This window comes from Brucella tritici, assembly GCF_008932295.1.
In the GTDB taxonomy this organism is placed as follows: domain Bacteria; phylum Pseudomonadota; class Alphaproteobacteria; order Rhizobiales; family Rhizobiaceae; genus Brucella; species Brucella tritici.
This window is the reverse complement of sequence record NZ_WBWA01000010.1, coordinates 56,123-112,352: the sequence shown is the minus strand read 5'-3', so window position 1 is coordinate 112,352 and position 56,230 is coordinate 56,123. Positions and strand designations below refer to the sequence as shown.

The following is a 56,230-nucleotide window of genomic DNA, read 5'->3' as shown; positions in this document are numbered from 1 at the left end:
CAACCTTGCCTGCCATCATGACGTCGGTACCGCGACGAATGCCGTCAACGAGCGATTCCTTGCAGCCGTATTTGTTGTCGAACTTCGACTTGGTGACGCTGTCATTGACGTTGATCGCCGGGAAGGGCAGGAGGCCCTTCTTCTGCAACTGGTAGAGACGATTGACGCCGGTGGTGGTTTCTTCCGTCACACCCTTGATGGCGTCGCGCTGGCGCGTGAAGAAGCCCGGCGTTGCAGCCATACGCTTCTTGATCTGCGCGAAAAGCACTTCCTCTTCTTCCGAACCGGGGTTCGACAGAACGTCCTCGCCTGCTTCGGCGCGCGCGCCGATGAGAATGTACATGGTGGCGTCGCCACCATCGTCGAGGATCATGTTGGATGGCTCGCCATCCGGCCACTGGAATATCTGGTCTGTATAGGTCCAGTATTCTTCAAGCGTTTCGCCCTTGATGGCGAAAACCGGCGTGCCGGTTGCGGCAATCGCGGCGGCGGCATGATCCTGCGTCGAGAAAATGTTGCAGGAGGCCCAGCGGACCTGTGCGCCCAGTACCTGCAGCGTTTCGATCAGAACGGCGGTCTGGATCGTCATATGCAGCGATCCGGAAATGCGTGCGCCCTTCAGCGGCTGCGACTTGCCGAATTCCTCACGGGCAGCCATCAGGCCCGGCATTTCGGTTTCTGCGATATCGAGTTCCTTACGGCCCCAATCGGCCAGGCTAAGATCCTTGACGACAAAATCTTGGCTTGCGGTCATCGCGTGCTCCAATAAAAGGCAGTTCCAGCTCGATAAAGATGTAATCAGCGGCCGGAATTGCATTCCAATGTGGGGCAGCTTTCCATGCGGGAAAGCGCTCCGGCTGCCGCCTTGACTAGCAGATCGCAGCCGGAAGCACAACGCAATATAAAGAAATCTTTATACGTGCATATCAAGCAGGTTTGTCGAATGCGGGGTTGATAACCGTCAAAGGAAGATCGACCTGCAATATTTCGAGCATGCGGCGAAATTCGGCAACAGGATAGATTTCGCTTTCCGTGACCAGGGCAACCGTGCGACCGGAGCCGCCTTCGGGCTGCGGGAGTGCAGCGATCACGTCGTCTGCCGGGTCAAGAAACTGCCAACCGGGACGGGCCGTTTCGAAAAACGATCTGAGCCGTGGCAGATGGGTACTGGAAAGCGTCAGCGTGTCGATGAGAGGATGGCTGGCAGCAATGTCATCGCAGAATGCGGCCACCTTTTGCGCGGTCTCATCCGGCTGGCGAAGAAAAGCGCCATTTTCCACCAGCTCCACCATCGCAGACGCATTGATCAAAGCAACATCGTCCGGCCTATCGGTCTGTGTCCGGACAAAGCCTGCAAGCTCTTCGCTCTCGATCATCGAACGCACACCCATAACGGCAACCTTGCCGCTACGGCTTGCCGCAAGGGCGGCACGAACCGGCGGCGCCACGCCATAGACCGGTACGGCAAACTCGCTTTTCAGTGCGTCGAGGACCATGACTGAGGGCGCATTGGAAGCAAGGACGATTGTTGGGGCGCCAAGGCCCGTCAGGTAATGAATCGTACGGCGCATGATGGAAAGCAGCTGATCGCGGCTCTTCGCGCCATAAGGAAAACTGGCCCGATCGGCAAAATAGATGATGTCGCGCTGCGGCTGGTTGTGCCTGATCAGCTCAACCAGGGCATAACTGCCGATACCCGCATCGAAAACGGCCACCGGATCGTTGAGATCACCCACAGCGGCCGCAGTTTCGTTCGTCAGCATTCTTCGCCGAACTTATCGGCTATGAGTGTCTGCAAGGCTTCCAACACCGCATCGGCCTGTTCGCCCGAGGCGCTGACATCGATGCAGCAGCCGGGAGAGGCGGCAAGCATCATCAGGCCCATGATCGACGTGCCGCCAACGGTCATGCCGTCCTTGCTGACACGGACATGTGCATTGTAACCATCGACCAGTTGCACGAACTTGGCCGAAGCGCGGGCGTGAAGGCCGCGCTTGTTGACGATCTCGAAGGATCGGGAAACTGCTGTTTCGGGTTCGTATTCACCGGTAACGGGCACGCTTGAGTGCATGAATTACTTTCCTGTCAGGACCTGGCTCGCAACATTGATATATTTGCGCCCCGCATCCTGCGCCTCGCGCAGAGCTGTCTTGATGTCGCCCCCGATGCGGACGCTCGACAACTTGATAAGCATCGGCAGATTGACACCTGCGATGACTTCGACCTTGCCTTCCTTCATGACGGAAATGGCGAGATTGGACGGCGTACCGCCGAACATGTCGGTCAGAATGATGACCCCGCTGCCATTATCGGCGCGCTCCACCGCATCAACGATATCCCGCCGACGCTGTTCCATATCGTCTTCGGCACCGATGCAAACGGTCTCGAAATTGTCTTGCGGCCCGACTACATGCTCGACAGCATGCAAAAACTCTTCGGCCAACCTTCCGTGCGTGACAAGCACGAGTCCGATCATACTATAAAAGCTCCCGTCGCGTGCCCGCCGCATCACCCCGCCAGAGTGTCAGATGGCACTGAAACCACGCCGGAAAAGCGCCGGCGAGTTGTGCATCTTGGCAGCGCAAATCTTGATAGCAAGTGAAAAATTTCCACGCTGCCATGAAAAAAGCAAAATGCCGCAGCGTCGTGGAAAATTAATCGATTCGTAATAAAGCCGGATTCAGCCCTCGTTCGAAGGCCATTTTTCGTAAAACAAGGTGGCCTCGATGGCCCGCGAAAGCGCGTTGGAATCGCCATTCGACGACAAAGCCGGCAAAAGAAGTCGAGGCAGTGAAATGCCCTCGAATTCCCACGTTTCACCACCCGGATAGCGTTCGGCCTCATCCCGATCCACAAGCCGGACAATGAGATAGAGCGGTGCGGCCTCCACGAAAGCGACCTTGAAAAGCCCCGCGCCGCGAATCTCCACGCCACCAGCAAGGGCTGCTGGAACGCTGGCTATCAGCCTGCCGCTTTCCACATGAAGCAATGTGCGGTCGTCGGCTACCAGCGAGGCAGCCTCTCCGCGAAGGAGCGCTCTTTCCACAAGTGTCAGCGCAAGTTCAGTCTTGCCGGCGCCGGACCGCCCCATAATCATGACGCCGCGACCGCATATCTGAAGCGTGGTGGCGTGAAGCCCGCTTTTTTCCTCTTCAGGTGTCATGCGCTTGCAGGCAGGTCGACGATGAAACGCGCGCCCTTGAACTGATCGGGCTTCGCCGGATCGACAATATTTTCCGCCGTCAGCGTGCCGCCATGGGCCTCGATGATCTGGCGGCTGATCGAAAGCCCAAGGCCTGAATTCTGGCCGAAAGCCTCCGATGCCGGACGATCCGTATAAAAACGTTCGAAGATACGTTCGATATTCTCGATCGGAATGCCAGGGCCATTATCCTCGACAAGCACCCGCAAGCGGCTGCCTTCACCACTCAGCGATACCACGATACGTCCAGTATCGTCGGGCACGAAAGAACGGGCATTTTCAATCAGGTTGCTGACCACCTGGCCGAGACGCAGATCGTGACCGGCAACATAGAAGCCCTTCTTTCCGGCAGGCAGCTTGCCGGTATTGAAGATGATTTCCGTCCCGACCTTGTTGCGGCGCACTTCACGCGCTGCCGTCACGAGATTGGTCAGAAGCGTCTTCATATCGACGCGGTCAATATGTTCGCGCGCGAGTTCCGCATCGAGACGAGAAGCATCGGAAATATCGGTAATCAGGCGATCAAGGCGGCGAACGTCGTGCTGGATGATGTCGAGAAGCCGCTTGCGCGATTCCTCGGTCTTGGCAAGCGGCAGAGTTTCGACAGCACTGCGCAGCGAGGTGAGGGGGTTCTTCAACTCGTGGCTCACGTCCGCGGCAAAGCTTTCGATAGCCTCGATACGGGTATAGAGCGAATCAGTCATCTCGCGGATAGACGTGGAAAGATGGCCGACCTCATCCTGACGTTCGGAGAAATCGGGAATTTCCACCCGGCTTTTCACACCATGACGAACGCGGTCGGCAGCAGCGGAAAGCTTGCGCAGCGGGCTTGCAATCGTCGATGCGAGGAAAAGCGACAGGATGACCATGACCAGCGACACGACGCCGAACACGCGGAAAACCGCCATGCGTTCGGCTTGCACGATCTTGTCGATATCGTCGCCTTCGGTAGAGAGCAGGAGCACGCCCAATATTGCGCGCGAACGCTGGATCGGCACGGCAACCGAGACGACCAGCTCGCCCTTTTCATTACGCCGCTGCGCCGTTTGCGGCGAACCGGCCAGAGCCTTTACGATTTCCGGAAAAGCGAGGCCATTGCCGCCCGGCTGTTCCTGATAGACCGGCAGGCCTCCGCCGTAGAACAGGTGCGAAATCCACGTTCCGGCCCGTTCCCAGATGGTTGGTGTCTCTTCCTCGATCGGCGGCAGGTCATAGCGAAGCACAGGGCCAGCGGAAGGAAAGCTCGGCGAATAGAGCGCGCGCGAATCGAGCAGCATATTGGCATAGCGATCATAGATGCGCGCCCGCGTGCTCGTCGGCGAAATCAACCGGCGCAACAGGGGGGAAACCTTTTCCGGATTGATCGGAAACTCCCAGTTGTCGGGTGAATCCGGCGATGGCGTCAGGCTTTGCCCGGCCTGAAGCTCCAGGAGCTTTTCCGGATCGATCATCAGAGAATTGGTGTCGATGGTCGCCGAAGCCGAGATGGCGCCGGCGATGATCTTGCCCTGGGTGAGCAAGCTTTCGATCTTCGCGTCGATCAGCCCCTCGCGGAACTGATTCATGTAGAGAATGCCGGAAACAAGAACCGCCAGCGCCGCCAGATTGAGAAACAGGATACGGCGCGTCAGGCTCGAAAACAGATATTGGCCGAGAAATTTGCGCAGGGGCGCAAAAAAGCGACGCCAGAACACCGAGCGCTGCCGCCGGGCCCTGCGTTCGCGCAAATCCGATTTCTGGCCGACAAGGCCGTCGTTCCCGGTTTCTGCGACCATGTCGCTCTGTCTGCTCTCACTAAACTACCGCCAGACCTCACGGACTGGCGATATGTAATTATCTATCAGGCCTCGCGGAAGCGGTAGCCGACGCCATAGAGCGTTTCGATCATTTCGAAATCGTCGTCAACCGCCTTGAACTTCTTGCGCAGGCGCTTGATATGGCTGTCGATGGTGCGGTCATCCACATAGACCTGCTCATCATAAGCCGCATCCATGAGGGCGTCACGGCTTTTCACGACACCTGGACGCTGCGCCAGCGAATGAAGGATGAGGAACTCGGTGACCGTCAGCGTGACAGGTTCCCCCTTCCAGGTGCAGGTGTGGCGTTCCTGATCCATGACCAACTGGCCGCGCTCCAGCGATTTTGCCTGCTGTCCGGTCGGCTTGGCCGTGCCGTCGCGTGCAGCAACCCGGCGAAGCACCGCCTTGACGCGTTCGACCAGAAGACGCTGCGAGAACGGCTTGGTGATGAAATCATCCGCGCCCATCTTGAGGCCGAAAAGCTCGTCGATCTCGTCGTCCTTAGAGGTGAGGAAGATGACGGGGAGGTCGGATTTCTGGCGCAGACGGCGCAGAAGCTCCATACCGTCCATGCGCGGCATCTTGATATCGAAGATCGCAAGATTGGGCGGACGCGCCATCAGACCATCCAGCGCGGACGCGCCATCGGTGTAGGTTTCGACCCGATAGCCTTCCGATTCCAGCGCGATGGACACGGAGGTCAGGATGTTGCGGTCGTCGTCGACCAGCGCAATCGTCTGCGTTGCCGAGGCTTCCTTCATGCGAACCTTTCTCCTTCAACTAAGCCAACCGGAAGGCCCGGCTGGTGACGTCTTTCAGCCGCCAGAGACTGGCGGGGTATAGATCGAGCGCCTTATTACACATCGATACTATTATAATGTGCCTGCTTGTGCAGTACAAATTAGGTACAAAATGTGGCGGCGCCAGCAGAAGCCACCAAACACCACGAGCCGAATCGCTCTTTGGTTAATACCTGAGCTCAAGCCAGCGTCACCGCCAATCCCCGGAACTCACAGCTCATAACGCATAGATTAAACGATTTAAAAAAATTTCAAAAATTTTAAATCGATTAAATATTTGAATTGCCACGATTAATCTGTTTCTGACTGCCATCCTCTATTTCGCGATCAATCTGGTAGGCGCGAAAAGAGACCGATCAATTGTCAAACCATATGGCGGAGACATCATGAGAGAGACCGGCATTCACAACACGGCCGCTTCCATTGCCACTTCAGGACTGAAGGAACTCTCCGCAGTCTTTTACAACCTCGGGGCCGCCCGGCTCTATGAGGAAACCGTCCGCCGGGGCGAAGCCGAACTGTCGGCACAGGGTGCGCTTGTCGCACGCACCGGCCAGCACACGGGCCGTTCGCCGAAAGACAAGTTCGTCGTGCGCGATGCCGACACGGAAGATCATGTCTGGTGGGACAACAACAAGCCGATGAGCCGCGAGGCTTTCGAGCTGCTCTATGCCGATTTCATCGACCACGCGAAGGGCAAGGAGCTTTTTGTGCAGGATCTGATCGGCGGCGCCGATGCCGGCAACAAGATCAATGCCCGCGTCATCACCGAATATGCCTGGCATTCGCTGTTCATCCGCAATCTTCTGATCCGTCCGGAACAGGAAGCGCTTGCGTCCTATGTCCCGGAAATGACGATCATCGATCTGCCGTCCTTCAAGGCCGATCCTGAACGCTATGGCGTGCGCACCGAAACGGTGATTGCGGTCGACCTGACCCGCAAGATCGTGTTGATCGGCGGCACCTCCTATGCCGGTGAAATGAAGAAGTCGGTCTTCACCGCTCTCAACTACATCCTGCCTGCCAAGGGCGTGATGCCGATGCACTGTTCGGCCAATGAAGGCCCGAATGGTGACACCGCCGTCTTCTTCGGCTTGTCCGGCACCGGCAAGACGACTCTGTCAGCCGACCCGACCCGTACGCTGATCGGCGATGACGAGCATGGCTGGGGCGAGCACGGCATCTTCAACTTCGAAGGCGGCTGCTATGCCAAGACCATCCGTCTTTCCGCCGAAGCAGAGCCGGAAATCTATGCCACGACGCAGCGCTTCGGCACTGTGCTGGAAAATGTGGTGCTCGACGAACACCGCCAGCCGGATTTCGACGACGGCTCGCTGACGGAAAACACCCGTTGCGCCTATCCGCTCGATTTCATCCCGAATGCATCGAAGACGGGCAAGGGCGGCCAGCCGAAGAACATCATCATGCTCACCGCCGATGCCTTCGGCGTGATGCCTCCGATTGCCAAGCTGACGCCGGCACAGGCCATGTACCACTTCCTGTCCGGTTACACGGCCAAGGTCGCCGGTACCGAAAAGGGCGTGACCGAACCGGAAGCAACCTTCTCGACCTGCTTCGGCGCACCGTTCATGCCGCGCCATCCGTCGGAATACGGTAACCTGCTGCGCAAGCTGATCGCCGAGCACAAGGTCGATTGCTGGCTGGTCAATACCGGCTGGACCGGCGGCGCTTACGGCGTTGGCAAGCGTATGCCGATCAAGGCAACCCGCGCGCTTCTGGCTGCGGCTCTCGACGGTTCGCTGAACAATGCGGAATTCCGCATCGATCCGAATTTCGGCTTTGCCGTTCCGGTTGAAGTACCGGGTGTCGACACGTCCATTCTCGATCCGCGCTCGACCTGGGCCGACAAGGCTGCCTATGACGCGCAGGCCAGGAAGCTGGTCGACATGTTCGTCACGAATTTCGAGAAGTTCGAAAGCCATGTCGATCACGAGGTAAAAGACGCGGCCCCGGCCATCCGTATCGCTGCGGAATAGCTTTTTCTACGCATGTCGTTATCCAAAAACCGGTTCCCACTTTTTGGAGACATGCTTTTACCATCCTGAGGAGGAGGGAGAGCCCGGCTGAAAGGCCGGGTTTTTCTTTTGTATAAGGGATACAAAGCGGTATATCTCCTCGTCATGGAAGAGAACCGGAACATCATCCGCATCACAAATCGCCTGACGATCCGTGAAGACGATCTGGAGGAGAGCTTCATCCGTGCCTCCGGGCCGGGCGGTCAGAACGTCAACAAGGTTTCGACTGCCGTGCAGTTGCGCTTTCATGCCGCGAGAGCAGGCCTGCCCGAAGATATCCTGTCACGGCTTTTCAAGCTTGCCGGACAGAAAGGCACCAAGGACGGCGATATTCTGATTGAGGCCAATCGTTTCCGCACCCAGGAGCGCAACCGCGAGGACGCGCGCGAACGGCTGATCGCGCTTATTGCCAAGGCTGCCGAACCACCGCCGCCGCCACGCAAGAAGACCAGGCCCACAAAAGGCTCCGTCGAACGCCGCCTCAAGGCCAAGTCCGGACGATCCGACATCAAGAAGGGGCGCGGCAAGGTTTCTTACGACTGATCCCAAAAGACTCCACACAGGGAAACCCGAGACCATGAAATCCCATGAAATCGAGACCAGCCACGGTCGCATTGCCATCCGTGAAAGCAGGGGCAACGGAACGCCCTTGCTGATGATCCATGGCAACTCCAGCGCAGGCACCATCTTCGCGCCCCAGCTTGAAGGCGAAATCGGTAGAAACTGGCGGGTGATCGCGCCGGATTTGCCAGGCCATGGCCAGTCCGGCAACGCCCTTGATCCGGATCGCAGCTATTCCATGGAAGGCTATGCCGACGTGATGACGGAAGTGCTGGCGAAGCTCGGCATTTCGGATGCGGTCGTTTTTGGCTGGTCGCTTGGCGGCCACATCGGCATCGAGATGATTTCACGCTTTCCCGGCATGCGCGGCCTGATGATTACCGGCACGCCGCCTGTGGCGCGTGAGGAAGTGGGGCAGGGGTTCAGGAGCGGCCCGGATATGGCGCTTGCCGGGCAGGAGGCATTTTCCGACCGCGATGTCGAATCCTATGCGCGCAGTACCTGCGGCGAACCGTTTGAAGAGCAGTTGCTTGAGATTGTCGCCCGCACGGATGGGCGCGCGCGGCGCATCATGTTCGAAAAATTTGCAGCCGGAACCGGTGGCAACCAGCGCGATATCGTTGCCGAAGCAAGACTCCCGATTGCAGTCGTCAACGGTCGTGACGAGCCGTTTGTTGAACTGGATTTCGTCTCGAAAGTCCGCTTTGGCAATCTCTGGGAAGGCAGAACCCATGTCATCGACGGGGCAGGGCATGCGCCTTTCCGCGAGACACCAGCTATCTTCGATGATTATCTGCAGCGTTTCATGCGCGACTGCACGGCCTGACCCGCTGCAATCGCCAAAAGACGAAAGGGCCGGATAACCGGCCCTTCTTCATATCTAAGTACTTGTTTCGTCGCATTATCCTACGCATCGAGCCGGGATAGAAATCAGTCCAGTGAACTGATTTCCCCGCGTAGACGCTTCGCACTTTTGCTGGAAATGCTCTAGATTTTTCTCAGGGCCACTTCCTCGATCAAATGATCGCTGCCCTTGCGCAAGATCAGATCGGCGCGCGGGCGCGTCGGCAGGATATTATCCTTGAGATTCTTCAGGTTGATATTGTTCCACAGCCCTTCGCCAATCGAACGCGCCGCATCTTCCGAAAGCTGCGAATAGCGATGGAAGAAGGATTCCGGATTGACGAAAGCCGTCTCCCGCAGCCGCATGAAGCGGTCGATGTACCATTTGTGAATCAGCTGCGATTCCGCGTCGATATAGATCGAGAAGTCGAAGAAATCGGAGACGAAGGGCACCATCTTGCCGTCTTCCGGCAGATCGCGCACCTGCAGTACATTGATGCCTTCAAAGATCAGAATATCCGGCTTGTCGACGATCTGATATTCGCCCGGCAAGACGTCGTAGCTTAAGTGCGAATAGAGCGGCGCTCGCACCTGGCTCATGCCTGCCTTGATCGCTGACAGAAAGCGCAAGACCGCACCGACATCGTAGCTTTCGGGAAAGCCCTTGCGCTCCATCATGTTCTGCTCGCGCAGGACCGCATTGGGGTAGAGAAAACCGTCGGTCGTCACGAGATCGACCTTCGGGCTCGATGGCCAGCGTGCCAGAAGCTCTTTCAGGATACGCGCAGTCGTGGATTTCCCAACCGCAACCGAACCGGCAATGCCGATGATGAAAGGCGTCTTGAACGACTCTTCCATGTTGAGGAACTGCTTGCGCTGCTCGAACAGAAGCTGGCTTGCCTCCACATGCGCCGACAGCAATCGCGACAGCGACAGATAGATGCGCCGTACCTCGTCGAGATCGATGGGATCGCCCAGCGAGCGCAGTCGCTTGACCTCATCATACGTCAAAGTGAGCGGCGTGTCGGCGCGAAATCCCGCCCATTCCTCAGCCGAAAAGAAACGGTAAGGCGAGTAACGCGACGGCGTTAGCTGATCCACTTTTTCCCACATATTGTCGCTGCTCTCCCTCAACGCCAATTCTGCACTAGCAGCTTCCGATCCTATTTGCATTTAGGCTTTCGGACGACCGGCTTTTTCTTCAAGGCCGGTCTGCGCCGTGCGGCGTTGCAACTCTGCAAGAACCTCATTGAGCGGCACGTCCGCAACCTTGAGAACCACCAGCAGATGATAAAGCAAATCAGCGCTTTCGGTGACCACTTCCGCACGGTTGCCTTCCACTGCGGCAATGACCGTTTCCACAGCTTCTTCACCAAGCTTTTTGGCGGCCCGTGTCTGGCCTTTTGCCACCAGACTTGCCGTATAGGACGAACCGTCCGTCACGCTGGCACGCTCCGCGACGATGCGTTCAAGGTCGGAAAGTGTGAACTCAGTCATCGGATTTCCTTCAGATTTCTGTGCATGTCGTTATCGGACCGTAGCGGGATCAGAAAACAGTCCAGTGGACTGATTTCCCCGCGAAGACGGTTCCCACTTTTCCGCGACACGCTGTATTCTCAACGGACCGGATCGAGCCGCATCGGGATGCCAGCCTCGGCCATATAGCGCTTGGCCTCGCCAATCGTATAGGTGCCGAAGTGGAAAATCGAAGCGGCGAGAACCGCCGTTGCGTGACCGTCGCGAATGCCCGCAACCATGTGATCCAGATTGCCGACACCGCCCGATGCAATCACCGGAACGCGCACGCTGTCAGCAACAGCCCGCGTCAGTGCCACATCATAGCCGGCCTTGGTGCCATCACGATCCATCGAGGTCAGCAAGATTTCACCGGCACCAAGGCTCACCACCTTCTGCGCAAATTCTACCGCATCGATGCCTGTCGTCTGGCGACCGCCATGGGTGAAGATTTCCCAACGGTCGGCTTCGCCTTCACCCGAAACCTTCTTGGCGTCGATGGCAACCACGATGCACTGGTCACCGAATTTGTCAGCAGCTTCGGCGACAAATTCCGGGTTCTTCACCGCAGCCGTATTGATGGAAACCTTGTCAGCACCAGCCAGAAGCAGCTTGCGAATGTCAGCGACCTGTCGCACGCCGCCGCCAACCGTCAGCGGCATGAAGCACTGTTCTGCCGTCCGGGCCACCACATCGAAAATTGTCTCGCGATTGTCCGAAGACGCCGTGATGTCGAGGAAGCACAGTTCGTCTGCGCCCGCCGCATCATAGGCGCGGGCAGCTTCCACCGGATCACCCGCATCGATCAGATCGACGAAGTTCACGCCCTTGACGACGCGTCCGTCTTTCACATCGAGGCACGGTATCACTCTTGCTTTCAGCATGGTTGTCCTCGATCTGCCGCGTCTCTTTTCAGTTTTGCCTGTCCTCGCGGTCCGGCCTTTGCCGGACTGTTCGCTGCGGGCAGGCGGGAGCGGCCGTCTTTAACGTCCAGGCAAGGAATTACGCGTGCTTTCAAGGTCATGCTGTGGCCCTCAGTACAGACAAGGCTTCCGCCGGATCGATGCGGCCATCGTAAAGCGCGCGACCGGAAATCGCGCCTTCCAGCTTGCGGGCATCAGGAGCGGCAAGACGTTTGATGTCATCCATCGAGGCGAGGCCGCCCGATGCGATCACCGGGATGGAAACGCTATCTGCGAGGCCGAGCGTCGAATCCCAGTTGATGCCAGCCAGTACGCCGTCGCGGTCAATGTCGGTATAGATGATGGCGGCAACACCAGCACCTTCAAATTTTTTCGCCAGTTCCACCACGCCAAGCTCGGAAGCCTCGGCCCAGCCTTCAACCGCGACATAGCCGCCCTTGGCATCGATGCCGACGGCAACCTGACCCGGAAATGCCTTGCAGGCTTCGATCACCAGTGCCGGATCGCGCACGGCGACCGTACCAAGGATAACGCGACGCAATCCCTTGGAAAGCCAGTTCTCGATATGCTGGAGCGTGCGGATGCCGCCGCCGAGCTGCACCGGATTTTTGGTGGCTTTCAGGATCGCTTCCACAGCCTTGCCGTTGACGCTTTCGCCGGCAAAGGCTCCGTTGAGATCGACCACATGCAGCCATTCAAAGCCCTGATCCTCGAAGGCTTTGGCCTGTGCTGCCGGGTCTTCGTTGTAAACGGTGGCCTGATCCATGTCGCCAAGCTTCAGGCGCACGCATTGACCGTCTTTCAAATCGATGGCGGGAAAAAGGATCATAATGTCAGGGCTTCCATTTCAGGAAATTGGCAATGAGCGAAAGGCCGAGAAGCTGGCTCTTTTCAGGATGGAACTGCGTGCCCACCATATTGTCGCGACCGACCGTTGCAGTGACGTCGCCGCCGTAATCGGTCACAGCCAGCACGTCAGCCTTGTTCTTCGCATCGAACATATAGGAATGCACGAAATAGGCATGCAATCCGTTCTCGCCGGTCTCGATACCGTCAAAGATCGGGTGAGAATGTTTCACGTGAATCCTGTTCCAGCCGATCTGCGGAATTTTCAGCGAAGGATCGGACGGCGTCATTTCACGCACATCGCCCGCGATCCAGCCAAGACCCTCGGTCACTTCCTTTTCAAGTCCGCGCTCAGACATGAGCTGCATGCCGACGCAGATACCAAGGAAGGGATGTGCCTTCTTCAGAACCACTTCTTCCAGTGCTTCCACCATGCCCGGAACGGCATGGAGGCCGCGACGGCAATCCGCATAGGCGCCAACGCCCGGAAGCACGATGCGGTCAGCCGTCGCCACGCGGTCGGCATCCGCCGTCAGTTCTATTTCTGCCGCGATGCCGCTCTCATGCGCAGCACGCTCAAAAGCCTTGGTGGCCGAGCGCAGATTGCCGGAGCCGTAATCGATGATTGCAACACGCATTTTCAGTTTTCTCCGCGATGGCCGACAAACCCGATTGTCGAGCCAAATGAGGAATAGGCGGGACGAGGGGGCTGCTGTGCCCATTCCGGCGCAGGCTTGTCCGCAAGAGAGATTGCTGGCCGGGCCGCATCTTCGAGGCCGTAGAAATAGCGGATCTCGGCTTCTTCCAGATCGGATGCATCGATGACCGCTGTTTCGACAAAACCCTGGCGCCTGAGCTTGGCTATCTTCCAGTTGACGCCTTCCAGCGCCACGAACAGCGATACCAGCAAGGTCAGAAGCGGAACCGCATCGACGATGCCGAACCAGGCTCCGGCAAGTCCCAGCAGGATCGAAATGCCCATAACGGCAAAAGCTTCGAACCAGAGACGCTGGGTCAGAAGCCAGACGAAGGGAAGGACCAGCGCCAGAACATGGAATCCGTCGCGCACGAAAATTGCCTTTTCAGCGCTTTTTTCAGTCGCAATTTCGGACGGAAAACCGGTGTCCGCTTTTCCTGAAATTGCTTTACTATCCCTCGGTTCCAGCACGACATATTGCGCCATGACCTGTCCTTTCGTTCGGGACCTATCCCTTCAACGAACCCTTGGTGGAGGGGATTGCATCCTTCTGGCGTTCATCGGTTTCAAGCGCCGTGCGCAGAACCCTGGCAACCGCCTTGAAGATCGACTCCGCAATATGGTGGTTGTTGGCACCATAATGATTGTTGATATGGAGCGTTATGCCTGCGTTCATGGCGAAAGCCTGGAAGAACTCACGCACCAGCTCGGTATCGAACGTGCCGATCTTGGACGTTGTGAAATTGACGTTCCAGACCAGAAAGGCGCGTCCCGATACATCGACGGCAGCGCCGGTCAGCGTGTCGTCCATGGCAAGGTCCATCGAGGCATAGCGCACGATACCGCGGCGCTCGCCAAGCGCCTTGGCAATGGCCTGACCGAGCGCAATGCCCGTATCCTCGACCGTGTGATGATCGTCGATATGCAGGTCGCCCTTGGCCATGACCCGCATATCGATGAGCGAATGTCGGGAAAGCTGCTCCAGCATGTGATCGAAGAAGCCGACACCGGTGGTGATGTCGAACTTGCCAACGCCGTCCAGATCGACGGAAACGGCAATGCTCGTTTCCTTGGTCGAGCGCTCGATGCTTGCCTTGCGGGTGCTTTCTGCAGTCATAAGCTTTCCTCATTCAATAGCTTGGAGGCGTTCTAGAACAGCTTGCTCCCTTTGCCAATTCCTTTTGCCGGTTTGGCAAGCTGCAATTCGGTATTTGCAATTCGTCCGTACGTTCTTAAATATTCTCAGCGAAGCACGATTCATCCGCCAATGGCTGACGGAGCCTGTTTCCCTAACAGATGAAGGGGCGCCTGCAATTGCCTTCCGGGATTGCATGTGCCGCCAAAGGAGCATCCATGATCGAACATCATCCCACGACAATTTACGGCACGACCATCGTCACCGTGCGCAAGGACGGCAAGGTCGTCATTGCCGGTGACGGACAGGTTTCGCTCGGCAATACCGTCATGAAGGGCAATGCGCGAAAGGTTCGCCGCATCGGCAAGGGCAATGTGATTGCCGGTTTCGCCGGAGCCACCGCCGACGCCTTCACCCTTCTGGAACGCCTCGAAGCGAAGCTGGAACAATATCCCGACCAGCTCATGCGTGCTTCGGTCGAACTTGCCAAGGACTGGCGCACCGATCGCTACTTGCGCAAGCTGGAAGCCATGATGCTGGTTGCCGACAGCAAGGTCACGCTGGCGCTGACCGGCACCGGCGATGTGCTTGAACCTGAACATGGCGTGATGGCCATCGGTTCGGGCGGCAATTATGCGCTGGCCGCCGCCCGCGCGCTGGTCGACACCGACAAGTCAGCCGAGGAAATCGCCCGCAAGGCGATGGATATCGCCGCCGATATCTGCATCTACACCAACCACAATATCATTGTGGAAAGCCTGGACGCAGAATGAGCTCGCTCGCGCAGGCCTCAAAACCGAGTGCGCAACGCTGGGGCCTGGGTGCCCTGATCGTTCTTGCCATACTCGCGGTCCAAGCCTCCTGGCTTTACTTCGACGGGCGGATCGCCATGTGCGAATGCGGAACCATAAAATTATGGTCCGGTTCGCTGATGACTGAAAACTCGCAGCATATATCCGACTGGTATACGCTGTCGCACATCATCCATGGCTTCCTGTTCTACTGGCTGCTCACGATCATCGCACCCAAAGCCCCGCTCGGCTTGAGACTTGCTGCTGCGGTCGGCATCGAAGCCGCGTGGGAACTGGTCGAGAATTCGAATTTCATCATCGAACGCTATCGCGCCAACACGTCCTCTGTGGACTATTTCGGCGACAGCATCGTGAATTCGGTCTCCGACACGGTTGCCGCCATGATCGGCTTTCTGATCGCAGCCAAACTACCGACAAAAATAACTGTCGCCATCGCGCTGTTCTTTGAAGTTCTGGCGCTGATCGTCATTCGCGACAATCTTACGCTCAACGTGATCATGCTGCTGCATCCGTTCGAGTTCATCAAGCAGTGGCAAAGTGGGTTATAATTATGAGTAATTTCTCTCCCCGTGAAATCGTCTCCGAACTCGACCGCTTCATCATCGGCCAGAACGACGCCAAGCGCGCGGTCGCTATCGCCCTTCGCAATCGCTGGCGCCGCCAGCAGCTCGAAGGCCAGATGCGCGAAGAGGTGATGCCGAAGAACATCCTGATGATCGGACCGACCGGCGTCGGCAAGACGGAAATTTCACGTCGCCTCGCAAAGCTGGCCGGCGCACCTTTCGTCAAGGTGGAAGCGACCAAGTTCACCGAAGTCGGCTATGTCGGCCGCGACGTTGAGCAGATCGTCCGCGATCTTGTCGAAGTTGCCATCACGCTCGTCCGTGAAAAACGCCGCGACGATGTGAAGGCCAAGGCGCATCTCAATGCCGAGGAACGCGTGCTGGATGCGCTGGTCGGCAAGACCGCAAGCCCCGCCACGCGCGACAGCTTCCGCAAGAAATTGCGCAATGGCGAAATGGACGACAAGGAAATCGAAATCGAGGTTGCCGATACCGGTTCCGGCCCGAGCTTTGAAATTCCGGGCATGCCGGGCGCCAATATCGGCGTCATGAACCTGTCCGACATGCTGGGCAAGGCCATGGGCGGGCGCACCAAGACGCGCAAGACCACGGTCAAGGATTCCTACCCGATCCTGATCAACGATGAATCCGACAAGCTTCTGGATCAGGACCAGATCGTTCAGGAAGCGCTCCGCGTCACCGAAGACGAAGGCATCGTGTTCATCGACGAGATCGACAAGATCGCATCGCGGGAAGGCGGCATGGGTGCCGGCGTGTCGCGCGAAGGCGTGCAGCGCGATCTGCTGCCGCTGGTCGAAGGCACCACGGTTGCGACCAAATACGGGCCGGTGAAGACCGATCACGTGCTGTTCATCGCATCGGGTGCGTTCCACGTATCCAAGCCGTCCGATCTTCTGCCGGAACTGCAGGGCCGTCTGCCGATCCGTGTGGAGCTCAATGCGCTGACGCGTGAAGACTTCCGCCGCATCCTGACGGAGACCGAGGCAAGCCTGATCAAGCAGTATATCGCCCTGATGGAAACGGAAGAGGTGAAGCTCGAAATCACCGATGACGCCATCGACGCTCTGGCCGATATTGCTGTCGATCTGAATGCGTCGGTTGAAAATATCGGTGCGCGTCGGTTGCAGACGGTAATGGAACGCGTTCTCGATGAAATTTCATACACCGCGCCCGATAAGACCGGTGCAACTTTCGTCATCGACGCGGCCTATGTAAAAGACAAGATCGGCAGCCTTGCCAAGAACACCGATCTGTCGCGCTTCATTCTCTAAAAGTGGCCATAAAGCCACGGCGCGAATTCACTTTCGCAAATACTGCAAAAACCCCTCGACTTGCATCGGGGGGTTTTTTATTTTCCCCGCAACTTTTACCGAATATTCACCATAGCAGGACCATTCCCCTACAATGATCAGAATAATGGGCGCAAAGCCGCGACGCATTTTTGTTGGACTTGCCCTGGCTATCAGCCTTGCCTGCCAGAGCGCCTATGCGGCAACGGTCGTGCCTCCGGGCAACCGCAATGCGGAACAGCCGCCGATTCCAGGCGCATCCGCCAAGCGCACGCGTGAACTGAGCACGACTTACGAGAAGAAATATCAGAAGATTTACACTCTCCTGAAGAAGGATGCCTCGCTGCGCTCCAAGATCCGCTCGACGGCAGCAGCCTATGGCATCGATCCTATTCATATTGTCGGCGCGATCGTCGGCGAGCATACCTATAATGTCGACGTCTATGACCGGCTCCAGACCTATTACGTCAAGGCCATGTCCTATGTGAACCAGGGCGTGAGTTTCGGCTACAATGGCGAAAGCATCGGCCAGTTCATCAAGCGGCCGGAATTTGCCGACTGCCTGAAGCACAAGGACAGCTATTCGCTGTGGTCCTGCCGCGAAAATGTCTGGAACAAAACCTTCCGTGGCAAATCGGTCGGCGGCAATGCCTATCCGAACAACCGTTTCAGCGCGGTCTTCTTCCAGCCCTTCTATGCCGGACAGACATTCGGTCTTGGCCAGATCAATCCGCTGACGGCCTTGCAGATGTCCGACATGGTGAACCGCGTTTCCGGTCTGCCCAAGCTGAACGCAGAAGACGGCAATGTGGTCTACAAGACGATCATGGATCCTGATCTGACGCTGCCCTATATCGCGGCGACGCTGAAACAGTCGATCAACTCCTACCGCCAGATCGCCGACTTCGACATTTCGAAGAATCCAGGCCTCACTGCCACGCTCTATAATACGGGCGGCGCCGAAGCACGCGCACGAGCGCTGGCCAATGAAAACGCCAAGCGAAAGGCGGACGGTCAGGAACCTGTGCTACCGCAGGAAAACTACTATGGCTGGCTGGTCAATTCGAAGCTCGATGAGCTGAAAGCGCTTTTTTAGTGGTCTGCTTCCGACATTTGCATCCCTCGGATATGGGCGCTGAGCAGATGTCGGAAGCAAAAATACCACTAGTAACTTTATGAATCTAGTGGATTTTTCGAATTTGACGTTTGAAACGTGATTTATGTCGGACGGGTATCAAACGTCAAATTCAATCCACCAGAGCGCGTTGCGATCTGATCATTTGTTTTTACGCACATCTTTTCCGATCGAAGCAGGATCAGAAATCAGTCCAGTGGACTGATTTCCCTGCGTAGGCGTTTCACAGTTTTCGGGATGCGCTCTAATCAACTTGAACAGACTTGATACCGCGGCGGCGCTTTCGCGCTGCCTCTATTTCCTCACTCAGATGCCTGATCGTCTCGCGGTCGATGATGCGGATATTGCGCGCCAGAAGATTGGCGAGTTCCGTCGCTTGCGGCGACAGGCCCGACGTATCGATTACAACACGCGGATGCGACACGGCGGCAAGGTTCTGCAACTCTTCCGCCTCGTCCCAGATGATATTGAAATAGGTGATGATGCGCTGAAGCAGGTCCCAGGTCGGCTGGCCGCGCCGGCCATGTTCCAGCGCGGACAGATAGGCGGGTGAAACGCGAAGCGCTGCCGCCATATCCTTCTGCGTCACACCGCGTTCTTCCCGCAATTCGCGCAAGCGTATTCCAAATGGCGTCATCGCGGTCTGCTCCCCCCAGGCAATAGGGTCTGCTGTGCCATGTTTTGGGTCTGGCGGCGAAGCCTTACATAAAGGGCGCCATGCCCGCCATGATGACGCGCCGCATCCTCATAGGCACTCACCAGAAGCCGGAACAGCGGTGTGGAGAACCAGTGCGGCACCGCCTGTCGCAAAATCCCTTCGCTGCCGAATGAACGCCCTTTTCCGGTAATGACCATGACATGACGCAGGCCGCGTGCATGCGCGCTGACCAGAAATCCATAGAGCAGGCCGTGCGCCTCTCCCTGCGTGAGACCGTGCAGATCGATGCGGGCTTCAATATCGACACGACCTTTGGCGATCTTTCGATGCGTCGGCTTGTCGAGTGACTGAATCTGCATTTCTCTGAGCGCCGACAGGCCCTTCTTCGGTTTGCTCGCCTCCACCGCAGGCTGAACTTTCGGCTTCACAGCGCGCTTTTCTTCTTCCGCCATCAGAGATTTGAAATCGGGAAGTTCGTCCTCACTCGCCTTTGGCTTTATCAGCGGCTTTGCGGTTTTCGCAACCGTCTCCCACAGGATGCGGTCTTCGGGCCGCAGATAGTCTTTTTCCGGCTTGTCGGTGTCGCGCGCCATTCCGTTCAAGCCTCCAGAAGCCTGCGCGGCACCAGCGCATAAAAGTCTGCATCGTCCTTCACGCCGCCCGCGATCTCGCCTGCCGTGTCACCTGAACCAGCGAACAGATCGCCGCGGGCAGGGCCGACAATGGCCGTTCCCGTATCCTGCGCGATCATCAGGCGCGCAAAAGGTTCGCCGTCAAAGACCGTAACATCGGGTGCGCTGACATGGATCGGCGTTCCGAATGTGTGGAGCAACTTGTCGACAGCAAGCGAACGCCCGGCGGTCAGCGGAACTTTTGCAGCGGCAATCGGACCGGCATCCGGGTCGTCCACAGAAGCTTCCCGGAAGAAAATGTAGGATCGGTTTTGCCAGATGAGATCATCGGCCATGTCTGGATGCTCGGCCAGCCAGCGTCGGACCGACTGCATGGAAATTTCTGAAGCCGGAATTTCGCCATTGGCAACCAGAATGCGACCGATACCCGTAAACGGATGGCCGGATTTGGCTGCATATGTAATGCGCAGCAACCCGCCATCACGCAGTTTCAGGCGCGCGGCACCTTGCACATGCGCGAAGAAGGCATCGACCCGGTCGGCAACGAAAGCGATTTCCAGCCCACGCCCGGAAAGACTTCCCCGTTCGATTGTCTGTCGATCGTCATATTCGGCAAGGCCGTTCTCCGTCCGGCGCGCAAAGGCAAAGGATGGATCAAGGCCGATAGGACGGCTTTCATCTGTCACTTTCACGAGGTCATCAGGCTGGCGCAGGAAGGGCACATTGAACCGGGTGTCGGCCTCAAGGGAGGCTTCGATCTCCGGTTCATAGAATGCAGTCACAAAGCCTGTTCCCTGATCGGGAACGATCCGGCAAGGGATGAAATTCTGTTCGAAGAAAGCACGCGCTTCTTCCACACCCGGATTGTCGAGACTGCGCGCAGCGGCAAAGATCGGCTCCAGCGCTTCGAAACGGATGCCGAGACTGCCGCTTTTGTATGTCTGGTGTGCTGCATAATCGGCGGAACGGCGAAACGCAGCAAACGCTGCGGACTGATCGTCCAGGTACCAGCCCGGACAATCGGAAAAAGCCACCGGGCGCAAAATCCTCGCCAAGTCGTTCATCGCCGCATCCGTTTAGCTATATATAAACAAAAAGGCCGCTGAGCTGGGTCAGCGGCCCGATTCATATGCTTTCTCTTAGTCTTCCGCCTCGGTCGCGACAAGCTTCCAATTTGGATCACGTGATCGTGTATCGCGGGCAAAGGTCCACAGATCCTTGATCTCGAGCACATTTTCCGGATCGCCGTCGATCAGCTTGCCGTCCTTGTCAAAGGTGGAGGAAATCATCTGGCTGACGATATTGACCGTCACATGCGCTTCAGACCCCTTCATCTCTGCGCCAGCAATTTCAGCCTTATCAATGCCGACAAAGGACGAGCGCACGCTTTCGCCACGGGTTTCGCGTTCGTCGATTGCCGAGACGAACCCTTCAAAGACATCCTTGGAAAGCAGATTTTTCAGAACCTTGCGATCACCATCGGCAAAGGACATCACGATCATTTCATAGGCGATCTTCACGCCATCCACAAAGCTGGCCGGATCGAACGAAGGATCGGCAGCGTAAATCGCGCGCAGACCGTCATTGACCGGCGTGCCGACCGGCGCTGCCTTGTCGATGGCTGTGAAATCTTTTTCGCCCGGACGACGCGGCAGGGAGACGACATTATCCGTCTCACCGCTTGCCGGTGCAGCATCGGCATTGCGGGCTGAGCTATAAGGATCGAAGGGCGGTTTTTCACTTCCGGTACGACGGCCAAGAACATTCCTCAGCTGGAGAAAGATTATCACCGCTGCGATGAAGAAGAATATCGTGCCAAAATCAAAAAATTCCATGCCGCCTGCCGCTGATTGAAGGATCAGGCATTTCGCCTTTCCCTATCCCTGATTTGTATCTCATACATATAGATCGGCTTACGTCATCATTCAAATCCCGATCATGCGTACCTATTTGATATTGCATGACAGACAGTTTCAATTTCGTTCCGAACCTGAAAAAGTTACAATTCGGGTTAAACTGAAGCGCTGAAACCAAACAACAAAGGTCGTAACTTACGTGTCCTCCTCTCTCGCCCCTCTCGTCATGCTGGCGATGCCTTTCATCGAAATTGCCGGTTTCGTCATCGTCGGCAGCAAGATCGGCGTTTTCGCGACCTTGGGCCTCGTTATTCTGAGCGCAATGCTGGGTTTCTTTCTGCTGCGCGTGCAGGGCATCGGGCTTTTACAGCGTATCCGTACCGAAACGGCTGCCGGGCGCGTGCCGGATCGCGAAATGGTGCATGGCGCCATGCTGGTTCTGGCGGCAATCCTGCTGATCGTGCCCGGTTTTGTGAGCAGCACCATTGGCATTCTGCTGTTCATTCCGTTCATTCGCGATTTCATGTGGGAAAAATTCATGCGCGGCCGCATGGTCGTTGCTACCTCGGCGCGCTATTCGGACGGCTATGGGCAGCAGCGCCCCGGTCCAAATCCGCGTCAGGACCATGTCATCGATCTCGATCCCGAGGATTACACCACCAGGCCGAACGAAAACTCGCCTTGGAAAGACGACCGCAAAGATCACTGAATGCGCAAATACTAACCTAAAAAGCCTTTCTTGCCTCATGCCCGCGCACATGCTAGCCAAACGTTCCGACCTTTCGGGACAGCTGTGCGCAGTTTGTGCTTGAGGGGCCAAAATTTTAATCACCGATAGAAGGCATACCGATAATGAGCGATAAGGCCGCGGGCGAAGTAAAGAACGGCAATGGCGCGACGGCCGAGCCGTCCCTCAACATTCTGGCGCAATATGTGAAGGACCTGTCCTTTGAAAGCCCGGGCGCGCCGCTGTCGCTGCGTCCGCGCGAGAAGGCACCGTCCATCAACATCAACGTGAACGTAAACGCCAATCCGCTTTCCGAAACGGATTTCGACGTTGTGCTGACGCTGGAAGCCAAGGCTGTTGACGGCAAGGACGTTCTCTTCAACACCGAGCTCGTCTATGGCGGCGTGTTCCGCATTCAGGGCATCCCGCAGGAGCATATGCTTCCGCTTCTGTTCATCGAATGCCCGCGTCTTCTGTTCCCGTTCGCGCGCCAGATCATTGCCGACGCAACGCGCAACGGTGGCTATCCGCCGCTGATGATCGACCCGATCGATTTCGCGCAGATGTTCCAGAGCCGCATGGCCGAAGAACAGGCCAAGTCCGCTGTAAAGAGCTGATCGTTTTAAAAGATGACGGAAAAAGCCCGGTTTCGACCGGGCTTTTTCATATCCGCTTCTGAGACTTACTCAGTACTTTTTCCAGATGGCTTTTTCGCCCAGCTTGCCCACAAGTGCGGCGTGGGCAGCACGCTCCGCATCGGAAATGCGTGGGGCAAGCGGCCTCGGGCGCGCGGCAAGAACGATGGCAGCACCGCTTTCTCCGGCATTGTTGCCGCTTGCGGCACCGCCCATGCTGAGCCCAAGCGCTGTCTGCTTGCCGCCGATCAGTTCGATATAGACTTCAGCCAGAATCTCGGAATCGAGCAATGCGCCGTGCAGGGTACGGTGTCCGTTCTCGATGCCGTAGCGCTTGCAGAGAGCATCGAGCGAATTCGGTCCCATCGGATGCTTGCGGCGGGCAAGCGCCAATGTATCGATGATACGCTCCGACTGGATTTCAGCCTGTTTGAGCCTCGCCAATTCCGCATTGATGAAGCCAAGGTCAAACATGGCATTATGCGCCACCAGCTTCGCGCCATCGAAAAACTCGAGAAACTCATCCAGAATTTCCGCGAATGTCGGCTTGTCCAGCAATTGTTCGTTGCTGATACCATGCACCGCAAGCGCTTCAGGATGAACCTGGCGGCCCTGCGGGTTGATGTATTTATGGAAAGTGCGGCCTGTGGGAAACTTGTTGATCAGTTCCACGCCGCCGATTTCGATCACACGGTCCTCAAGCCTTTCCAGGCCGGTGGTTTCCGTATCGAAAACGATTTCACGCATTGAAGAACCTCTCGGAAAATAACTTTGCTACCTATAGCACGCTGCCGCCGATTATTCGGTAGCGACCGCCGACTTTCCACCTAATTCCGCGACTATTTCGTTAATCTGGCGACGCAGATTGTCGAAACTCCCGCTTGTATCGATGATGAAATCGGCTCTTGCGCGTTTTTCCGCATCCGGCGTCTGGCGCGCGAGAATGGCATCGAGCTTTTCTTCCGTCATGCCCGGTCGCGCAAGCACACGAATGCGCTGTATCTCGGCAGGAGCGGAGACAACCACGATCTTATCCACACGCTTGTCGCCGCCGGTTTCGAAAAGCAGCGGAATATCGATCAGCGCCAGAGCGGCGCCGGTTTCTTCCGCGCTGCGGCGAAAGGCTTCCTCTTCCTCGCGCACAAGCGGATGAACGATGGCTTCCAGTTTTTTCAGGGCTTCGGGCTTTCCGATGACGGCAGCGGAAAGTTTTTCCCGATTAACCGCACCGTTTTCCACTGTGCCCGGAAACGCAGCCTCGATCAGCGGCGCCGCACGGCCGGAATAGAGCTGGTGCACGGTATCGTCGGCGCTATAGATCGGCACACCGGCTTCGGCGAACATGTTCGCCGCCGTTGTTTTTCCCATCCCGATGGAGCCGGTTAGTCCAAGCACAATCATAGGGCGCCAGCCTTTGCCATGTCTGCCAGAATATGCTCACGCAGTGCCTTCGTCACTTGCGGCCTTTTGCCAAACCAGCGCTCGAAACCCGGAACAGCCTGATGCAGCAACATGCCAAGACCGTCCACTGTCACCAGACCTGCTTCTTCGGCCTTTTTCAGAAATGGCGTCTTGAGCGGTACATAAATAATGTCGGTCGCGACTGCTTTTCGCGATGCCTTGCCAAGATCAAGCGGAAATATTTCCTGCTCGTCATGGCCGCTCATGCCGAGCGATGTCGTGTTGACGATCAATCCGGCGTCAAAGACCAATTTTTGCGCCTCGTCCCAGCCATGCGCCGAGACTCGTGGTCCGAAATGGGCTGCAAGATCTTGCGCCCGGCTCACCGTACGATTGACGATGGCGACTTTCTTAAAGCCGCGCGACAAAAGCGCGTGGACAATTGCCCGGCTTGCGCCACCGGCCCCCAGGACAAGCGCATTGCCGGCATTGTCCCAACCGGGAGCCGATGCATCGAGATTGGCCGCAAAGCCATAGGCATCGGTATTGCCGCCATGAAGCCTACCATTTTCCAGCCAGAGCGTATTGACCGCGCCGATAGCTTTGGCGGCCTCATCCAGACTTTCCACGGCAGCATAGGCTGCTTCCTTGTGCGGAATGGTGACATTGCCACCGGCAAAACCGTTTTCGGTAAGCGACGAAGCAAAGGAGCCGAAATCCTCCGGCTTCACTTCTATCGCCTCATAAGAACCGTCGAGCCCAAGTTCCCGGAGCCAGAAACCATGGATCAGCGGCGACCGCGAATGTTTTATCGGAAAGCCGGTGACAAACGCCTTCTTAGCCATCGATCAGTTTTTCCTTCCGCAGTTCAGCCAGCAGCGGTAGCAGCGGCAGACCGACAATCGTGAAATAATCGCCTTCGATCTTCTCGAAAAGCTGAATGCCCGGTCCTTCAACCTGATAAGCGCCGACGCTCGAAAGCGCGACATCGCCCACCCGACCGAGATAACGCCCGACAAAACCCGGATCGAGATCGCGCATGGTCATGCGGGCAATCGAAACGTGACGCCACAGGGTTTTGCCGTCCTTCACCAGCACGACAGCACTGTTCAACTGGTGGGTCTTGCCGGAAAATTTCAGAAGCTGGCGGCGCGCCGCCTCCATATCTGCGGGCTTGTGGAAAATCTCGTCGCCGAGCGACAATGTCTGGTCGCAGCCGATCACCACCGCGCCGGGGTTCTTCTCGCTCACATCGAGCGCCTTCGCCTCGGCCAGAACCTGTGCGACTTCTTCCGGCGTGGCGCCCGTTTCATAAAGCGGGGCTTCCACCGCCCGCTCATCGATATCCGCGCTTGCTGTTGAAAACTCTATGCCGGCATTTTTCAACAAAGCCGAACGGAAGGGGCTTTTGGAGGCGAGAACGAGTTTGTCCGTCATGGCTGCAATCCTTGTTTATGCCTTTTCGCTATGCGCGCGGAGCAGCGCCAGAATGGCGGCTGCAGTTTCCTCAATCGACCGGCGCGACACATCGATAATCGGCCAGCCGTGGCGGTTGCATATATTACGCGCATAAGCCAGTTCTTCCGAGATGGAAACGCGATCCGTATAGAGGCCGGTATCCAACGACGGCACATTGCCGAGCGGCCGGTTCTGGCGGATTTGCGAAATCCGTTCGGCCGTCGCGACCAGCCCCACGATCAATGGTCGTTTCGCCGTGAAAAGCACCTCTGGCAGGGGAATCCCCAGCACAATCGGAACATTGGTGGCCTTGATGCCGCGATTGGCGAGATAGATGCTCGTCGGCGTCTTGGATGTGCGTGAGATGCCGACAAGAATAACGTCGGCTTCCTCAATGTCATAGGGCAATTGCCCGTCATCATGTTCCATCGTGAAATTGAGCGCGTCGATCCGCCGGAAATAATCGGCATTGAGAACATGCTGCGCACTCGCGCGGCGGTGAGCCGGCGCACCGAGATAGGATTGAAACGTGTTCAGCACCGGCTCCAGCACGGAAACGCTCGGCACGCCCATCTCGGCACAGGATTCATCGATGATCGCCGCCAGTTTCTGGTCGACAATAGTATAGAGAACGATGCCGGGTTCCGCATCGATGCCCTCAAGAACCTTGCGCAACTGCTTTTCGGTGCGGATCAGCGGATAGATATGCTCGATGGCGCGCGCATTGGCATATTGCGCTGCCGCCGCACGCCCCGCGGCCAGGAGAGTCTCTCCCGTCGCATCAGAAATCAGATGAAGATGAAAGTAGGAAAGCGGTCTGGTCACAGTTTTGTTGCCCTCCTGTTGACGGCTGTGCGTAAAGGCCGAACGTCTTCCACAAGCCATGGCAGGCCGTGGGAAACTTGGCAAGTCATCCACAGCGGGCGAACATGTGGCGAGTGGTCATCAACATATGTGGACAAGACTCATGAAAACGCGAAATCCCGTCGTAATTCCCAGCTTTTCCACAAATCCTCATGAACTGCGTCAATTGGTAACCCTTTATATTAAAAGAGGGAATTGAGTTTTCATTGTATTTGGTCAGACTATCGGTGAATGATTGCACAGGATGAGATGGCAAATTCGGAACTGTGGGGAAAACAGGGACAGACCTTAATCCCCGATTCCAACAGACTCTAAGAATCAAAAGATTCCTGAATCATCCTTTCTTTATGAGAACCGGACTGGATAACTTCAGACCAAAACCGGATCAGGTAACCAACAGGGCGGATAAAAATCAGATGAAGCGCAAAGTCTTGAGAGTGATCGACGGTGAAACGGTCTTTCCACCTCCCATCTGGATGATGCGCCAGGCCGGACGCTATCTTCCCGAATATCGCGAGACGCGGAAAAAGGCCGGGAGCTTTCTCGATCTCTGCTATTCGCCCGATCTTGCTGTCGAAGTGACGCTTCAGCCGATCCGCCGGTTTGGCTTTGATGCAGCCATTCTCTTTTCAGATATTCTTGTCATTCCTCATGCCCTTGGACGAGACCTTCGCTTTGAAGAAGGCAAGGGACCTTTGATGACACCGATTGATGCCGACGAGATTTTCTGGCTTGAGACGGAAGGCGTCGCCAAAAGGCTGGAGCCGGTCTACGAGACGGTTCGGCTGCTGCGGGAGCAGTTGCCCGACGAAACGACGCTGCTGGGCTTCTGTGGCGCCCCCTGGACCGTTGCGACCTATATGATCGCCGGTCATGGCACACCGGATCAAGCGCCTGCTCGTCTTTTCGCCTATCGCTTCCCGGAAGCTTTTGAAAAGCTCCTGAACGATCTTGCCGATGTTTCCGCCGAATATCTCATCGAGCAGCTCGATGCCGGTGCCGATGCGGTGCAGATTTTCGATTCATGGTCTGGCGTTCTGGACGAGAACTGCTTTGAGCGTTTCTGCATCCAGCCCGTTGCCCGGATCGTCCAGAAGGTGAGGGCGGTCTATCCGGAGGCACGCATCATCGGTTTCCCGAAAGGGGCAGGGATGCTTTATGCAGGCTATCGCGAAAAGACCGGTGTGGACGCCCTTGGTCTTGACTGGTCAGTCCCCTTTTCCTTCGCTGCCGCCCTTCAGGAAGAAGGCGCGATACAGGGCAATCTCGATCCGCTGCGCGTGGTGGCAGGCGGTAATGCGCTGGATGAAGGCGTGGACACGATTCTCGAACGTCTCGGCCAGGGCCCGCTGATCTTCAATCTCGGGCACGGAATCACGCCACAGGCACCGATCGAGAATGTGCATCGTATGATCGACCGTATTCGCGGAGGAAAATCATGAGCCAGACAGCTCCGGAAAATCGCGGATCGGCAGTTGTCATCCGCACTGTCGTTTCGCTGGTTGTGGTGGCGCTCGGCGTCTGGGCATTGTTTCACGTGAATCCAGCCGATGCCTATCTTTGGATCAAGTCACTGCATGTGATTGCCGTTATCGCCTGGATGGCGGGAATGCTCTATCTGCCGCGCCTGTTCGTCTATCATTGTGCCGCAAAGCCCGGTTCCGAAACATCGGAAACCTTCAAGGTGATGGAAAAGCGGTTGCTGCGCTTCATCATCAATCCGGCCATGATCGTAACCTGGATTGCCGGACTGTGGATGGCCTGGGAAATTTTCGGTTTCCAGGGCGGCTGGCTGCATGCAAAGCTGCTGCTGGTTATACTGATGTCCGGCCTGCACGGCTATCTGGCAAAATCCACGCGGCTTTTTGCTGAAGACCGCAACATGCGCTCGGCCAAACATTGGCGAATCATCAATGAAGTGCCGACAGTTCTGATGATCTTGATCGTCATATTGGTGATCGTTAAGCCGTTCTGATTCAACAACAACAGTTCCGGCAGAGTGGGAAACGGCTTTGCCGGACTGTTTGAAAACAGGTAGTTAGAGCGATCCGGCTCTAACCGGTATTTCTCCGGCACCGTGGACAATCAATCCCGCTTGCCGGTTTTCTGCCATTTTTCTGTTGCAGAAATTTTGCGCTATCCCTACATGAGACTTGCTCTGCATGCTGCAAATCAGTATGTAGAAAGCCTCTTCCCTTCAAGACAGCAGGCCTTCGATGCCGGTCACGACGTTCAGGTGGCCACCTTTCCGAACAACTGCATTTTCTCCTTACATTTTAAAAAGAGTTCCTCATCCATGCAGGAAATGAAACTACAAGAACTAAAGAACAAGACACCGGTGGAGCTGCTGGCTTTTGCCGAAACGCTTGAGGTCGAAAACGCGAGCGCCATGCGCAAGCAGGAACTGATGTTCGCGATCCTCAAGAAGCTGGCGGCCCAGGACGTCGAAATTATCGGCGAGGGCGTCGTTGAAGTGCTGCAGGACGGATTTGGCTTCCTGCGCTCTGCTGATGCCAACTACCTGCCGGGTCCAGACGATATTTATATTTCTCCCTCGCAGCTACGTCGTTTTTCTCTCAAGACCGGTGACACGGTCGAAGGCCCGATCCGCGGCCCCAAGGAAGGCGAGCGTTATTTCGCGCTGCTCAAGGTCAATACGATCAATTTCGAAGATCCTGAAAAAATCCGGCACAAGGTTCACTTCGACAATCTGACGCCGCTCTATCCCAATGAGCGCTTCAAGATGGAACTCGAAGTTCCAACCTCCAAGGATCTTTCCCCGCGCGTCATCGACCTGGTGGCACCGCTCGGCAAGGGCCAGCGCGGCCTGATCGTCGCTCCGCCACGTACCGGTAAGACTGTTCTTCTTCAGAACATCGCTCATTCGATCACCGCAAATCATCCGGAATGCTATCTGATCGTTCTCCTGATCGATGAACGTCCGGAAGAAGTGACCGACATGCAGCGCTCGGTGAAGGGCGAAGTGATTTCCTCGACCTTTGATGAACCGGCAGCGCGTCACGTTCAGGTGGCCGAAATGGTCATCGAAAAGGCCAAGCGCCTTGTCGAACATGGTCGCGATGTTGTGATCCTGCTCGACTCGATCACTCGTCTCGGCCGCGCCTACAACACGGTCGTGCCGTCTTCCGGTAAGGTTCTGACCGGTGGTGTGGACGCCAACGCATTGCAGCGCCCGAAGCGTTTCTTCGGTGCAGCGCGTAATATCGAAGAAGGTGGTTCGCTGACTATCATCGCAACCGCGCTGATCGATACGGGCAGCCGTATGGACGAAGTGATCTTTGAAGAATTCAAGGGCACCGGCAACTCGGAAATCGTGCTCGACCGCAAGGTTGCAGATAAGCGCATCTTCCCGGCCATGGATATTCTCAAGTCCGGCACCCGCAAGGAAGACCTGCTGGTTCCGCGCGCCGATCTGCAGAAGATTTTCGTTCTGCGCCGTATCCTCGCGCCGATGGGCACCACCGATGCGATCGAATTCCTTATCGACAAGCTCAAGCAGACCAAGAGCAATTCGGAATTCTTCGACTCGATGAATACCTAAACATTGTTCGGTTAAAACCGTTTGAGAAGCGCCGCGCGGGAAACCGTTGCGGCGCTTCTTGTTTCAGGATGCTTTGCCGAGGAGCAGCCGCAAAGCATCGGCGCTTTCAACGGGGGGCAGGCAGACATGCCCCTTGCAGAACCGGGCCGACGGATGTTCAGGCTCCGCAGTTCCCCCGGTCGGGAGTTCTATTGTCCTGCCCGCCTCAAATCGCACAAACTTGTCCACACGTCGTGGATCGGGATTTCGATTCGCCGTCGAAACAAGTTCTCCGGCATTGTCCTCGGTTGCCACGACAAGGGAAAGCGGTTCGGCTGCAAAGCGAGCCGCATTCAATATTCCAATCTGTCCATATTGCTGCGCGAAGGCTCGCCCGAGTGCCTGTTCTATCAGCTTCTCATTGCTCTGATAGAGATCGATATTACCCGTCGCCAGAAACAGTCTTGTCAGTGCTTCAATGATCTGGCTGGTCGCGCTCGGTATCGCTTCATCATAGTCGCCATAGGCGTGCAGGATGACGTCATCAGCATCCAGTGCAGACAGGCGATAATTACCGGTATCATCGCGGTGATCGTCATCGAGCGACTTCTTGAATTTCAATGCATCATCGATGAACGCCTGTTCGCTCGTTGCTTCATAAAGAGCAATGGCTGCATTGATCATCGATGCATAATCAGTTGAAAGGGCAGGGTAGAGAAGCGAATTTTCCATGCGGCAATGTGCGATCCGGCCGTCGCGAAAGCTGCTCACTATGGAGCGATAGGCATCGACCGCCAGATTGATCCAGTCCTGCCGTCCAAAACTCCGGCCTGCTTCGGCCAATGCACGAATGGCAAGCCCATTCCAGTCGGTCAGCGCCTTTTCATCCCGCCCGGGATGGACCCGCAATTCGCGATGCGCAAGCAGCTTCTGCCGCGATGCTTCTATCATTGGGGGCAGGGACGTGCCGTTATCGACTGCGTGAAGACGGTTCAGAATATTCTGGCCATCCCAGTTTCCGTCTGCTGTGACACCGTAATAGTCCTTGAAGGCTTCGCTATCATTGCCAAGCGCCTTATCGATTTCCTGCTCGCTCCAGACGTAAAACCGTCCTTCCTCACCTTCGCTATCGGCGTCCAGGCTGGATGCAAAACTTCCGTCGGACAAACGCATTTCCCGGATCAGCCAATCGACGGTCTCTTCGATTCGTAAACGAAACAAATCATTTCCGGTCTCGGCGAATGCGTAAGTCGCATGGCGAATGAACTGAGCATTGTCATAGAGCATTTTTTCGAAATGCGGCACCAGCCAGTTGGCATCGGTGGAGTAGCGGCAAAGCCCACCGCCCAGATGGTCGTAAATCCCGCCCTGAAGCATAATTTTGAGCGACAGGAGGAAATTGTCCCGATGTGTTTCGTTGCGCCCATAGAGCCAGGAGAGCCATAGATTGTCCATGAAAGGCGCGTTCGGGAACTTGGGCGCTCCTTCTATTCCGCCCCGGACGGGATCAATCAGGCTGCTGATGCGCGTTGCGATCTCGTCAAATCGTTCTACTTCGTTTGTTATTGGGGCGATCTGCGCTGCCAGACGGCCTTCCAGATGATCGAAGACGGCCTGTGCATTATGGTTAATTTTCTCTTTATCCCTATGCCAAAGATTATTGACCGCATGCAGCACATCGACAAAGCCGGGCATGTTGTGGCGCTTGTGCGGGGGAAAATAGGTGCCGCCCCAGAAGGGCTTTCCGTCTGGCCTCAGAAACATGGTAAGCGGCCAGCCACCCTGTTGTCCCATCGCTCCAAGCGCTGCCATATATATCTGGTCTATGTCGGGCCGTTCCTCGCGGTCCACCTTCACATTGACGAACAAGGCATTCATCACTTCCGCCACATCAGGATTTTCAAAGGACTCATGCGCCATGACATGACACCAGTGGCAGGCAGCATAACCAACTGAAAGCAGAATCGGCCGGTCGAGCTCCCTTGCAGCATCCAGCGCTTGCCTGCCCCAGGGCTGCCAGTGAACAGGATTGTCCGCGTGCTGGCGCAGATAGGCGCTTGGTTCACCGGAAAGGCGGTTGCTGCCAGCGAGGCGAGTGCGGTCTAACTCAGTCATAAGGCTTTTCTTTCACTGCACGAATGAATATGCCATTCCTTCAGCACCCGTCAGGTTGCTTTCGTCCTTATTGATTATAGGTCAGGAAATGAAATGAGCGAGATCGCTTCCTTTCAAGATACGATTTTTGCTTTATCGAGCGGTCGCCTACCGTCCGGTGTTGCCGTGGTACGCATTTCTGGCCCAAAAGTTCGATTCGTTCTCGAAACGATAATTGGGTCGATACCGGCACCGCGATATGCAGCCTATAAGTTGTTCCGTGGCCGAAATGGTGATTCAATCGATCGCGGACTTATCCTGTTTTTTCCTGGGCCGAACAGTTTTACCGGCGAGGATTGCGCCGAATTTCATTTGCATGGCGGTAAAGCCGTTGTCGAGAAGCTCTTATCTGAAATGGGAGAACTTCCCGGTTGTCGTATAGCGGAAGCCGGAGAGTTTACGCGACGCGCTTTTTCCAATGGCAAGATGGACCTGACTATTGCCGAAGGGCTTGCAGATCTGATCGCGGCTGAAACCGAGGGACAGAGGCGGCTTGCTTTACAGGTCGCGTCGGGCACGCAGCGCGAACTCTATACGGAATGGCGTCAGCGTTTGCTGCGCGCGCGCGCTTTCATCGAAGCCGAGCTGGACTTCGCCGATGAAAGCGATGTTCCGGGTTCCGTATCAGAGCAGGTCTGGCAGTCGCTGGCACTGCTGAAGAGAGAAATCGAGAACCATATAGCAAGCGGCAAGCGTGCTTCCATGTTACGCGACGGGCTGCATGTTGTGATTGTTGGTGCGCCGAATGCCGGTAAATCCAGCCTGTTGAACTTTCTGGCCGGGCGCGAAGTGGCGATCATATCGGAAGAAGCGGGAACGACTCGCGATCTTTTGGAAGTCAAACTCGATCTGGGTGACATCCCGGTCTACGTGACGGATACAGCAGGTTTGCGGGAGACCGATAGTTCGGTCGAGAAAATCGGAATTGAACGCGCCCGCGCGCGTATGGCAGATGCTGATCTGGTCCTTTTGCTGGAGGATATGAGTGATCCCATAGAGGTCACGCCCGATGAAACATCAGCAATATTATGGAGAATCGGGACGAAGGCTGATCTGAAAGGGGAGCCTTCCGGTAACTGGTCCTATCGCATCTCGACGAAAAACGGTGAGGGATTGGATGGATTGTTGAATGCACTCCAGAGCTTTGCTGAAGCGCAGATTGGCCAGATTGAGGATGCTGTTCCTACACGGCAGAGGCATATCAACCTTCTGCGATCTACTGTTGCTGAAATCGACAGGGCTATAAGCGGGACAAATCTTCCGCTTGAACTCCGTGCTGAGAACATGCGCCTCGCGTCTCAGCATCTCGGACGCATTACCGGAGATGTTGATGTCGAAGAGATTCTGGACGTTATTTTCTCGCAGTTCTGTATTGGAAAATGATTCACGTGAAACACGTGATGATTTGCCTTGAAAATTGTTTCACGTGAAACATCTGTGGAATCTCGCTGAGGTGACTGACTGGGGTGATTGACTCCCTCTTTCATTCATGAGTCGCTCTTTCGCCGAGATTTGATCGCGCGACCCGCCAATTTGATCTTCCGTTTCAGGCCCATTCGTGGCAAAGAGACATCTTTCAGAAACGGATTCGAGTTGCGTCAGGATGAACCCAATGAGTTCGACCGAAGCCACAGTCTTTGATGTCATTGTGATCGGCGGCGGCCACGCGGGATGCGAAGCTGCTTCTGCATCTGCGCGCGCAGATGCCAAGACCGCGCTTGTAACACATCGCTTTGATACTATTGGCATTATGTCTTGCAACCCAGCCATTGGTGGGCTGGGAAAAGGGCATCTTGTTCGCGAGATCGATGCACTTGATGGCTTGATGGGGCGTGTTGCCGATGAAGCTGGTATTCAGTTTCGTCTGCTCAACCGTCGAAAGGGGTCAGCTGTTCGCGGCCCTCGAACCCAGGCCGACCGCAAGCTTTATCGGCTTGCTATGCAGAAAATGATTGCGGCCCAGGATAACCTGTTTGTTGTCGAAGGCGGCGCACACGATCTTCGGGAAGAAGACGGGCACATCACTGGGGTTGTTCTGTCCGACGGGCGGACCTTGACATGCGGTGCCGTCGTTCTGACGACCGGCACGTTCCTGAACGGTTTGATCCATATTGGGGAAAAGAAGATTCCGGCTGGCCGGATGGGTGAAAAGCCGGCGCTTGGTCTTTCCGAGCGATTGACGTCGTTTGGCTTTGCGCTTGGTCGTCTCAAGACGGGCACGCCACCGCGGCTGGACGGACGCACGATTGATTGGCAGAGCCTCGACATGCAGTCTGCCGATGAAGAGCCTGTGCCATTCTCTCTTATGACGGATTGCATCACCACGCCGCAGATTGATTGTGGCATTACGCGTACGACGCCAGAAACCCACGCTGTCATTCGAGCCAATCTGCATCGTTCTGCCATGTATTCTGGTTCTATTGAAGGCATAGGTCCGCGATACTGTCCGTCGGTTGAAGACAAGATCGTCAAGTTCGGTGATCGCGACGGTCACCAGATATTCCTGGAACCGGAGGGGCTGGATGACGATACCGTTTATCCAAATGGCATTTCGACATCGCTTCCCGAAGAAGTACAGCTCGACATATTGAAGACCATATCGGGGCTTGAAAAGGCGGTTATGCTGCAACCCGGATATGCGATCGAGTATGATTTCATTGATCCGCGCGAGTTGAAGCGCAGCCTTGAAACCCGGAAAGTAACCGGTCTTTTTCTGGCCGGACAGATCAATGGCACAACCGGTTATGAAGAGGCCGGTGCGCAGGGCTTGCTTGCTGGTATCAATGCGGCGCGTCGGGCTTCTGGTGGCGAGCCTGTCATTATCCAGCGTACGGAAGCTTATATAGGCGTTATGGTCGATGATCTGACGTCACGCGGGGTCAGCGAGCCCTATCGCATGTTTACCTCGCGTGCAGAATTCCGTTTGTCGCTTCGCGCAGATAATGCCGATCAACGCCTGACACCTTTGGCAGACAAGCTTGGCATATTGGGGCAGGCACGCAAGGAACGCTTTGAAGCACGTGAGGCTGCCTTGAATGAGGCGCGGTCACTGGCGCAGTCACTGACGATCACACCCAATCTGGCCGGTCGCTATGATCTGCGTCTCAATCAGGATGGTGTGCGCCGTTCAGCCTATGATCTTCTTTCCTATCCGGAAATCGATCTGGATCGGTTGAAGCCGATCTGGCCTGAGCTTCAAACTATCGCTCCGGCAACGCGGGAAGCTCTGGAGATCGAGGCTCAATATGCCGTCTATATGGACCGGCAGAAGAGCGATATCGCGGTGATGGAGCGTGAAGAGCAACTGCTCATTCCAGCTGGTTTGGATATTGACGGAATATCCGGTCTTTCCAATGAGTTGAAACACAAGCTCAAGCAGCGTAAGCCGGAAACGATTGCTGAAGCGCAGCGCGTTGACGGGATGACCCCCGCAGCTCTGGCGCTCCTTATCGCGCAGATCAAGAAGTTCGGATATCGGCATCGGGTTGCGTCGGAACTGTCCGAGGGGCAGGGCGCTGCATGAGCGCCGATACCCGTTTTGAAAGTCTGAAGGCAATCGTGCCCTCTGTTTCACGTGAAACAGCGGACCGCCTGATTGCCTTTGAAGAGCTGTTTCGTAAATGGTCCAAGGCGATCAATCTTGCCTCGCCCTCAACCTTGAACGCGTTGTGGACCCGCCATATTCTGGACAGTGCCCAGCTTTTTCCACTGGCAAGCGACGCCAAACAGTGGCTGGATATTGGCTCGGGCGGTGGATTTCCGGGCATTGTGACGGCCTGTTTTCTGGCCGACCAGTCCGGTGGCGCCATTGATCTTATTGAAAGTGCGGGAAAAAAGGCGGCATTCTTGCGCACTGCCGCCGGACATTTGCATGTACCGGCGCGTGTTCATTCGGCCCGCATTGAATCGATGTGGCAGAAAATTGAAACACCTCAAGTGGTTACGGCACGCGCATTGGCGTCGCTGAACGATCTTTTCGATCTGACGGAGCCGTGGCTGACCAAAGGCGCCAAGGCTCTCTTCCAAAAAGGTCGGGATTACCAGCGCGAGATCGACGAAAGCCATGTTGGTTGGAGCTTCGATCTGGTACAACATCAAAGTGCTATCGATCAGGCTTCGGTCATACTCGAAATCACCAATCTTCGGCGTAAAACTGTCTGATGGTTGGAAATTTCGAGGGGACGGGCAGCAGCAAGGCGACGGTGATGAACAAAATGTCCAGGATCATAACCATTGCAAACCAGAAGGGCGGCGTGGGCAAAACGACCACCGCCATCAATCTGGCTACTGCATTGGCTGCAATCGGTGAGACGGTATTGATTGTCGATCTCGATCCGCAGGGCAATGCCAGTACCGGTTTGGGTATTGATCGTCGCAATCGACCACTGTCCTCCTATGATGTGCTGACACAGGAATCGTCGGTTCCCGCCGCTGCCATGCCGACCGACGTTCCAAATCTCCATATCGTGCCATCGACATTGGATCTTCTTGGTATTGAAATGGAAATCGCGCAGTCCGCCGATCGTACGCGCCGCCTGCGTAATGCTCTGCGTTTTGATTCCGGTGTGTCCGAGCGCTTTTCCTATGTGCTTGTCGATTGCCCGCCGTCGCTTAATCTTCTGACGTTGAACGCAATGGCCGCAGCCGATTCGGTTCTGGTGCCATTGCAGTGCGAGTTCTTTGCTCTAGAAGGCTTGAGCCAGCTTTTGCAGACAGTTGATCAGGTGCGGTCATCGATCAATCCCGAGCTATCGATCCAGGGCATCGTGCTGACCATGTTCGACAGCCGCAACAATCTCGCTGCGCAAGTGGTGGATGATGTTCGCGCTTTTATGGGTGAGAAAGTCTATCGTACTGTCATTCCGCGTAATGTGCGCGTATCAGAAGCACCATCTCATGGAAAACCGGCAATTCTCTACGATCTGAAATGTGCCGGTAGCCAGGCCTATTTGCAGCTTGCATCGGAAGTTATCCAGCGCGAGCGGCAATTACAGGCCGCCTAACCAATCGATTCGACGACGAAACAATTCAGGAATAAGCCGAACGATGAATGACGATCCTTCAAAAAAGCGCCTTGGCCGCGGATTAGCGGCGCTGATCGGTGAAATCGACCGCCCTGTTGAAGAGCGTAAGGCACCTGTTCCGATTGAGCGGAACGTTCCGATTGAATTCGTGACGCGCAATCCGCGCAATCCGCGTCGCATGTTCTCGGAAGGCGAGTTGGAAGATCTGGCGCAGTCGATCAAGGAACACGGTGTCGTGCAGCCGATCGTCGTGCGTCCGGCACCGGGACAGCCGGACCACTTCGAACTGATTGCCGGTGAACGTCGCTGGCGCGCGTCGCAGCGGGCTGGCGTCGACACGATCCCGGTTATTGTTCGGGACGTGGATGATCGCGTCGCGCTTGAGATCGCAATCATCGAAAACGTGCAGCGCGCCGACCTCAATGCGGTTGAAGAAGCGTTGGGATATCAACAGCTTATCGATAATCACGACTATACGCAGAATGATCTGGCACAGGTCATCGGCAAAAGCCGCAGCCATGTTGCCAATACGCTGCGCCTGTTGAAACTGCCGCAACCCGTGCAGGATTTCATCGTCGACGGGGCGCTTTCGGCAGGTCATGCACGAAGCCTCATCACGATGGAAAACCCGACTGCGCTCGCGGAACGGATTGTCAAGGACGGTTTGTCGGTACGACAGGTGGAAGCGCTAGCACAGGCAGAGGCCCGTGGCGGTGTTGAAGCCAAGCCCGGTAAGGCGGCACCTGTCGAGAAAGATGCTGACACCAAAGCGCTCGAAAAGCTGCTTTCCGATGTTACTGGCATGAAAGTCGAAATCAATCACCGTGATCGTGGTGGTGAGGTCAAGATACGATATAGTTCTCTTGAGCAACTCGATGAGATTTGCCGTCGTCTCCAAAGCTGATCTTTGAAGCAATACGTAACTTATAAAAACTCGCCGCATTCCATTGCGGCGAGTTTTTCATTTCGAGTAAGCTGTTACTTGAAGTGACTGATAGATCATTTCCTGTATCTCATACGGAAATATATCTATTTTCTTTTTCGCATTCGCCTCACGCAAAACCGTTTCGCACCTTGCTGGAAATGCCTTGCTATCGCCGCGCGTTCCGCAGTGACTCGACACTGATTGCCAACAGGCATTGGCGAATGATGGGGACGCTCAGGGCCGCATTCTGCCGGCTTTCGAGGACAGCGCGCTGCAGGCGCTCCATGACGCGTGCGAGGCTTTCGCCGGTCCATCGGCCGACGGCATTTTCAATGAGCTTCTTACGATTGAAAAAAATCGGCGGACGTGCCGCTGCCACGACAACGGATGCACTTTTACGCTCCGTATCGGCGATATGACGCAAAGTTTGAACCTGCTGGAACTGGCGCATCGCCGTATTGAGCAGCAGAAACGGTGCGGTGCCGGATTTCACGACGCGGTCGAAGGAGACTTCGAAACGCGGAAGATCACCAGCCAGAACCGCATCGATCACCTCGTCGGTGGAAAGACCGGCAACATCACCGACCGCCTCGCGCACATCATCTATATCGATCCGCTCCTTGCCGCGCGCATAGAGGCAGAGCTTCTCCAGCTCCCCGCGCGTGGCGAGGCGATCACCACCGAGACTTGCGCGCAGAAGCTGGCGACCGTCGAGCGTGATCTGCATCTTCCATTCGGCCAGAACGTCATCGATGACGCCATCGATGCCGCGGCTATCATCCGAGTAACAGGGCAGGGCCATACCGGCGGAAGCGTTCTCGACGGCGCTGCGCAAGGCAGCTCCCTTCTTGAGATCGCCAGCTTCGACCAGCACGAATGTTTCATGCGGCGGCTCGGTTGCGAGCAGCTTGACCGCTTCAGCCAGCTTCTTCTGGCCAGCGGCATTCTTGATCCAGATCAGGCGCTCGCCACCGAACATGGAGATGGTGCGGGCTTCGTCGGCAAGTTTCGCCGGGTCGGCCTCGATCTCGTCCGCTTCCATGCGAATGACGGCAAAGGGGTCATCCAGCGGCAATTTGCTTGCTTCGGCAAAACGGCGTGCACGTTCGCTCACCAGTCCCTTGTCGGGGCCATAGAGAAGCACGACCGGGAACGAGCTCGTCGGTCTTGCCAGAAAACTATCGACTTCGTGTGCTTTCTTCTGCGCCATAGAATTTAACTAACGCAATTCGCCTTCAAACAAAACAGCCGCCGCTCAAACTGAACGACGGCTGTGAAACAAAGCTGTTTGCAAAACCTATTCGATCAGCAGCGCGTCGTCGTCGAGCGTCTGGCCGCGTACCTTGCGGAACATTTCGATAAGGTCTTCGACACCCAGCGTCTTGCGCTTGTCGCCGGTCACGTCGAGCAGGATTTTACCGCCATGCAGCATGATCGTGCGGTCGCCATAATCGAGCGCCTGCCGCATGGAGTGGGTGACCATCAGGGCGGTCAGCTTGTTCTCGGCAATCAGCGTCCGCGTCAGTTCCATCACGAACTCGGCCATGCCGGGGTCAAGCGCTGCGGTATGTTCGTCGAGCAACAGAACTTCCGAACCGGAAAGCGTTGCCATGATGAGCGACAGGGCCTGACGCTGGCCACCGGAGAGAAGCTCCATGCGGTCCTGCATGCGGTTTTCCAGTCCCAGATTGAGGCTTGCAACGCGCTCGCGAAACCACGCACGGCGGTTGGCGTTGAGCGCATGGGTGAGCCCGCGCGTCTTGCCGCGTGAAGCGGCGAGCGCAAGGTTTTCCTCAATCGACAGCGTACCGCAACTGCCTGCGAGGGGGTCCTGAAACACGCGGGCGACGAGACCAGCCCGCTCGGCGGTCGGCTTGCGCGTCACATCCTTGCCGCTGATGACGACCTTGCCAGCGGTCGGGATCACATCGCCTGCAAGAACACCCAGCATTGTTGATTTGCCAGCACCGTTCGACCCGATCACCGTGACGAAGGACCCTTTTTCCATGGTCAGGTTGATCTTGTTCAGGACCTGCTTTTCGAGCGGAGTGCCACGACCGAACACAACATCGAGATTGGAAAGTTCGATCATGCTGATGCTCCTCCGCGACGCAGGCGCGGCAATATCAGGGCGAAGGTGACGAGAAGGGCGGTCGCGATGTTGAGATCGGACGCCTGCAGGCCAATAACGTCGCCGTTCGAAAGCGCTAGCTGGATGGCGATACGATAGATGATAGAGCCAAGCACACAGCCAATCAGGATCACCAGAATGAAGCGGCTGCGCAACAGCGTTTCACCGATGATAACCGCTGCAAGGCCAACCACGATGGTGCCCACGCCGGAAGTCACATCGGCAAAGCCGTTTGTCTGTGCGAAGAGCGAGCCGCCGAGAGCCACCAGTGCGTTTGAAAGCGCCATGCCGAGATAGATCTGCCGGTCGGTGCGAACGCCCTGCGCGCGCGCCATTCTCGGATTGGCACCGGTCGCACGCATGGCAAGACCCATATCGCTTTCCAGAAAGCGCCAGACGACAAACACCGCGATGGCGACCAGAACGAAGAGGAACAGCGGACGTACATAATATTCGGGAATGCCGTGACCGAAGAACGGCGTCAGCATGGTGTCCTGATTGATGAGCGCGATATTGGGGCGTCCCATCACGCGCAGATTGACGGAGAACAGCGCGATCATGGTCAGGATGGATGCGAGAAGATTGAGGATCTTGAAACGCACATTCAGCGTGGCGGTCACAAGCCCGGCGGCCGCACCGGCAACCATGGCGATGGCAGCAGCCAGCCAGGCATTCATGCCTGCAAGGATCAGCACGCCGGTTACGGCAGCGCCCAGCGGGAACGAACCGTCAACCGTCAGATCGGGGAAATCGAGGACGCGGAACGCCAGATAGACGCCGATGGCTACAAATGCGAAGACGAGGCCCAATTCGACCGCACCCCAGAAGGCGATCTGACTCACAATGTCATTCCTTGTTTCTCGCCGCGACCAAAATGAAAGATCGCCGCTTCAGCGCGGCATCGATCATCGGCGTTGTGGAAACCGGAAATCCCGGCCATTCCACGCGGCCAGCTTCAGTCACGACCGGTTTTGTTCTGAGTTCGCTTCCGGTGAGCCTGTCACCTGAAACATTTCCCCGGTTTTATGCCCGAAGTGAATTTGCTCCAGCCGGTCGCAAAAATCACTCCAAATTATATTTGCCGTACTGATTACGGTTGTTCTTGTCATATCGTTTTCGGGATACAACGCAAAAAGCGGCTGCACGCAAGCATTATCGCTATAAATGCGCCAAAAAGCACCATTCTGTGGGCCTTCTACAACATTTGGCTAAGTTGATTTCGGTCACACTTCGCCGCGCGCACGCCACAGCTCCCAGGCAAATCGCGCACGCACTCCAATGTCGAGAAAAGGCCGTGGAGGCAGCTCTGTCGGGCTACCGAGCTTCAGCATATCGTCGATCAGCGGATTGTCGATATCGCAGGCCATGTCGGCGGCAAGTATGCCGCCAATGGTTCCTTTTGTGATGCCGACACCGTTCTGACAGAGTGACGTAAAAACATTCTTCGCAATCTGTCCGAACCCCGGAGCGCCATTGCGCGACAGGCAAATGAAACCCGTCCAAGTGTGCTCCATATCCACATCGGGCAGCATCGGGAAACGTTCATCGAACAGCCGCTTGTGCTCGCGCTTGACCGTTTCACGGCGCGCATCCGACTGGCGGAGCGACGGGCAGAAATGTACGTTCTGCCGCACCAGAATGCGCCGGTCAGAGGTCAGGCGCATGGTGATGCCGGAAAAGGAGTTGGCGGGTGTCAGGCCCCATGGGGCGATTTCGCCGATGGCCCTGTATTCCTCGTCGGTAAGCCGACGGCTCAGGCTGGCATGGGCTGCAAAGTTCAGGAGCTTTCGTCTGAAAAAACCGAATTGCTCGCCAAATCCATTGACCGTCAGGATCATGGCAGGAGCCTCAATACTGCCCTTTGCCGTCGTGATGTGGATGCGCTCGCCGTAATCGATTTTGGTGACAGCGGAGTTTTCATAAAGCGTGACGTTATCCGGCAGGCTGTCGGCGAGGCCACGCACCAGGGCAGCCGGGTTCAGAAGCGAGGTACCATAGGTGAAGATGGCAGCCTTGAAATGGCTTGTCCCGAGCCGTCTGACCAGAGCATCACCTTCAAGCCAGTCGAAGGGCTCCTTGAGGCGTTCCAGCTCCTTGACGGTGGGTTCAAGAACGTCGCGCACACCCTGATCGGAAACCGCAGCGTGAAACTTTCCATCCTGCCGCCAGTCGCAGTCGATACCATGCTGGTCGATCTGCTGTTTTAGATGATCGATGGCGGCACGCGCCAATGCGCGGTAGCTGTGCGACTTGGCCAGTTCCTCCATCGAAGAGCTGACATTATGCGGCAGATCAATGGCAAAGCCTGCAGCCCGGCCCGAAGTCCCTTTTCCGACTTCCTGCGCATCGATCAGTGCAATCCGGTCGCTGCGACGGTTCTCGGCCAGACGTCGTGCGGCTGCGACGCCCGCATAGCCCGCACCGAGCACGATCCAGTCGGCCTTGATACCGCCCTGGAGCGCCGCATTTGGCGCGCGAACCGGCAATATCTTGCTCCAGCCATTGGTGTTGTCGTCAGCGGGAAGGATGCGAATCGCGGGCATTTCACATAATCCAGGTTTGGAACATCTCTCACGGGTGTTCTAGAGCATAATCCGACCGGAGTGGAACGAGGATCGATAAGATTATGCTTCAAATAGAAGACTTTAGAATGCGGATCTGATTCAATCAGATCGAAACGCGCTCTAAAGAAAAAGGCGGGGACCGACCCCGCCTTTTTCATTCATGTCGAAAGTTTTAGTCGATCTTGCTGGTCGCGCGGTCGATAACAGCCTGCGGGAATTCGACGCCCATCTTCTTGGCAGCGCCGAGATTGATGACGAGATCGGTGCCCTTGGCAATGTCGACCGGAATATCGCCCGGCTTTTCACCCTTGAGAATCTTCACCACGACGGCGCCGGTCTGCTTGCCGACATCGTAATAGTTGAAGCCGAGTGCAGCCAGTGCACCACGCTTGACAGAGTCCGTATCAGCGGTGAAGAGCGGCAGCTTGCTTTCCTCGGCAACGCCGACGGCGCTTTCCAGAGCCGAAACGATGGTGTTGTCGGTCGGAACATACATGGCATCCGCGCGGCCGACGAGCGCGCGCGCTGCACCCTGAACTTCAGCCGACTTGGTGGCTGCCGATTCAACGATTTCGATGCCTTCAGCGGAGGCGGCTTCCTTCAGTGCGGCCAGAAGCGACACGGAATTGGTTTCGCCGGAATTGTAGAGATAGCCGAGCTTCTTGATGTTCGGCATCACTTCCTTGATGAGCTTGATATGCTCTGCCACTGGCGACATATCGGAAAGGCCGGTCACGTTGCCGCCGGGCTTCGTCATGTCCTTGACGAGCTGCGCGCCGACTGGATCGGAAACGGCGGTGAAGACGACCGGAATATCACGGGTGGCCGAAACGACAGCCTGTGCCGACGGCGTGGAGATCGGAACGATCACATCTGGAGCTTCGCCGACGAACTGGCGGGCGATCTGTGCGGCGGTTGCCGGGTTGCCCTGTGCGGACTGATAGACGAATTTGAGGTTTTCGCCTTCCTTGTAGCCGGCTTCGGCCAGTGCATCCTTCACGCCGTCGCGTGCGGCGTCGAGGGCCGGATGTTCAACAATGGCGGTTACGGCGACGGTGACGTCTTTTGCCTGTGCCGAGGTGGCAATGGCCGTTGCGGCCAGCAAGGCCAGAAGCATAGAACGCATGAAAATCTCCCCTGTTTTGGTGCGTTGCTTGTCGGCAAACACCTTTTCTCCAATAACCTCAGATTGAAGGTTTATCCGCCAGATTTGAGGCTTAATCGGGTCCGGATAGACTGTCAACGTGCGGGGCAAAGTGTCGGCAAACCTATCGGGCAACCTTTTCGGTTTGAGCGCGATATGCCTGCAACAAAAAGCGACTGGAACGCAAACGCTGAACACTGTGTTCAGCGCCCTTTCAATTCGGCTGCGCACTGCCATATTTGGCGATAACATTTGTTTTTTGCCCGCAATCAGGGAACCTCATCATGAAGAAAATCGGCTTTCTTTCCTTTGGCCATTGGTCGCCATCGCCGCAATCGGGAACCCGTTCCGCCAGCGACGCGCTTCTGCAGTCGATAGACCTTGCTGTTGCCGCCGAGGAGCTGGGCGCGGATGGCGCCTATTTCCGCGTGCACCATTTTGCGCGCCAGCTTGCGTCGCCGTTTCCGCTGCTCGCAGCCATTGGCGCTAGGACGAGCAAAATCGAGATCGGCACCGCCGTCATCGACATGCGATATGAAAATCCGTTCTATATGGTCGAGGACGCCAGCGCCGCGGATTTGATTTCCAAGGGGCGCCTGCAACTTGGTATCAGCCGCGGCTCGCCGGAACAGGTGATCGATGGCTGGCGTTATTTTGGTTATGCGCCGGAAGAGGGCAAGACCGATGCCGATATGGGGCGCCAGCATGGCGAGGTGTTCTTCGAAGCGCTGAAGGGGCAAGGCTTTGCCCAGCCAAATCCGCGTCCGATGTTTCCGAACCCTCCCGGTCTGCTGCGCATCGAGCCGCATTCGGAAGGTCTTCGGGATCGTATCTGGTGGGGCGCGGCTTCGGATGCGACGGCCATCTGGGCGGCAAAGCTTGGCATGAATCTGCAAAGCTCGACCCTGAAGAAGGACGAGTCAGGTGAGCCTTTGCATATCCAGCAGGCCAAGCAGATCCGCGCCTATCGTGAAGCCTGGAAGGAAGCCGGACATACGCGCACACCGCGTGTTTCGGTGAGCCGCAGCATCTTCGCGCTGGTCGATGATCGAGACCGGGCCTATTTTGGTGGCGGAAGCAACGAGCAGGATTCCATCGGCTATATCGAGGAAGATCTGCGGGCTGTCTTCGGGCGGTCTTATGCTGCCGAACCTGACAGGCTCATCGAGGAGCTGGCCAGGGATGAGGCGATTGCCGAAGCCGACACGCTGCTTCTCACCGTGCCAAACCAGCTTGGGGTGGAGTACAATGCGCATGTGATCGAGTCGATCCTCAAGCACGTTGCACCGGCTCTTGGCTGGCGATGATTATTCATAAAGGCATGCGCAGAAACTGACCACCGCCTGTCTTTAGGTTATGCCATGGATAGCCAGAAGCTTTCTCATGCGGCTTATGGCGACGTCCGGCCGGTCGAGCACATTGGCCCGATCGGCAAGGCGGAAAATGTCGGCGTAATGCAAAATACCGCGTGCCGACTGCATTCCGGCGGGCATGGTGAAATGGTTCTGGTGATCGTTCAGCCAGGCCAGAAACACAACGCCCGCCTTGTAATACTGCGTCGGTGCTTCAAAGATTTTTCGCGATAGCGGCACGGTCGGCTCGATGATCGCGCGGAAGCGGGCATTATCGCCTGCTGCCAGTGCCGCAAGCGCGCTGGACGCCTGCGGTGCGACCGCATCGAAAATGCCGAGCAGGGCATGGCTATGCTTGTTTCCGTCGCCTTCGATCAGCGGCGCATAGTTGAAATCATCGCCCGTGAAACAGAGCACGCCTTCCGGCAGGCGGTCGCGCAGTGCGATCTCGTAGCGCTCTTCCAGCAGTGAAATCTTGATGCCGTCCACCTTGTCGCGATTGGCTTCAATGATGCCGATCACCGTATCAAGTGCATTGTCGAAATTTTCCGAACCCCAATAGCCTTTAAGCTGCGGATCGAACATATCGCCCAGCCAGTGCAGCACGACCTTTTCGCGGGCCTGGCCGAGAATCCGGCCATAAACCTTGGCGTAATCGTCCGGCGATCTCGCAATGCGCGCCAGTGCGCGGCTTGCCATCAGGATGAAGCGTCCGCCTTGTTTCTCGATGAACCCGGCCTGTGTCTCATAAGCCTTGATAACGTCATCCAGGCTTTTTGCCTCTGCCGGATCGAGATGATCTGTGCCGGCGCCAGAGGCCAGATCAGCGCCTGCTACGGTCTTGCTGTCTGCCAGCGAGCGGCGGATCAGTTCCTGCGCGCCCGCCCAGTTCAGTCCCATGCCGCGCTGTGACGTATCCATCGCTTCCGCGATCTTGAAGCCGAGGCTCCACAGATGATGCCGGAAAGCCATGGTCGCATCCCAGTCTATGGCCGGGTCGTTCCATGGGCGGGCATCTTTCAGCGGATCGGAAACCACATGCGCTGCCGCATAGGCGATGCGATTGAACTGCGGCGGGTTTGCCGGACGTGAGGTTGGTGTCCCGATCAGCGTGTAGAAACTCAGGCTTCCGTTGCCATCCGGCAATGTCACTTGATGGTTGCTCATGCCCGTATCGTTCCTCCGCTTGAATATCCGATTTTTAATTTAGAACGTTCCAAATGGCAATCCGGTCAAAAATTGTGGCAAAAGTGTGATTTGAGGCAGTTTTAGAAAGAAATACGAGTTTTGGAGAAAAGGTGCGCCGAAAACGGGCTTGAATTGTGGCAAACTCAAGGCATGTGACGGCTTTTCAGTTGGGTCTTGACAGTATTGGAACGTTCCAATTAAATCAATAATCGAAACCGGAGCAGGTCATGAGCAAGAACAGCGTCACCGTTATCGACATTGCGCGCGAGGCTGGCGTGTCGAAATCGACCGTGTCGCTGGTGCTGCGCGACAGTCCGCTGGTTCATGCCGAGACCCGCGTCAAGGTGCAGGAGGCAATCGAGAAACTCGGTTATGTCTATAACCGTTCGGCTGCCAATCTCCGTCAGGCGAAGTCGAAAATCATCGGCCTTGTGGTCAATGATCTGACCAACAGTTTCTTTGCCGAACTGGCCGTTGGTGTGGATCGCGTCATGCAGTCGGCGGGCTATGTGCAGTTTCTCGCCAACACGGCGGAAAGCATTGACCGCCAGCGCGAAGTGATCGCCTCCATGCGTGAACATGGCATTGCCGGGCTGATTGTTTCGCCTGCACGCGGCACCGAGGCTAGTGATCTGAAACCATTGGCAAAAAGCGGCCTGCCGGTTGTGCAGATGGTGCGTGATGTGCCGGGATCGGGTGTTTCCTCCATCGTTTCTGACAATCGCGGCGGCGTGGCAAAGGCGGTCGAGCATCTGGTGTCGCTGGGGCATCGCGTAATCGCTTTCATGGGCGGCTATGCGGATACCGCTGTTTTTGCTGAAAGAGTTGCAGGCTATCGTGCGGGGCTGGAGCAGGCGGACATCGTGTTTGATGAGGCGCTGGTCTTCACCTCTGCGCCTTCACGCGCTGGCGGTGTTGAAGCAGTTGAGCAGTTGCTGCGGCATGGCATGAAACCGACGGCAGCGGTGTGCTTCAATGATGCTGTGGCTTTTGGGGTCTGCGATGGTTTGCGCGCTGCGCATCTGGAACCGGGGCGCGATTTCGGTGTGGTCGGCTTCGACGATGTGATCGAAGCAAAGACAGCGGTACCCGCATTAACAACAGTGTCGGTCGATCCGCAGGGGATGGGCGAACGGGCGGCACAGCTTCTTTTGAAGCAGATCAATTCAGAACGGGTGGAGGCGGAAGCGCAGCGTTTGGCGGTGCGTCTTGCGGTGCGTGCCAGTTGCGGCATGCCTTTTAAAACGGAGGAGAAACGCGAATGGCAAAGTGGGGCCTTATAGGCGCAAGCACCATTGCAAAAGAGTGGGTGATCGGCGCCATTCGCGCCACCGGTGGCGAGGTCGTTTCCGTTTACAGCACCAATGCCGCGCGCGGCGAAACCTATGCCCGTGAGAACGGAATTGCCCGCTCTGTCACGAGCCTCGAGGCACTGCTGGCCGATCCGGAAATCGACGCTGTCTATATCTCCACCACCAATGAATTGCATCGCGATCAGACGATTGCCGCCGCCAAGGCGGGTAAGCATATCCTGTGCGAAAAGCCGCTGGCGCTAACGATTGGCGATGCCCATGCCATGTTGAAGGCCGTACGCGAAGCGGGCGTGGTGGCAGGCACCAACCATCATTTGCGCAACGCTGCCAGCCACCGCGCCATGCGTGATGCAATCGCGAAGGGCAGGATCGGGAAGGTGCTTGGCGCACGGGTTTTTCATGCGGTTTACTTGCCGCCGCATTTGCAGGGCTGGCGTATCGAGCGGCCCGATGCTGGTGGCGGTGTCATTCTCGATATCACGGTGCACGATGCCGATACGTTGCGTTTTGTGCTGGGTGAAAGCCCGGTCGAGGCCGTGGCTTTCAGCCAGCAGGGGGGCCTAGAGGGTAAGATGAGTGGTGAGGGGCTGGAAGACGGTGTGATGGGCGCATTGCGTTTTCCATCTGGCGCGATCGCTCAGTTTCACGACGCTTTCACGACCAAATATGCGGAAACCGGCTTCGAGGTGCATGGCAGTGAAGGCTCGCTGGTGGCGCGCAATGTGATGACGCAAAAGCCGGTTGGTTCGGTGCTGTTGCGTGACAAGGACGGCGAGCATGAATTGCCGCTCGATCAGACAAATCTCTATGAAACCGCCTTGCAGGCTTTCCATGATGCGATAGCAGGCGAGGGCCAGCCTTCCGCAACATTGGAGGATGGCATCTGGTCGCTCGCCACCGGGCTTGCCGTGCTTGAGGCCGCAAAGACCGGCAAGGCAACCGCCGTTCAATCTGGAATCTGAACACCATGAACAAGCATATTTCGGCTGCGGAAGCGGCTGCACTCATCCCCGACAACGCTGTCGTTTCCGTCTCCTCATCAAGCGGTCTTGGTTGTCCTGATCTGACGCTGAAAGCTATTGGCGAGCGGTTTGACGAAACCGGCCATCCCAAAAATATCACCACGCTGCATCCGATCGCAGCGGGCGATATGAGCGGCATCAAGGGCGTCGATTACATCGCCAAGCCGGGATTATTGAAGAAGATCATTGGCGGTTCCTATCCGTCGGGCCCGTCCAGTGCCGAGCCGCCGCTGATCTGGCAGATGATCACCAATAATGAGATTCCGGCCTATAATATCCCGTCGGGCATTTTGTTCGATATGCATCGCGAAGCGGCTGCCAAGCGCCCCGGCGTGCTGACCAAGGTGGGGCTTGATACCTTCGTTGATCCCAAGCGTCAGGGCACGGCGATGAATGACAAGGCCGGGCAGGAACCGGTGGTGAAGCAGGTCAGTTTTGAAGGTGAGGATTGGCTCTATTTCCCCAATATCGTGCCGCAAGTGGCGATCATTCGCGCCACGACGGCGGATGAACGTGGCAATCTCACCTATGAGCATGAAGGCGCTTATCTCGGCGGTCTCGATCAGGCGCTGGCCGCGCGCAACAATGGCGGCATCGTCATTGCGCAGGTGAAACGCATCGCCAAGGAAGGCACGCTGAAGCCGCATGATGTACGGGTGCCGGGCGTTCTGGTCGATTATATCGTGGTCGATCCGGACCAGAAGCAGACAACGCAGACGCTTTATGATCCGGCGATTTCGGGTGAAATTTTCCGCCCGCTTGATACGTTCCGCTTGGCCGAATTCAATATTCAAAAGGCGATTGCGCGGCGCGTGGCGCAGGAATTGCAGGCAGGAAGTGCGGTCAATCTTGGCTTCGGCATTTCCGCCAATGTGCCGCGCATTTTGCTCGAAGAGGGTCTGCATGGTGCAGTGACCTGGGTGATCGAGCAGGGTGCAGTTGGCGGCGTGCCGCTACTGGATTTTGCCTTTGGCTGTGCGTCGAATGCTGATGCTTATATGCCATCACCCTATCAGTTCACCTATTTTCAGGGTGCAGGCTTCGATGCCTCGCTTTTGTCCTTCCTTGAGATCGGACGCGACGGCTCGGTCAATGTGTCGAAACTGTCATTCCGTCCGCATGTGACTGCTGGCGCTGGCGGCTTTGTCGATATTACTGCAAGGGCCAAGAAGATTGTCTTCTCCGGCATGTTCAATGCAGGGGCCAAGCTCTCCGTTGCAGACGGCAAGCTGGTGATCGAGAAGGAAGGCAAGCTCAAAAAGCTCGTTAATGAGGTTGAGCACGTCACCTTCTCTGGTCCGCGCAGTGTCGCGCAGGGACAGGACATCACCTATGTTACGGAACGCGCTGTGATGAAGCTGACGCCGGAAGGCATCGTGCTCACCGAGATCGCGCCGGGTGTGGATTTGCAGGCGCATATTCTCGATCAGGCTGAGTTTCCGCTGATCGTTTCCGATCAGCTCAAGATCATGGACGAGGCGCTGTTCCGCGAAGAGCCGATTGGACTTGAATTGCCGCAAAAGCCTGCGCGAAAGCTGGAGGCGTGAGATGGCTGATCGCATAGAAATTGCGACCGAGAACCACATCGCGGTCATGACGATCAAGCGTCCCGAAAAGCTCAATGCCTTCGATATCGAGCTTTTGCAGGAATTATCCGCCGCCTGTGATCGGGTGGAGGCGGATAGCACCGTGCGGGTTGCGATCCTGACTGGCGAGGGCAAAGCCTTTTCCGCGGGAGGCGACATCAAGGCCTGGGGCGGCATGGAACCGCCAGAGTTCGGCCATGCATGGGTGCGCTACGGCCATCGTGTGTTCGAGCGGCTTGCGACTTTGCGTGTGCCACTGATCGCAGCGATGAACGGCCATGCTTTGGGCGGCGGTCTGGAACTGGCAGGTGCCGCCGATATCCGCATTGTCGAACGACAGGCAAAAATCGGCTTGCCGGAAACCTCGCTTGGCATGATCCCCGGCTGGTCGGGTACGCAGCGTCTTGTGCGCCGGTTCGGTGCGCAGATCGTGCGCCGCATGGTGCTGGGCGGCGAAATGTTCACCGCGAATGAAGCGCTGTCGCACGGGATTGTCGATGCCGTTGTCGAGACAGGCGAGGCTTTGCAGGCGGCGCAGGACTATGCTGCGCGGGTGGCCAAGCGCGGACCGGCTGCGCTGGAAATTTCCAAACTAATGCTGTCCGTCGCCAATGGCGAGGACAATGGCACGGCAGTCGAGGCGCTGGGGTCCATCCTTGTTGCCAAGACCGGCGATCTGAAAGAAGGCGTGCGCTCGTTTACCGAAAAGCGCGAAGCAAATTTTGAAGGAAAATGGTGATGAGCGTAGTCGTAAAACCGCAGCCGTTGACCGGGCTGGAAGTCCGCGAATTCTCCATGCTGATCGATGGCAAGTGGGTGCAAAGCCAAAGCGGCGGCAGCATTGAGCGCGTGGCTCCCGGTCATGGCGTGACGGTGAGCCGTTATCCCGCTGGCAACAAGGCCGATGTGGAACGCGCGGTTGCGAGCGCACGTAAGGCTTTCGATGATGGGCGCTGGTCGTCTAAAACCGCATCGCAGCGTTCGCTGATCTTGCTGAAAGCAGCCGATCTGATTGAAGCACGGGCCGAAGAACTTGCTTATCTTGACGCAATTGAAGCCGGCAAACCAATTTCGCAGGTGCGCGGCGAGATTGCCGGTTCCGTCGATATCTGGCGTTATGCGGCAGCGCTTGCGCGTGATCTGCATGGCGAGAGCTATAATACCCTGGGCGATGGCACTTTAGGCGTTGTGCTGCGTGAGGCGATTGGTGTTGTCTCCATCATCACGCCGTGGAACTTTCCGTTCCTGATCGTCGGCCAAAAGCTGCCATTTGCTTTGGCGGCGGGTTGCACGGCGGTCGTAAAGCCTTCGGAACTTACCTCCGGTTCGACACTGGTGCTTGGTGAAATTCTGGCCGAGGCAGGCGTGCCGGATGGCGTGGTCAACATCGTCACCGGAACGGGTGCTGATGTCGGCCAGCATATGAGTACGCATCCGGATGTGGACATGGTGTCGTTCACCGGTTCCACTGGTGTTGGCAAGCTGACAATGGCCAATGCGGCGCAGACGCTGAAGAAAGTGTCGCTGGAACTTGGCGGCAAGAACCCGCAAATCCTGTTCCCGGATGCGGATATGGATGCCTTTATTGACGCTGCGGTGTTCGGCGCATGGTTCAATGCGGGCGAATGCTGCAATGCCGGTTCGCGGTTGATCGTGCATCGCTCTATTGTCGATGAGATTGTCGGGCGCGTCGCTGATCTGTCGAAAAAGGTCATCGTCGGTGATCCGCTCGATGTCAGCACGCAGGTGGGCGCGATCATCACGCCGCAGCATCTGAGCAAGGTTGGCGCTTATGTCGATCAGGCCAAGAAGGCGGGCGCTGCAATTGCCCATGGCGGCGATGTGCTGGATCTCGGCCTTGGCCAATATATGGGACCGACCATCATTGCGGGTGTGAAAGCCGATATGGCTGTGGCGCGTGAAGAAGTGTTCGGCCCGGTCCTGTCGGTCCTCTCCTTCGATACGGTGGATGAGGCGATCTCCATTGCCAACGCGGTTGATTACGGGCTTTCCGCAGGTGTGTGGAGTCGCGATTTCGATACCTGCATGAGCATCGGGCGCAAGGTGCGCGCCGGTACGGTCTGGATGAACACTTTCATGGACGGCACGCCGGAACTGCCTTTCGGCGGTTATCGTCAGTCGGGTCTGGGCCGCGAGTTGGGTCGTCATGCGGTGGAGGATTACACCGAAACCAAGACGCTCAACATGCATATCGGCGCGCGGACGGCCATGTGGATGCCGCAAGAAAAGTAGGGAGTGACGGCTTTGGGAGGACAGCCGGATATCGTCATCATCGGATCGGGTATCGGCGGCGCGACAATGGCCGCCGGTCTTGCTGTGTCAGGTGCCGACATTCTCATTCTTGAGGCGGGGGAGCATCTCCCGGACAGGCCGGAAAACCGCGACCCGCGCGCCATTTTCCAACAAGGCTTCTTTCGCCCGAAGGAGTTCTGGTACGAGACCAGCGGTACGCCATTCAATCCCGGCAACTACTACAATGTCGGCGGCAACTCCAAATTCTTTGGCGCGGTGCTGATCCGCTATCGCCGCGAGGATTTTGCGGAAATGGCGCATCTGGAAGGCGTTTCGCCCGCATGGCCGTTCGCCTATGAGGAGCTGGAGCCTTGGTATAGCCGCGCGGAACAGCTGTTTCAGGTGCGGGGTGAACTGGGCGATGATCCGACCGAGCCGGATCATTCAAAGCCTTATCCCCATCCGGCGATCCGCGACGAACCGGCCATTGCCGATGTGCGGGCGCGATTGAAGAAGAACGGCCTTCATGCCGCATCGCTGCCGCTGGGTGTCGATATTGACCGCTGGCTCGCCAAGGCAAAAACGCCGTGGGATGCACATCCGAACAGCAATGACGGCAAGATGGATGCGGAAACCTGTCCGCTTGCCAGCGCCTTGCGCTATTCCAATGTCAGGCTGGAAACCGCGGCGCGGGTGACGCGGCTGGAAGCCGGTCCGGATGGCAAAACCATCGCGGCAGTTCACTATGTGAAGAACGGCGAGGCGCTGGTCTTGCGCCCAAAGCTCGTCATTCTTTCTGCGGGTGCGGTGCAATCGGCAGCACTGTTGTTGCGTTCGGGATTGGCGAACCGGTCCGATCAGGTCGGTCGCAATTTCATGAACCATAATTCTAGCGCCGTGATCGCTTTCGATCCGCGCTATCGCAATGACAGCGTCTACCAGAAGACCTTTGGCTTCAACGATTACTATCTGTCGGACGGGGCAGGCGGGCCGCCGTTGGGCAATGTGCAATTGCTTGGGCGCGTGTCGGGCGCGATCCTGAAATCCAATATGCCACGTGTGCCGGAATGGCTGTTGAACCGCATTGCCGGACATACAATCGATTTCTACGCCATGAGCGAAGACCTGCCATCGCCGGAAAGCCGCGTGACGGTGGATGGCGACCGCATTGTCCTGCATTGGGTGCGCAGCAACTGGAAGGCGCATCTGATGCTGGTCGACAAGCTCAAATCCGCACTGCGGTCGGCTGGATTTCCGGTGGTTCTGTCGCGGGCCTTCGACCGGCGTACGCCGTCGCATCAATGCGGGACGGTGCGCATTGGTAACGACCCGGCGACAGCGCCGCTCGATACATGGTGCCGCACTTATGACCATCCCAATCTCTATGTGGTGGATGCGTCGTTTCTGCCGACATCGGCTGCGGTTAATCCCGCGCTGACCATCGCTGCACAGGCGTTGCGCGTGGCGGACCACTTGAACCGGGAGGTGCTGGCATGAACCGTCAAAGACCTGTGGCGCTGGTGACCGGTGGCCGACGCGGCATCGGGCTTGGCATAGCCCGCGCTCTCGCGGCGAAGGGCTTCGATCTGGCGATTACTGATGTTGAAAACGACGAGACCGTTATCCACGAACTGCGCGGAATGGGCGGCAAGGTGGCTTTCTTCAGGGGCGATCTTGCTGCCGTCGAGACCCATGCGGCGACGGTTGCCGCCGTGTTGAAGGAGTTTGGCAGCATTGATTGTCTCGTCAACAATGCTGGCATGGGTTCCGTGGAACGCGGTGATTTTCTTGGCCTGAAGCCGGAAAATTTCGACACCATCATGGGGGTCAATCTGCGCGGCACGGTGTTTTTCACGCAGGCCGTGGTGAAGGCCATGCTGGCTGCAACCGAGGTGCGTTTTCCACGCAGTATTATAACGATCAGTTCGGTTTCGTCGGTGATGACTTCGCCGGAGCGGCTTGATTACTGCATCAGCAAGGCGGGGCTGACCGCCTTTGTGCAGGGGCTGGCGCTGCGTCTGGCCGAGGCGCGGATCGGCGTGTTCGAGGTTCGACCGGGCATCATTCGCACCGATATGACCGCGAAGGTCGCCGAGCGCTACGACACGCTGATTGACGGCGGGCTGGTGCCGATGAAGCGCTGGGGCGAGGTGGGCGATGTTGGCGCCATCGTGGCCGGGCTTGCGGGCGGAAATTTCATCTTCGCTACCGGGTCGGTGATCAATGCCGATGGCGGCCTGTCGATAGCAAAGCTTTAGTTTCTCGGGAGGAGAAACGCATGAATTACGATTATATCATCGTTGGCGGCGGGCCTGCCGGTTGTGTTCTCGCCAATCGACTGAGCGAGGATGCTTCGGTGAAAGTCTTGCTGCTGGAAGCCGGAGGAAGCGACTGGAACCCGCTGTTTCATATGCCCGCAGGCTTTGCCAAAATGACCAAGGGCGTGGCGAGCTGGGGCTGGGAGACGGTCCCGCAGAAGCACCTCAAAAACCGCGTTCTGCGCTACACGCAGGCCAAGGTCATTGGTGGCGGTTCCAGCATCAACGCGCAGATTTATACGCGCGGCAATGCGGCTGATTACGATCTTTGGGCCAATGAAGACGGCTGCACCGGCTGGGATTATCGCAGCGTGCTGCCCTATTTCAAACGTGCCGAGGACAATCAGCGTTTCAACGATGACTATCATTCCTATGGCGGGCCGCTTGGCGTTTCCATGCCATCCGCGCCGCTACCGATCTGCGACGCCTATATCCGCGCGGGGCAGGAATTGGGCATTCCCTATAATCCGGATTTCAACGGTCGCGAACAGGCAGGCGTCGGCTTTTATCAGCTCACCCAGCGCAATCGCCGCCGCTCGTCCGCCTCGCTTGCCTATCTCGCATCGATCAAGGGCCGCAGAAACCTGACGGTCAGAATCAACGCGCCAGTGCGCAACATCGTGCTGGAGAAGACGCGCGCCACCGGCGTGGCGTTGATGAGCGGCGAGGTACTGCGCGCATCGCGGGAGGTGATCCTGTCATCGGGCGCAATCGGCTCACCGAAGCTTCTGCTGCAATCGGGGATCGGACCAGCCGATCATCTCAAGCAGACAGACGTGGCCGTGAAACACGATCTGCCGGGTGTGGGTGAGAACATGCAGGATCACCTCGATCTGTTTGTCATTGCCGAATGTACGGGCGATCACACCTATGATGGCGTGGCAAAGTTGCATCGGACGCTGGGCGCGGGCCTGCAATATATCCTGCTGCGTTCCGGCCCGGTGGCGTCCAGCCTGTTTGAGACGGGCGGCTTCTGGTATGCCGATCCGGAGGCCCGGTCGCCGGATATCCAGTTCCATCTGGGGCTTGGTTCGGGGATTGAAGCCGGCGTCGAGAAGCTGAAGAATGCGGGCGTGACGCTCAATTCCGCTTATCTGCATCCGCGTTCGCGTGGGACAGTGCGTCTGGCGTCCAGCGATCCGGCAGCGGCCCCGCTGATCGACCCCAATTACTGGAGCGATCCGCACGATCTGAAGATGTCATTGGAAGGGCTGAAGATTGCCCGCGAAATCCTGCAACAGGAAGCCTTGAAGCCCTTTGTCATGGCCGAGCGACTGCCGGGACCGAAAGTGGTTACTGACGATGAT

56 protein-coding genes (2 of these 56 cut by a window edge) are annotated in these 56,230 nt (G+C 56.9%); 26 read left to right on the top strand and 30 right to left on the bottom strand.

Going from position 1 to position 56,230, the window contains the following annotated elements; translation table 11 throughout:
- The 7 genes from ahcY to F9K91_RS12735 form a co-directional block, all read right to left on the bottom strand.
- Positions 1 to 754: the 5' portion of an adenosylhomocysteinase gene (gene ahcY / locus F9K91_RS12765; protein WP_061344616.1), read on the bottom strand. The gene continues 647 nt to the left of window position 1, outside the view; only the first 754 of its 1,401 coding nucleotides appear in the window; the start codon lies at positions 752 to 754; the stop codon falls past the left edge of the window.
- Positions 755 to 926: 172 nt separating this feature from the next.
- Positions 927 to 1,763, bottom strand: a complete 837-nt coding sequence (locus F9K91_RS12760; protein ID WP_151677920.1) for a glutamate racemase — start codon at positions 1,761 to 1,763, stop codon at positions 927 to 929.
- A complete protein-coding gene (locus F9K91_RS12755; RefSeq protein ID WP_010657680.1) occupies positions 1,757 to 2,071 on the bottom strand; it encodes an HPr family phosphocarrier protein in 315 nt (104 codons plus the stop codon). Before F9K91_RS12755 ends, F9K91_RS12760 begins: the two co-directional genes overlap by 7 nt.
- Before the next feature lie 3 nt (positions 2,072 to 2,074).
- On the bottom strand, positions 2,075 to 2,476 hold the full coding sequence (locus F9K91_RS12750; RefSeq protein WP_006472522.1) for a PTS sugar transporter subunit IIA: 402 nt from the start codon (positions 2,474 to 2,476) through the stop codon (positions 2,075 to 2,077).
- Positions 2,477 to 2,680: 204 nt separating this feature from the next.
- Positions 2,681 to 3,163, bottom strand: a complete 483-nt coding sequence (locus F9K91_RS12745; protein WP_151677919.1) for an HPr kinase/phosphorylase — start codon at positions 3,161 to 3,163, stop codon at positions 2,681 to 2,683.
- Complete coding sequence (locus F9K91_RS12740) at positions 3,160 to 4,977, bottom strand: stimulus-sensing domain-containing protein (RefSeq protein ID WP_061344612.1); 1,818 nt, start codon at positions 4,975 to 4,977, stop codon at positions 3,160 to 3,162. Before F9K91_RS12740 ends, F9K91_RS12745 begins: the two co-directional genes overlap by 4 nt.
- Positions 4,978 to 5,042: 65 nt before the next feature.
- Positions 5,043 to 5,762, bottom strand: coding sequence for a response regulator transcription factor (locus tag F9K91_RS12735; RefSeq protein WP_006468074.1), 720 nt, complete (start codon positions 5,760 to 5,762; stop codon positions 5,043 to 5,045).
- Between the two features lie 425 nt (positions 5,763 to 6,187).
- On the opposite strand from F9K91_RS12735, the gene F9K91_RS12730 reads away from it, so the two are divergent.
- From F9K91_RS12730 to F9K91_RS12720, 3 genes are all read left to right on the top strand, one after another.
- On the top strand, positions 6,188 to 7,798 hold the full coding sequence (locus tag F9K91_RS12730) for a phosphoenolpyruvate carboxykinase (protein WP_151555234.1): 1,611 nt from the start codon (positions 6,188 to 6,190) through the stop codon (positions 7,796 to 7,798).
- Positions 7,799 to 7,942: 144 nt separating this feature from the next.
- Positions 7,943 to 8,380, top strand: coding sequence for an alternative ribosome rescue aminoacyl-tRNA hydrolase ArfB (arfB, locus tag F9K91_RS12725; protein WP_151555233.1), 438 nt, complete (start codon positions 7,943 to 7,945; stop codon positions 8,378 to 8,380).
- 34 nt (positions 8,381 to 8,414) lie between these two features.
- Positions 8,415 to 9,224, top strand: a complete 810-nt coding sequence (locus F9K91_RS12720) for an alpha/beta fold hydrolase (RefSeq protein WP_151677918.1) — start codon at positions 8,415 to 8,417, stop codon at positions 9,222 to 9,224.
- Between the two features lie 161 nt (positions 9,225 to 9,385).
- Here F9K91_RS12720 and coaA read toward each other — a convergent pair whose 3' ends face one another.
- The 7 genes from coaA to hisB form a co-directional block, all read right to left on the bottom strand.
- Positions 9,386 to 10,354, bottom strand: a complete 969-nt coding sequence (coaA, locus tag F9K91_RS12715; RefSeq protein ID WP_010657674.1) for a type I pantothenate kinase — start codon at positions 10,352 to 10,354, stop codon at positions 9,386 to 9,388.
- 60 nt (positions 10,355 to 10,414) lie between these two features.
- A complete protein-coding gene (locus F9K91_RS12710) occupies positions 10,415 to 10,738 on the bottom strand; it encodes a phosphoribosyl-ATP diphosphatase (RefSeq protein WP_061344609.1) in 324 nt (107 codons plus the stop codon).
- Positions 10,739 to 10,857: 119 nt separating this feature from the next.
- On the bottom strand, positions 10,858 to 11,640 hold the full coding sequence (gene hisF / locus F9K91_RS12705; RefSeq protein ID WP_113474287.1) for an imidazole glycerol phosphate synthase subunit HisF: 783 nt from the start codon (positions 11,638 to 11,640) through the stop codon (positions 10,858 to 10,860).
- Positions 11,641 to 11,776: 136 nt separating this feature from the next.
- Positions 11,777 to 12,508: a 1-(5-phosphoribosyl)-5-[(5-phosphoribosylamino)methylideneamino]imidazole-4-carboxamide isomerase gene (gene hisA / locus F9K91_RS12700; RefSeq protein WP_061344607.1), complete on the bottom strand. Its 732-nt coding sequence runs from the start codon at positions 12,506 to 12,508 to the stop codon at positions 11,777 to 11,779.
- Between the two features lie 4 nt (positions 12,509 to 12,512).
- Positions 12,513 to 13,163, bottom strand: a complete 651-nt coding sequence (gene hisH / locus F9K91_RS12695) for an imidazole glycerol phosphate synthase subunit HisH (RefSeq protein WP_151677917.1) — start codon at positions 13,161 to 13,163, stop codon at positions 12,513 to 12,515.
- A 2-nt stretch (positions 13,164 to 13,165) separates the two neighbouring features.
- Entirely contained in the window at positions 13,166 to 13,708 is a 543-nt protein-coding gene (locus tag F9K91_RS12690) for a DUF2628 domain-containing protein (protein WP_151677916.1), read from the bottom strand.
- Between the two features lie 22 nt (positions 13,709 to 13,730).
- Entirely contained in the window at positions 13,731 to 14,339 is a 609-nt protein-coding gene (gene hisB, locus F9K91_RS12685) for an imidazoleglycerol-phosphate dehydratase HisB (RefSeq protein ID WP_061344604.1), read from the bottom strand.
- A gap of 236 nt (positions 14,340 to 14,575) precedes the next feature.
- Between hisB and hslV the strand changes: the two genes are divergently transcribed.
- The 4 genes from hslV (at position 14,576) to F9K91_RS12665 (ending at position 18,138) form a co-directional block, all read left to right on the top strand.
- Positions 14,576 to 15,130, top strand: coding sequence for an ATP-dependent protease subunit HslV (gene hslV, locus F9K91_RS12680; protein WP_061344603.1), 555 nt, complete (start codon positions 14,576 to 14,578; stop codon positions 15,128 to 15,130).
- Positions 15,127 to 15,717, top strand: a complete 591-nt coding sequence (locus F9K91_RS12675) for a DUF2585 domain-containing protein (RefSeq protein WP_151677915.1) — start codon at positions 15,127 to 15,129, stop codon at positions 15,715 to 15,717. The genes hslV and F9K91_RS12675 overlap by 4 nt, the downstream gene beginning before the upstream one ends.
- A 2-nt stretch (positions 15,718 to 15,719) precedes the next feature.
- Complete coding sequence (gene hslU, locus F9K91_RS12670; protein ID WP_061344601.1) at positions 15,720 to 17,024, top strand: ATP-dependent protease ATPase subunit HslU; 1,305 nt, start codon at positions 15,720 to 15,722, stop codon at positions 17,022 to 17,024.
- 133 nt (positions 17,025 to 17,157) lie between these two features.
- Positions 17,158 to 18,138, top strand: a complete 981-nt coding sequence (locus F9K91_RS12665) for a DUF1402 family protein (RefSeq protein ID WP_235813449.1) — start codon at positions 17,158 to 17,160, stop codon at positions 18,136 to 18,138.
- A gap of 283 nt (positions 18,139 to 18,421) precedes the next feature.
- Here F9K91_RS12665 and F9K91_RS12660 read toward each other — a convergent pair whose 3' ends face one another.
- From F9K91_RS12660 to F9K91_RS12645, 4 genes are all read right to left on the bottom strand, one after another.
- A complete protein-coding gene (locus tag F9K91_RS12660) occupies positions 18,422 to 18,814 on the bottom strand; it encodes a helix-turn-helix domain-containing protein (protein WP_151555227.1) in 393 nt (130 codons plus the stop codon).
- On the bottom strand, positions 18,811 to 19,428 hold the full coding sequence (locus F9K91_RS12655) for a Smr/MutS family protein (RefSeq protein WP_151555226.1): 618 nt from the start codon (positions 19,426 to 19,428) through the stop codon (positions 18,811 to 18,813). Before F9K91_RS12655 ends, F9K91_RS12660 begins: the two co-directional genes overlap by 4 nt.
- Before the next feature lie 5 nt (positions 19,429 to 19,433).
- Entirely contained in the window at positions 19,434 to 20,531 is a 1,098-nt protein-coding gene (gene mltA / locus F9K91_RS12650; RefSeq protein ID WP_151677914.1) for a murein transglycosylase A, read from the bottom strand.
- 75 nt (positions 20,532 to 20,606) lie between these two features.
- Positions 20,607 to 21,302, bottom strand: coding sequence for a Tim44/TimA family putative adaptor protein (locus tag F9K91_RS12645; protein WP_061344597.1), 696 nt, complete (start codon positions 21,300 to 21,302; stop codon positions 20,607 to 20,609).
- A 220-nt stretch (positions 21,303 to 21,522) separates the two neighbouring features.
- On the opposite strand from F9K91_RS12645, the gene F9K91_RS12635 reads away from it, so the two are divergent.
- Positions 21,523 to 22,032, top strand: a complete 510-nt coding sequence (locus F9K91_RS12635) for an FxsA family protein (protein WP_151555223.1) — start codon at positions 21,523 to 21,525, stop codon at positions 22,030 to 22,032.
- A gap of 143 nt (positions 22,033 to 22,175) precedes the next feature.
- Positions 22,176 to 22,667 carry a protein-export chaperone SecB gene (secB, locus tag F9K91_RS12630; protein WP_006468052.1) on the top strand — a complete coding sequence of 164 codons (492 nt, stop codon included), beginning with the start codon at positions 22,176 to 22,178 and terminating at the stop codon, positions 22,665 to 22,667.
- A gap of 69 nt (positions 22,668 to 22,736) precedes the next feature.
- Here secB and dnaQ read toward each other — a convergent pair whose 3' ends face one another.
- The 5 genes from dnaQ to F9K91_RS12605 are packed head-to-tail and all read right to left on the bottom strand — an operon-like array spanning position 22,737 to position 26,369.
- Entirely contained in the window at positions 22,737 to 23,432 is a 696-nt protein-coding gene (gene dnaQ / locus F9K91_RS12625) for a DNA polymerase III subunit epsilon (RefSeq protein WP_061344595.1), read from the bottom strand.
- Positions 23,433 to 23,483: 51 nt separating this feature from the next.
- Positions 23,484 to 24,086, bottom strand: coding sequence for a dephospho-CoA kinase (coaE, locus tag F9K91_RS12620; RefSeq protein ID WP_151677912.1), 603 nt, complete (start codon positions 24,084 to 24,086; stop codon positions 23,484 to 23,486).
- Entirely contained in the window at positions 24,083 to 24,931 is an 849-nt protein-coding gene (locus tag F9K91_RS12615; RefSeq protein ID WP_151677911.1) for a shikimate dehydrogenase, read from the bottom strand. The genes coaE and F9K91_RS12615 overlap by 4 nt, the downstream gene beginning before the upstream one ends.
- Positions 24,924 to 25,523, bottom strand: coding sequence for a Maf-like protein (locus F9K91_RS12610; RefSeq protein WP_151645581.1), 600 nt, complete (start codon positions 25,521 to 25,523; stop codon positions 24,924 to 24,926). The genes F9K91_RS12615 and F9K91_RS12610 overlap by 8 nt, the downstream gene beginning before the upstream one ends.
- A 15-nt stretch (positions 25,524 to 25,538) precedes the next feature.
- Positions 25,539 to 26,369, bottom strand: a complete 831-nt coding sequence (locus F9K91_RS12605; protein ID WP_109986999.1) for a pyruvate, water dikinase regulatory protein — start codon at positions 26,367 to 26,369, stop codon at positions 25,539 to 25,541.
- Positions 26,370 to 26,824: 455 nt separating this feature from the next.
- On the opposite strand from F9K91_RS12605, the gene hemE reads away from it, so the two are divergent.
- From hemE to rho, 3 genes are all read left to right on the top strand, one after another.
- Entirely contained in the window at positions 26,825 to 27,850 is a 1,026-nt protein-coding gene (hemE, locus tag F9K91_RS12595) for a uroporphyrinogen decarboxylase (protein WP_104755112.1), read from the top strand.
- Positions 27,847 to 28,383 (top strand): protoporphyrinogen oxidase HemJ, encoded by a 537-nt coding sequence (hemJ, locus tag F9K91_RS12590; protein WP_151677910.1) that lies wholly within the window; start codon positions 27,847 to 27,849, stop codon positions 28,381 to 28,383. The genes hemE and hemJ overlap by 4 nt, the downstream gene beginning before the upstream one ends.
- Before the next feature lie 321 nt (positions 28,384 to 28,704).
- Positions 28,705 to 29,970 (top strand): transcription termination factor Rho, encoded by a 1,266-nt coding sequence (gene rho / locus F9K91_RS12585; protein WP_109987171.1) that lies wholly within the window; start codon positions 28,705 to 28,707, stop codon positions 29,968 to 29,970.
- 63 nt (positions 29,971 to 30,033) lie between these two features.
- Here the strand turns inward: rho and F9K91_RS12580 are convergent, their stop codons facing one another.
- Entirely contained in the window at positions 30,034 to 32,064 is a 2,031-nt protein-coding gene (locus F9K91_RS12580; protein WP_151677909.1) for a thioredoxin domain-containing protein, read from the bottom strand.
- A 93-nt stretch (positions 32,065 to 32,157) separates the two neighbouring features.
- Here F9K91_RS12580 and mnmE point away from each other — a divergent pair, with 93 nt between their 5' ends.
- The 5 genes from mnmE to F9K91_RS12555 all read left to right on the top strand — a co-directional run bounded on the left by mnmE (position 32,158) and on the right by F9K91_RS12555 (position 38,031).
- Positions 32,158 to 33,486: a tRNA uridine-5-carboxymethylaminomethyl(34) synthesis GTPase MnmE gene (mnmE, locus tag F9K91_RS12575; RefSeq protein ID WP_151677908.1), complete on the top strand. Its 1,329-nt coding sequence runs from the start codon at positions 32,158 to 32,160 to the stop codon at positions 33,484 to 33,486.
- Between the two features lie 229 nt (positions 33,487 to 33,715).
- On the top strand, positions 33,716 to 35,626 hold the full coding sequence (mnmG, locus tag F9K91_RS12570; RefSeq protein ID WP_151677907.1) for a tRNA uridine-5-carboxymethylaminomethyl(34) synthesis enzyme MnmG: 1,911 nt from the start codon (positions 33,716 to 33,718) through the stop codon (positions 35,624 to 35,626).
- Entirely contained in the window at positions 35,623 to 36,264 is a 642-nt protein-coding gene (rsmG, locus tag F9K91_RS12565) for a 16S rRNA (guanine(527)-N(7))-methyltransferase RsmG (protein WP_151677906.1), read from the top strand. Before mnmG ends, rsmG begins: the two co-directional genes overlap by 4 nt.
- Positions 36,265 to 36,308: 44 nt before the next feature.
- Positions 36,309 to 37,106, top strand: a complete 798-nt coding sequence (locus F9K91_RS12560) for a ParA family protein (RefSeq protein WP_151677905.1) — start codon at positions 36,309 to 36,311, stop codon at positions 37,104 to 37,106.
- A 43-nt stretch (positions 37,107 to 37,149) separates the two neighbouring features.
- Positions 37,150 to 38,031: a ParB/RepB/Spo0J family partition protein gene (locus F9K91_RS12555; RefSeq protein ID WP_061344585.1), complete on the top strand. Its 882-nt coding sequence runs from the start codon at positions 37,150 to 37,152 to the stop codon at positions 38,029 to 38,031.
- Between the two features lie 187 nt (positions 38,032 to 38,218).
- Here F9K91_RS12555 and holA read toward each other — a convergent pair whose 3' ends face one another.
- The 5 genes from holA to F9K91_RS12530 all read right to left on the bottom strand — a co-directional run bounded on the left by holA (position 38,219) and on the right by F9K91_RS12530 (position 43,873).
- Positions 38,219 to 39,262 (bottom strand): DNA polymerase III subunit delta, encoded by a 1,044-nt coding sequence (gene holA, locus F9K91_RS12550; RefSeq protein WP_151650871.1) that lies wholly within the window; start codon positions 39,260 to 39,262, stop codon positions 38,219 to 38,221.
- Positions 39,263 to 39,349: 87 nt separating this feature from the next.
- Entirely contained in the window at positions 39,350 to 40,144 is a 795-nt protein-coding gene (locus F9K91_RS12545) for an ABC transporter ATP-binding protein (protein ID WP_151677904.1), read from the bottom strand.
- On the bottom strand, positions 40,141 to 41,025 hold the full coding sequence (locus tag F9K91_RS12540) for an ABC transporter permease (protein WP_061344582.1): 885 nt from the start codon (positions 41,023 to 41,025) through the stop codon (positions 40,141 to 40,143). The genes F9K91_RS12545 and F9K91_RS12540 overlap by 4 nt, the downstream gene beginning before the upstream one ends.
- 381 nt (positions 41,026 to 41,406) lie before the next feature.
- Positions 41,407 to 42,726 carry an NAD(P)/FAD-dependent oxidoreductase gene (locus F9K91_RS12535; RefSeq protein WP_151677903.1) on the bottom strand — a complete coding sequence of 440 codons (1,320 nt, stop codon included), beginning with the start codon at positions 42,724 to 42,726 and terminating at the stop codon, positions 41,407 to 41,409.
- 193 nt (positions 42,727 to 42,919) lie between these two features.
- A complete protein-coding gene (locus F9K91_RS12530) occupies positions 42,920 to 43,873 on the bottom strand; it encodes an ABC transporter substrate-binding protein (protein ID WP_151555209.1) in 954 nt (317 codons plus the stop codon).
- A 302-nt stretch (positions 43,874 to 44,175) separates the two neighbouring features.
- Between F9K91_RS12530 and F9K91_RS12525 the strand changes: the two genes are divergently transcribed.
- Complete coding sequence (locus F9K91_RS12525) at positions 44,176 to 45,198, top strand: LLM class flavin-dependent oxidoreductase (RefSeq protein WP_151555208.1); 1,023 nt, start codon at positions 44,176 to 44,178, stop codon at positions 45,196 to 45,198.
- Positions 45,199 to 45,240: 42 nt separating this feature from the next.
- Here F9K91_RS12525 and F9K91_RS12520 read toward each other — a convergent pair whose 3' ends face one another.
- Positions 45,241 to 46,410, bottom strand: a complete 1,170-nt coding sequence (locus tag F9K91_RS12520; protein ID WP_151677902.1) for a dihydrodipicolinate synthase family protein — start codon at positions 46,408 to 46,410, stop codon at positions 45,241 to 45,243.
- Positions 46,411 to 46,658: 248 nt separating this feature from the next.
- Between F9K91_RS12520 and F9K91_RS12515 the strand changes: the two genes are divergently transcribed.
- The 8 genes in view from F9K91_RS12515 to F9K91_RS12480 are tightly spaced (at most 20 nt apart) and all read left to right on the top strand, a layout consistent with a single transcriptional unit that may run on beyond the window.
- A complete protein-coding gene (locus F9K91_RS12515; protein ID WP_151677901.1) occupies positions 46,659 to 47,714 on the top strand; it encodes a LacI family DNA-binding transcriptional regulator in 1,056 nt (351 codons plus the stop codon).
- Positions 47,693 to 48,706 (top strand): Gfo/Idh/MocA family protein, encoded by a 1,014-nt coding sequence (locus tag F9K91_RS12510; RefSeq protein WP_151677900.1) that lies wholly within the window; start codon positions 47,693 to 47,695, stop codon positions 48,704 to 48,706. Before F9K91_RS12515 ends, F9K91_RS12510 begins: the two co-directional genes overlap by 22 nt.
- 5 nt (positions 48,707 to 48,711) lie before the next feature.
- On the top strand, positions 48,712 to 50,313 hold the full coding sequence (locus F9K91_RS12505; RefSeq protein ID WP_151555204.1) for an acyl CoA:acetate/3-ketoacid CoA transferase: 1,602 nt from the start codon (positions 48,712 to 48,714) through the stop codon (positions 50,311 to 50,313).
- 1 nt (position 50,314) lies between these two features.
- Positions 50,315 to 51,091, top strand: coding sequence for an enoyl-CoA hydratase/isomerase family protein (locus F9K91_RS12500; RefSeq protein WP_151555203.1), 777 nt, complete (start codon positions 50,315 to 50,317; stop codon positions 51,089 to 51,091).
- Positions 51,085 to 52,605: an aldehyde dehydrogenase family protein gene (locus F9K91_RS12495; RefSeq protein ID WP_151555202.1), complete on the top strand. Its 1,521-nt coding sequence runs from the start codon at positions 51,085 to 51,087 to the stop codon at positions 52,603 to 52,605. Before F9K91_RS12500 ends, F9K91_RS12495 begins: the two co-directional genes overlap by 7 nt.
- Positions 52,606 to 52,617: 12 nt before the next feature.
- Positions 52,618 to 54,102 carry a GMC oxidoreductase gene (locus F9K91_RS12490; RefSeq protein ID WP_151677934.1) on the top strand — a complete coding sequence of 495 codons (1,485 nt, stop codon included), beginning with the start codon at positions 52,618 to 52,620 and terminating at the stop codon, positions 54,100 to 54,102.
- Complete coding sequence (locus tag F9K91_RS12485) at positions 54,099 to 54,863, top strand: 3-ketoacyl-ACP reductase (RefSeq protein ID WP_151650863.1); 765 nt, start codon at positions 54,099 to 54,101, stop codon at positions 54,861 to 54,863. Before F9K91_RS12490 ends, F9K91_RS12485 begins: the two co-directional genes overlap by 4 nt.
- Before the next feature lie 20 nt (positions 54,864 to 54,883).
- Positions 54,884 to 56,230: the 5' portion of a GMC family oxidoreductase gene (locus F9K91_RS12480; RefSeq protein ID WP_151677899.1), read on the top strand. The gene runs 291 nt beyond the window's last position; 1,347 of the gene's 1,638 nt are visible here — the first part of the coding sequence; it begins with the start codon at positions 54,884 to 54,886; its stop codon lies off the right edge, out of view.

Excerpts from the sequence above, each read along its gene's own strand:
- F9K91_RS12760 (WP_151677920.1), bottom strand. The coding sequence starts at position 1,763 with ATGCTGACGAACGAAACTGCGGCCGCTGTGGGTGATCTCAACGATCCG.
- F9K91_RS12755 (WP_010657680.1), bottom strand. The coding sequence starts at position 2,071 with ATGCACTCAAGCGTGCCCGTTACCGGTGAATACGAACCCGAAACAGCA.
- F9K91_RS12750 (WP_006472522.1), bottom strand. The coding sequence starts at position 2,476 with ATGATCGGACTCGTGCTTGTCACGCACGGAAGGTTGGCCGAAGAGTTT.
- F9K91_RS12745 (WP_151677919.1), bottom strand. The coding sequence starts at position 3,163 with ATGACACCTGAAGAGGAAAAAAGCGGGCTTCACGCCACCACGCTTCAG.
- F9K91_RS12740 (WP_061344612.1), bottom strand. The coding sequence starts at position 4,977 with ATGGTCGCAGAAACCGGGAACGACGGCCTTGTCGGCCAGAAATCGGAT.
- F9K91_RS12735 (WP_006468074.1), bottom strand. The coding sequence starts at position 5,762 with ATGAAGGAAGCCTCGGCAACGCAGACGATTGCGCTGGTCGACGACGAC.
- F9K91_RS12730 (WP_151555234.1), top strand. The coding sequence starts at position 6,188 with ATGAGAGAGACCGGCATTCACAACACGGCCGCTTCCATTGCCACTTCA.
- arfB (WP_151555233.1), top strand. The coding sequence starts at position 7,943 with ATGGAAGAGAACCGGAACATCATCCGCATCACAAATCGCCTGACGATC.
- F9K91_RS12720 (WP_151677918.1), top strand. The coding sequence starts at position 8,415 with ATGAAATCCCATGAAATCGAGACCAGCCACGGTCGCATTGCCATCCGT.
- coaA (WP_010657674.1), bottom strand. The coding sequence starts at position 10,354 with ATGTGGGAAAAAGTGGATCAGCTAACGCCGTCGCGTTACTCGCCTTAC.
- F9K91_RS12710 (WP_061344609.1), bottom strand. The coding sequence starts at position 10,738 with ATGACTGAGTTCACACTTTCCGACCTTGAACGCATCGTCGCGGAGCGT.
- hisF (WP_113474287.1), bottom strand. The coding sequence starts at position 11,640 with ATGCTGAAAGCAAGAGTGATACCGTGCCTCGATGTGAAAGACGGACGC.
- hisA (WP_061344607.1), bottom strand. The coding sequence starts at position 12,508 with ATGATCCTTTTTCCCGCCATCGATTTGAAAGACGGTCAATGCGTGCGC.
- hisH (WP_151677917.1), bottom strand. The coding sequence starts at position 13,163 with ATGCGTGTTGCAATCATCGATTACGGCTCCGGCAATCTGCGCTCGGCC.
- F9K91_RS12690 (WP_151677916.1), bottom strand. The coding sequence starts at position 13,708 with ATGGCGCAATATGTCGTGCTGGAACCGAGGGATAGTAAAGCAATTTCA.
- hisB (WP_061344604.1), bottom strand. The coding sequence starts at position 14,339 with ATGACTGCAGAAAGCACCCGCAAGGCAAGCATCGAGCGCTCGACCAAG.
- hslV (WP_061344603.1), top strand. The coding sequence starts at position 14,576 with ATGATCGAACATCATCCCACGACAATTTACGGCACGACCATCGTCACC.
- F9K91_RS12675 (WP_151677915.1), top strand. The coding sequence starts at position 15,127 with ATGAGCTCGCTCGCGCAGGCCTCAAAACCGAGTGCGCAACGCTGGGGC.
- hslU (WP_061344601.1), top strand. The coding sequence starts at position 15,720 with ATGAGTAATTTCTCTCCCCGTGAAATCGTCTCCGAACTCGACCGCTTC.
- F9K91_RS12665 (WP_235813449.1), top strand. The coding sequence starts at position 17,158 with ATGATCAGAATAATGGGCGCAAAGCCGCGACGCATTTTTGTTGGACTT.
- F9K91_RS12660 (WP_151555227.1), bottom strand. The coding sequence starts at position 18,814 with ATGACGCCATTTGGAATACGCTTGCGCGAATTGCGGGAAGAACGCGGT.
- F9K91_RS12655 (WP_151555226.1), bottom strand. The coding sequence starts at position 19,428 with ATGGCGCGCGACACCGACAAGCCGGAAAAAGACTATCTGCGGCCCGAA.
- mltA (WP_151677914.1), bottom strand. The coding sequence starts at position 20,531 with ATGAACGACTTGGCGAGGATTTTGCGCCCGGTGGCTTTTTCCGATTGT.
- F9K91_RS12645 (WP_061344597.1), bottom strand. The coding sequence starts at position 21,302 with ATGGAATTTTTTGATTTTGGCACGATATTCTTCTTCATCGCAGCGGTG.
- secB (WP_006468052.1), top strand. The coding sequence starts at position 22,176 with ATGAGCGATAAGGCCGCGGGCGAAGTAAAGAACGGCAATGGCGCGACG.
- dnaQ (WP_061344595.1), bottom strand. The coding sequence starts at position 23,432 with ATGCGTGAAATCGTTTTCGATACGGAAACCACCGGCCTGGAAAGGCTT.
- coaE (WP_151677912.1), bottom strand. The coding sequence starts at position 24,086 with ATGATTGTGCTTGGACTAACCGGCTCCATCGGGATGGGAAAAACAACG.
- F9K91_RS12615 (WP_151677911.1), bottom strand. The coding sequence starts at position 24,931 with ATGGCTAAGAAGGCGTTTGTCACCGGCTTTCCGATAAAACATTCGCGG.
- F9K91_RS12610 (WP_151645581.1), bottom strand. The coding sequence starts at position 25,523 with ATGACGGACAAACTCGTTCTCGCCTCCAAAAGCCCCTTCCGTTCGGCT.
- hemE (WP_104755112.1), top strand. The coding sequence starts at position 26,825 with ATGAAGCGCAAAGTCTTGAGAGTGATCGACGGTGAAACGGTCTTTCCA.
- hemJ (WP_151677910.1), top strand. The coding sequence starts at position 27,847 with ATGAGCCAGACAGCTCCGGAAAATCGCGGATCGGCAGTTGTCATCCGC.
- rho (WP_109987171.1), top strand. The coding sequence starts at position 28,705 with ATGCAGGAAATGAAACTACAAGAACTAAAGAACAAGACACCGGTGGAG.
- F9K91_RS12580 (WP_151677909.1), bottom strand. The coding sequence starts at position 32,064 with ATGACTGAGTTAGACCGCACTCGCCTCGCTGGCAGCAACCGCCTTTCC.
- mnmE (WP_151677908.1), top strand. The coding sequence starts at position 32,158 with ATGAGCGAGATCGCTTCCTTTCAAGATACGATTTTTGCTTTATCGAGC.
- mnmG (WP_151677907.1), top strand. The coding sequence starts at position 33,716 with ATGAGTTCGACCGAAGCCACAGTCTTTGATGTCATTGTGATCGGCGGC.
- rsmG (WP_151677906.1), top strand. The coding sequence starts at position 35,623 with ATGAGCGCCGATACCCGTTTTGAAAGTCTGAAGGCAATCGTGCCCTCT.
- F9K91_RS12560 (WP_151677905.1), top strand. The coding sequence starts at position 36,309 with ATGAACAAAATGTCCAGGATCATAACCATTGCAAACCAGAAGGGCGGC.
- F9K91_RS12555 (WP_061344585.1), top strand. The coding sequence starts at position 37,150 with ATGAATGACGATCCTTCAAAAAAGCGCCTTGGCCGCGGATTAGCGGCG.
- holA (WP_151650871.1), bottom strand. The coding sequence starts at position 39,262 with ATGGCGCAGAAGAAAGCACACGAAGTCGATAGTTTTCTGGCAAGACCG.
- F9K91_RS12545 (WP_151677904.1), bottom strand. The coding sequence starts at position 40,144 with ATGATCGAACTTTCCAATCTCGATGTTGTGTTCGGTCGTGGCACTCCG.
- F9K91_RS12535 (WP_151677903.1), bottom strand. The coding sequence starts at position 42,726 with ATGCCCGCGATTCGCATCCTTCCCGCTGACGACAACACCAATGGCTGG.
- F9K91_RS12530 (WP_151555209.1), bottom strand. The coding sequence starts at position 43,873 with ATGCGTTCTATGCTTCTGGCCTTGCTGGCCGCAACGGCCATTGCCACC.
- F9K91_RS12525 (WP_151555208.1), top strand. The coding sequence starts at position 44,176 with ATGAAGAAAATCGGCTTTCTTTCCTTTGGCCATTGGTCGCCATCGCCG.
- F9K91_RS12520 (WP_151677902.1), bottom strand. The coding sequence starts at position 46,410 with ATGAGCAACCATCAAGTGACATTGCCGGATGGCAACGGAAGCCTGAGT.
- F9K91_RS12515 (WP_151677901.1), top strand. The coding sequence starts at position 46,659 with ATGAGCAAGAACAGCGTCACCGTTATCGACATTGCGCGCGAGGCTGGC.
- F9K91_RS12510 (WP_151677900.1), top strand. The coding sequence starts at position 47,693 with ATGGCAAAGTGGGGCCTTATAGGCGCAAGCACCATTGCAAAAGAGTGG.
- F9K91_RS12505 (WP_151555204.1), top strand. The coding sequence starts at position 48,712 with ATGAACAAGCATATTTCGGCTGCGGAAGCGGCTGCACTCATCCCCGAC.
- F9K91_RS12500 (WP_151555203.1), top strand. The coding sequence starts at position 50,315 with ATGGCTGATCGCATAGAAATTGCGACCGAGAACCACATCGCGGTCATG.
- F9K91_RS12495 (WP_151555202.1), top strand. The coding sequence starts at position 51,085 with ATGGTGATGAGCGTAGTCGTAAAACCGCAGCCGTTGACCGGGCTGGAA.
- F9K91_RS12485 (WP_151650863.1), top strand. The coding sequence starts at position 54,099 with ATGAACCGTCAAAGACCTGTGGCGCTGGTGACCGGTGGCCGACGCGGC.